We start from the raw sequence: 57671 nt of genomic DNA on the forward strand, positions 1-57671 counted from the left end.
AGAGCCGCAGCGCGACGGGCACCGGCACCTCGCCGCGGGCCAGGGTGAGCGAAACCAGGGCTTGGCAGTTCGCCGTCTTCCCCAGCACGCCAGCGTATTGCTGAGCGACCCCGACCGAGTGCTCGCCCTTCTTGGGTAGCGCGGTGTCATCGATGATCAGCATCGCCTCCGGCCCGCCCACGAGGCGGTCCGCCTCGCGCGCCAGCACCATTTCGAGTGGGGCGGTCTGCCAGGCAGGGCTGCTAATGAAGTGGTGCAGTTGGTCACAGTCGGCAGGCGCAATCCGCGCCGCCATCGGCTGTACGCTCTTGCGCTCCCCCGGCCCCAGCAGACCCCGCACATACACTGGCGCCCAGCGCTGCCGCACCTTGTGACCAAGAGCCCCCAAGAATGGCTTCAGCCACTCGGCAAAGGTCGATTCCCACTCCGCTGCCGCTTCGATCATGCGCCACCTCACCGGGCCGCACCTCAATCGGAACGTCCATCAGCTTACCAGCCGGGATCTCAGGCCAACAGAAATCTGCCGAAGTAGTGTTAGTACTCCCCGGAAAACCGCTGCGCCGTTTTGCGGGGGAGGCCAAATGGTCTCTCCCGATCAGCGCTCCGGTCCAGCCTTCCGCGGCAAAGCCGCGGAAGGACGCCAGGAAGCGCCCGGTTCCGACAGGCGCTCGTGTTGCAGGGGGGGCGCTCCCGGGCCGCATTCGCCCCGCGCGTGGCACCGCCTCAACCGGCGAGCGCCGCTGCGGCAGCGGCAAATCGCTCTGGGTCGGCCAGCACTCGTGGCACCTTGTGCTGCCCGCCGAGCTTGCCCTGCGCCCGCATCCAGCCGGCGAAGGCGCCGGGCGGCAGCAGCACCACCTCCGGCGGATCGAGCTGCCCGCCACGCCGGTGCGCCGCATAATCATCATTCCGGCTGACCAGCGACGCATCCAGCGCGGCTGCCAGCCGTGGCGCCAGCCCGGGGGGAGCGGTGGCGGCCGGTTCCACCAGCCAGCGGTGGCCACCGCGCGCATCGCGGAACACCGGCCCCACCATATACTCCGCCACCGCCAGCCCGAAGGATTCGGCCGCGCCAAGCAGCGCCGCCTCGATCTCCTCGCCGGACAGGTGCTCGCCGAAGGCCGACAGCGTGTAGGAGGTGCGGCCGGTCACCAGCAGCCGCGGCGGCGCGCGGGAGATGAATCGCACCGTGTCGCCCAGCACATAGCTCCACAGCCCGGCGCAGGAGGTGACGACCACGGCGTACTCCACCCCGGTCTCGATGGTGGCCACCCAGTGCCGGGTCGGCGCCGCCGTGCCCAGCTCGCCAACCGGAACGAATTCCCAGAACACCCCGCGATCCGCCAGCAGCCGCAGCCCTTCGCCCGAGCCTCCATCGGCGATGGCGCAGAAGCCCTCGCTGGCCGGGTAGACCTCGCGGGTCGAACACGTCGCCGGCAGGAAAGGGGCGAGGCGCTCGCGGTAGGGAGCCCAGGCGACGCCGCCATGCACCAGCAACTCCAGCCCTGGCAGCGGCGGCATACCGTACCGCACCGCCAGCCGCTCCAGCAGGATCAACAGCCAGGACGGTGTGCCGGAGAGCACCCGGACCGCGTCATGCGGCACCGCCTCGGCCAGCGCCGCCAGCTTGCGGTCCCAATCCTCGATCAGCGCCAGCGGGCGCGGCGGGAAGGTCCAGGGCGCGAGGAAGCTGGGCACCTCCACCGCGGCAATGCCGGACAGGTCGCCCTGCCGCACGTTTCCCTGGCCCTTGGGCACGATTCTCTCCAGCGCGGTCGAGCCGCCGAGCATGAAGGTGAGCCCGCCGAGGACCCGGCTGCGCGGATGGTGGTGCAGATGCCAGGCCAGCACGTCCAGCGCCGCCGCCCGGTTGGCCCGCACCATCGCCCGGCTGACCGGGATGTGCTTGGTCCGGCCGGAGGTGGTGCCGGAGGAGAGCGCGAAATACGGCATTCGCCCTGGCCAGGTGACATTGCGCAGCAGCGGGTAGGCCGGCTGCCACCAGTCGCGCCAGAAGCTTTCGTAATCGCCGAGCGGCACCCGCGCCTGGTAGCTGGCGACGTCGCGGAGGCCGGCGAAGCCGTGCCGCGCGCCGAAGCGCGTGCCCGCCGCGCGGCGCAGCAGCCGCCGCAGCAGCGAGGCCTGCGCCGCCGCCGCATCCTGCCGCCGCAGCACAGCGATGCGCCGGCGGGTCAGCGCATGCAGCAGCGGCGTCGCGTCGAGGATCATGGTCGCAGCACCGTCACCCGGGGGTACTCCGCCGCCACCGTCTCCGGCCGCAGCGGCAGGCGGATGCTGCGGCCCTCCCGCCACAGCGGCACCTGGTCGGCGAAGGCGGCACTGCCGAGCCAGCCGTCCTGGCCGCCGAACAGGGTGAACCAGTTGGCGTCCAGGTCGGCCATGTCGGAGATCTGCCGCGCCATGGAGCCGAAGCTCACCTCATGCGGGCCGGTGACCATTCCATGCCCGGTCTTCATCGGCGTCTCGCGCGAGCCGCCGACCGGGAAATCGGCCAGCACGAAGGCGCGGCCGAGCAGCGGCAGGTTCACCAGCCAATGCGCCACCCGCAGCCGGTGCACCTCGCCCCAGTCGCGATAGCGGGCCGCATCCGGTGCCGCCCCCGCCACCGCCGCGCGCAATACCGCCTCGCACCGCGCCGGCGGCAGCGCATCGAGGTCGCGCAGCAGGAAGGTGGTGAGGAAATTCCAGCCGGTCTCCGGTCCACGCCCGCTGCCGCCCTCGGGCTGCAGCGCGGGGGCGAGGCGGGCCAGGAGCAGCTCGAAGACCAGGGCGGCGCGGCTGTCGGCGGCGTAGTCCCCATCCCAGCCGCGCAGCGGGGCGAGCAGCGCCGGCTCGGGCGCACCGCCCGGCAGTGCGTCCAGCCGGGCCAGCAGCCCCTCGGCCAGCGCCGCCGCCTTGGGCGCCACCGTGTCGCGTTGCAGCGCGGCGAGGTCGGCGGCGGTCAGCCGCGGTCGCGCCTGCAGCAGTGCCCGCAGGCGGGCGACGCGGTCGCCATCCGAGAAGAAATAGCCGATGGGCGGCGGCGCCTTCACCCAGCTTGCCGGATTCTCATTGGCCGAGGCCAATATGCCCTCGGGCGGGTCCTCCAGATGCGGCAACGCCCCGCCATCGCGCAACCGCCGCCAGGGGCTGGTCGCGGCCGGGTCGGCGGCATCCAGCACCGGGTCGGTCGCGGGGAAGCCGGCGCGGTCGGGCAGCAACGCCGCGGTCAGCCGGCCGATGCGCCCCGCCCGGTCGACCCAGAGCATGTTCTGCGGCGAGACTGCGAAGTTGGCGAAGCTGGCACGGAACGCCTCCCCGTCACGGGCCCGGGCGGCGCGCAGCAGGGCGGTGATCTCATCGGCCGGCTCATGCCCGGCCCAGCGCAGCGCGATCGGCTCCCCCGGCCGCGAGGGCACCACGGCGGCATCGGTCACCACCGGCCCCTGCGGCGAGAGCCGCACCCGCCGGGTCGCCGCGAACCACAACCGCTGGCGGATGCGGACCTCGGCCTCGGTGAGCGGCTGGGCGGAGACGTCGAACAGATCGGAGGAGGCCGCCCGCAGATTCGTCCCGCCCCAGGCGATGTCCGGGCTGCGCCCGAGGCCGATGATCGGCAGCCCCGGCACCATCATCCCGACTAGGTGGTAGGAGGGCGAGCGCATCCCGACCAGCAACCAGAGGTTCGGCAGCGACAGGCCGAGATGCGGATCGGAGGCCAGCATCGCCGCCCCGCTGGCACTCCGCCCGGGCGCCACCGCCACCGCATTGCTGCCGGAGCGCGACAGCCCGGTGAGGAGGGCGCCGAGCGCGGCCTGCCCGGAGTTCGCCGGCGCCAGCCCGGCCCCGGCTTCCCGGGTGCGGACCCAGAGCCGGGCGAAGCCGGGCTTCCCGCGCTCCGCCAGCAGGGAGAAATAGCCGAGCCAGTTGATGTCGGTGCCGGCCAGCCGGCCGATCGCCACGACGTCCTCGGGCGTATAGGGCTCGCGCCCCAGGCCGAGCAGCCCGGCCTCCGGCGGCCGCGGCCCGTGCAAGGTGGCGTGGTTCAGCCCGGCGACGAAGGCGGTGACGAAGGCCCTGGTCTCCTCCGGCCACCGCCGCACCACCTCGGGCGCGGCGCGGCCGAAGCCGAGGATGCGCAGCGCATGGTCGATGTCGGTGGCCAGCGGCCCCGCCACCTCAGCCAGCCGGCCCTGCGCCACCAGCCGCAGCAGCGCCACCTGCACTCCGCGCAGATGCCCGTGCACCAGGCCCAGCGTGAAGGCCAGGTCGGTGTCGCTGCCGGCCTCGACCCAGGGCACCAGATGGTCGTTCCAGCGGATCGTCACCGGCCCCTGGAGCGCCAGCCCGTCCCGCGGCAGCGCCGCCAGCCGGGATTCGATGCCGACCTGCCGCGGCAGCAGCGCGCCGCACCCCGGCAGCATGGCAATGGCCGCCAGCAGCAGCGCCGCCCGGCGCCGCAGCCTCGCCGATCCTCCTCTCGATGCCGGCACCCTGGTCTCCCCGCCTGTCCACCCCTCAGCTTTGGGCGGCGGCCGGCCGACGCAAGCGGGTGAGTGTTACGATATGCTGCTGGCGACCGCCTCGATGGCGGCGACCAGCCGGCTGATATCGATCGGCTTGGTCAGCAGCCGCAGCGGGCCACTGCCGTCATGCAGGTGGCTGATACCCTCAGGGGGCGGGAAGCCGGTCATCACCACCACCGGCAGCGCTGGCCGCTCGGCCCGCAGTCGGAAGATCAGCTCCCGCCCGTCCAGCCGCGGCATACGCAGGTCGGTCAGCAGCACGTCGAAGGTCGCTCCGGCGGCGGCAAGCTCCAGCGCTGCCTGGCCATCCGCCGCCGCCAGCACGACGAAGCCGGCCTCCGCCAGGCCTTCCTCCAGCACCTCGGCGGCGAGCCATTCATCCTCGGCCATCAGCACCCGCAATGGCGGGGTCATGCCACCGGTCCTGAGACGGTGCGGGCAAGCGGCAGCGTCATGCGGAACACCGCGCCGGCATCCGGCCGGCCCTCGGCCCAATTGGTCCAGGCGATCCGGCCGCCCATGCCGCGCAGCAGGCCGGCGGCGATCGGCAGGCCGAGGCCGGTGCCCTGGCCAGGGTCCTTGCTGGTGACGAAGGGGTCGAGGATATGCGCGGCGATAGCCGCCGGGACACCGCCGCCGGTGTCGCGCACCGCGATCACCGCGCTGCCCGGCTCGGCGCCGGTGGTGAGGCTGACGGTGATGCGGCCGGGCGCATCGGGCTCCAGCAGGCGGCGGCGCGTGACCGCGTCGCGGGCGTTCTCCAGCAGGTGCAGCAGGGCCTGCTCCAGTTGGGCGGCGCGGCCGCGCACCGGCACCGTGGTGGCGCCGACCGGCTCCAGCACCACCTCGATCCGCTCGAGCTGCCAGGCGCGCTGCGCCACCTCCACCGTGGCGGCGGCGGTGGCGGCGGCGTCGAACACCTCGGTGGCGCCCGGGGCGTCCCGCGCCAGCTCGCGCATCCGCTCCAGCAGCGTGCCGAGCCGGCGGGTCTGGTCCAGCACCACCTCCAGCGCCCGGCGCGGCGTGCCGATGCCCTGCTCCAACGCTGCCCGTGCCCGTTCGGTCCACAGGCCGATGATGTTCACCGGCTGGCTCATCTCATGCGCGACGCCGGCACACATGGCGCCGATGGTGGCGCGCCGCGCCGCCTCCACCAGATCGGCCTGCAGCCGGCGCAGCTGGGTGACGTCGCGCAGGCTGCCCAGCAGCCGTGGCGGCTCTCCCTCGGTGCCAGGCAGCGGGACTAGCACAGTGTGCCAATGGCGGGTGACCTGGCCGATGTCCTCAAGCGCCGGCATCGTGCTTTCCCAGTCGCGCGGCGCGCCGGTGGCGAGGCAGGCGGCGAATTGCCTTGCCAGCTCGGCCGCCGCCTCGGGCTCCAGCAGCCGCTCCGGGCTGATCCCTTCCAGCGCTTCCCGCGGGGCGCGGAACAGTCGGCAGAAGCTGGGGTTCACCGTCTCCAGGATGCAGCCCTCGGGCTCCGCTCGGACCACGAAGAGCGCATCGGGGATATGCTCGAAGAAGCCGGCGAGGCGGGCTTCGCTGTAGCGTGCGCGGTGTTCCGCCTCGCGCCGCTCGCCGATCTCGCGCCGCAGGCTGGCATTCGCCTCCGCCAGCGCCTGAACCGAGGGCAGCGCCAGGATCCGCGGCAGCAGCGGCCAGATGACGATGGCGGTGACGACGGACACCACCGCGGTCGCCGCCTTAAGCATGCCCTGCACGCCGTAGCCGGGATGCCAGAGAGTCCAGGCAGCCATGAAATGCGTCGCGCCGCAGAGCAGGATGAAGGCGGCGAAAAGCTCGACCGCCCAGGGATAGAGGAGGCCCCTCCGGCGCATGGCGACGATCATCAGAACCGCCAGGATGGACCAATAGGCAAGCCCCGTCAGCACGTCCGAGACCAGATGCAGCCAGATCAGATCCGACCGCCAGAGCAGGCAGACCCCATGCGGGGACAGCGCCTCGGTCTCCAGTAGCGCGGCGATGCCGGACATGAACCACCGATCCGTGGAGAAATGGACGCGAAAATGCGAATGACCAATGCGTCACTATCGGTTCGCGCTGGCATATGTGCGAGGTGTGAGCCGGTTGTCCCACCGTCTTGTGATGGCCGGGTGCATGACGCGTCCCTTGCTCAACCACGGCGCATCGCGCGGGTCAGCGCCAGCACCGGCAGCAGCCCGGCGGCGACGATGAGCAGCGCGGCGGTGCTGGCCTCGGCCAGCCGCTCGTCGGCGGCCAGGCTGTGGACGCGGACCGCCAGAGTGTCGAAGTCGAAGGGCCGGACGATCAGCGTCGCCGGCAGCTCCTTCATCGTATCGACGAAGACCAGCAGGAAGGCGGTCAGCAGGCTGCCGCGGGCCAGCGGCAGTTCGACCCGCCAGATCGCCCCGGCTGGCCGGGCGCCGAGCACCCGCGCCGCGTCGCGCAGGCTGGGCTTCAGCCGGGCCAGCCCTGAATCGACGGCCGACAGCGCCACTGCCAGGAAGCGGACCAGATAGGCGAAGACCAGCGCGGCGATGCCGCCCGAGAGCAGCAACCCGGTGGAGATGCCGAAGCGGGTGCGCATCCAGCCATCCAGCGCATTGTCGAACAACCCGAGCGGCACGAGCGTGCCGACCGCGATGACCGAGCCGGGGATGGCGTAGCCGAGGCCGGCGACCCGGCTGGCGAGCTTCTGCAGCGGCCGCGGATGCAGCCGCGCCGCCCAGGCCAGGACGCTGGCCAGCACCACTGCCGCCAGCGCCGTGATTGCCGCCAGGAAGAGGCTGTTCCGGGCAAAGGGCAGAAAGCGGTGCGACTCCAGCGGATCGCCGACCTGCAGCATCAGCGCCAGCAGCGCCCCGGCCGGCACCACGAAGCCCAGCAGCACCGGCAGGCTGCAGGCCAGCAGCGCCACCGCCGCCTTCCAGCCGTGCAGCACCACCGGCCGCAGCGGCGGGACCCGCCCGGTGGTCGGGTGGAAGCGCCGGCCACCGCGCGAGACCTGCTCCAGCAGCAGCAGCAGGGCGACGAGGCCCATCAGGCAGGCGGCAAGCTGGCTGGCGGCGCTGCGGTCGCCGAGGCCGAACCAAGCCTCGTAGATGCCGGTGGTGAAGGTGCGCAGGGCGAAATGCTGCACCGTGCCGAAATCCGCCAGGGTCTCCATCAGCGCCAGCGCCACCCCGCCGACAATCGCCGGCCGGGCCAGCGGCAGGGCCAGGCGGAGGAAGCAGCGCGGCAGCGAATGGCCGAGGGTGCGGGAGGCTTCGAGCAGGCAGACGCTCTGCTGCAGGAAGGCGCTGCGGCACAGCAGGTAGACATAGGGGTAGAGCACCATGCCGAGCATCAGCGCCGCCCCGGGCAGGCTGCGGATCTCGGGGAACCAGTATTCACCCCAGCGCAGCCCGGTGGCGTCGCGCAAGCCGGTCTGCACCGGCCCGGCGACGTCCAGCAACCAAGTATAGGCATAGCCGCAGACATAGGCCGGCATTGCCATGGGCAGCAGCAGCGCCACCTCCAGCACCGGCTGGCCGGGGAAGCGGCAGGCGGTGACCAGCCAGGCGGAGAGCGCCCCGGCGGAGGCCACCATCAGCCCGACCAGCAGCGCCAGCAGCGCCGAATTGGCCAGCATCTCCGGCAAGGTGGTGGCGGCGATATGGTGCCAGACCGTCCCGGCCGGGGCCGCCGCCGAAACCAGCACGGCCAGCAGCGGGGCGGCGATCAGCCCGGCGAGCGGCAGGACCAGCCAGGCCCAGCCCGGGCCGCGGCGGCGCGGCCGCGGCAGGGCGAGGCCCGGGCCCAGCAGGGCAGGGGCTGGCAGAGGGGGGGCTGGCAGGGGAGGGGCGGCCGACATCTGCGATCTATTCTCAGTCGCCCGGTAGCATGCCGGCCTCTGGTGGAATACCCGGCCTGGGCTATTCGGCCGCCTTGCTCGCAGCCTTGCGCGTTTCCCATTCGGCGACGGTCATCCGCGGCACCTCGACGCGATCGGTGGTGCGGGCGTACCAGCCGCGGCCGTGCATGCGGCCAACCAGGTTCATCTTCGGCGTGTCGACGTAGCATTTCACCGGGTCGATCACGCAATCATCCCGGACGTGCACGGCGATCACCCGGCCGAGGACGATGGTGTGGTGCCCCGCCGGCACCAGCTGGAAGGTCTCGCATTCCAGCGCCACGGGGCTCTCGGCGATCCGCGGCGGCCTGATGCGGGCGGAGGGCAGGGCAGTCAGCCCGGCTTCTTTCAACTCATCGACGCCGGGCGCGAAGTCCACGGCGGTGGCGTTCATCGCGTGGATTGCCTCCTCCGGCACAAGGCAGACGGTGAACTGGCCGGTGGCGCGGATGTTGGCGGCGGTGTCCTTCAGCGCGCCGGGGGCCTTCGGCCCACAGCCGATGCCGATCACCACCGGGTTGTCGCTGAAGGCGTTGAAGAAGGAATAAGGCGCGGCATTCACCACCCCCTCCGCATCCTGGGTCACCACCCAGGCGATCGGCCGCGGCACCACGGTGGAGACGACCAGCTTGTAGCAATCCTGCGGCGGCAGCGTGGCGAAGTCGAACAGCATGGCGATCTCCAGGTGCGGGGTGCGTGGAAACTGGCCTGCGGCGTTGCGGCTGTCGAGGGGCGCTGGCCGGGGAGCGGCAAGCCGGCGGCGGCGGATTTCGTGGATTCCTCAGCCGCTTGTTAAGGGCTGCCGCCGCAGACTGGGCGCAGGAGGACCTGCCTTATGCGCCTGTTCCGCAACCTCAGCGTCGGCCGCAAGCTTGCCGCAAGCGTCACCCTGGCGGTGCTGCTGCTGGCCGGGCTGGTTGGCGTAGTGACCCTCAAGCTGGCGCAGGCCGATGCCCAGCGCACCGAGGAGCGGCATGCAGCGGCCGCCCAGCTCGGCGCCCAGCTTGCCGCGACCCAGACCGCGCTGGCCTCGACCGCCTTGCGCGACCTGCTGCTTGCCCAGACCACCGAGCAGATCGCTCCGATCTCCGAAGCGCTGCAGCGCGCCCTGGCGGACGCCAGCGCGCGGCTGGACTCTGCGGCCGAGAAGGTCGGGGCGGAGGCCGTGCATGCCAAGCTGACCCTGGCCCGCGAGGCGCTGGCGGAGTTCGTCGCCTCGACCGGCAGCCAGACGCAGATGCGCATCGACCTGATCGACCAGCGTGACAACGTGCTGATGCCCCGCTCCGGAGAATACGACCAGGCCTTCGAGGCGGTCTCCAGCATGCTCGACATCGACGTTCCAGCCGAGCAGCGCGACGACGCCCGGCAGCGGGTGCTGACCTTCCACGCCGCGGTGAACGACGTCCGCCTCGGCAGCCAGCGCTATCTTGCGACCGGCGAGGAAGGCCAGGCCCGCCGGGTACGCCGGGCCGCGGCGCAGCTCAGGGTGCACCAGCGTGCCCTCGGCTCCATCACCGTGGCCCCGACTGCGGTTGGCGACCTGCGCCGCATCACCGATATCTCCAACGCCATCGCCGCTGCGGCGGTGGAGGTGGTGCAGCTCTCCGAACGTGCCATCCAGGAGCGGGGGGAGAAGAGCACCCCGGCGCTGGAGCGCATGGATGAGGCGCTGGGCGAGGCCGCCGCCCTGCTGCGGCAACTGGCGGCGACCCGGGCGAGCGAAAGCGCCGCGGCGGCGAATTCGGTGCGCGAGGCGGTGCTCGGCTTCGGCCTCGCCGTCGCGGTGCTGCTGCTGCTGTCCGGCTGGCTCACCGCGCGGGCCATCGGCGCGCCGCTGCGGCGGCTGGTGGCGACGGTGCGCACCATCGCCGGCGGCGACGCCAGCGTGGCGGTGCCGGACCGCGACCGGCGCGACGAGATCGGCGGCATCGCCACGGCGATCGAGGAACTGCGCAGCACGGTGCAGCGCGCCTTCGCTCAGCAGCAGATGCTGGAACAGCTGCCGATCGCGCTGATGACCGCCGACCCGAAGGATGATTTCCGCATCGGCTACATGAACCCGCACAGCCTGGAAATCCTCGGCAAGCTCGAAGCGGTGCTGCCCTGCAAGCCGGCCGAGATCCTTGGCCGCAGCGTCGACCTGCTGCACCGCGACCCGGAGCGGCAGCGCGAGGTCATGGCCGACCCGAGCCGCCTGCCGCACAAGGCGCGCATCCGGATGGGCGTGGAGGTGCTGGACCTGTCGGTCAACGCCATCCGCAACGCCCAGGGCGACTACGTCAGCGCGATGCTGGTATGGAACCTGGTGACCGCCCAGGCCCGGCTGGCCGACAGTTTCGAGGCCGAGATCGGCGGCGTGGTCGAGGCCGTGGCGACCGCCGCGGCCCAGGTCCACCAGGCGGCGGAGGCGCTTTCCGCCGCCGCCATGACCTCCGGCCAGGAGGCCGAGGCGGTGGCCGCCGCGGGCGGCCGCGCCGGCGCCGATGTGCAGGCGGTCGCCGCCAGCGCCGAGGAACTCGCCTCCTCGGTCGCCGAGATCACCCGTCAGGTGGCCGATGGCGCGACCGTCGCCCGGGCCGCGGCGGAGGAGGCGCGGGCCACCGACGGCACGGTGCAGGGCCTGGCCCAGGCGGCGGCGCGGATCGGCGACGTGGTGCGGCTGATCGGTGACATCGCCGGCCAGACCAACCTGCTGGCGCTGAACGCGACCATCGAGGCGGCGCGGGCCGGGGAGGCCGGCAAGGGCTTCGCCGTGGTCGCCTCCGAGGTGAAGGCGCTGGCCGGGCAGACCGCCCGGGCAACCGAGGAGATCAGCCAGCAGATCGGCGCCATCCAGGGCGCGACCGGCGCCGCGGTGACGGCGCTGCGCAACATCGGCACCACCATCGAGCGGATGAACGAGGTCACCTCGGCGATCGCCGCCGCGGTCGAGCAGCAGGGCAGCGCGACGCGGGAGATTGCCCGCAGCGCCGCCCAGGTGGCGGATGGCACCTCGGCCGTCGTCAACCGCATCCAGGATGTGCAGCGCGCCTCGGTCGAGACCGGGGAGGCCTCGGCCTCGCTGCTCGGCGCGGCGAACGACCTCACCGGCCATGCCGGGTCGCTGCGCAGCCGGTCCGGCGACTTCCTGGGCAGCATCCGCATCGCCTGATCGGCAGGCGGCGGTCCCGGCCTGGCGGTTACCGGCCAGGCCGGGACCGCGTCATTCCAGCCTGATGTTCGCCGCGCGGATGGTGCGGCCAAGTTCGGTGATCTCGCGTCGCGCCACCGCATCCAGCTCGGCGATGCTGAGGGCGCGCAGCAGCACTCCGCCTTCCTCGGCCCGGCGACGGATGTCGGGCTGGCTGGTCGCCTCCCGCATCGCGGCGTTGAGCCGTTCGAGGATCGCCGTCGGCGTGCCGGCTGGGGCGAAGAAGGCGAACCAGGCATCGACGATGAAGCCCGGCATGCCGGCCTCGGCGGTGGTCGGCACCTCCGGCAGGGCGGGGATGCGGGCGGCGCTGGCAATCGCCAGGGCCTTGATCCGACCACCCTGCACCAGTCCGATGGCGGAGGAGGGGGTGGTGATGAACAGCTCGATCCGCCCGCCCGCCATATCCTGCAGCGCCGGCGCCGCGCCGCGGTAGGGCACATGCACCATCGGCACGCCGATCGCCTGGCTGAACAGCACGCCGCCGATGTGCTGGATCGAGCCATTGCCGGAGGAGGCGTAGTTCAGCTCGCCCGGCCGCGCCTTCGCGTAGGCGGTGAACTCCGCCAGCGTCGTCACCGGCAGGTTGGGGGCGGTGAAGATGCCGTGCGGCGCCACCGTCGCCATGCCGACCGGGGTCAGGTCGCGCAGCGGGTCCCAGGGCAGGTTGGGAATCATCGCCGGGTTGCCGGCATGGTAGCCCGAATACTGCAGCAGCAGGGTATGGCCATCCGGTGCCGCCCGCGTCACCGCCTGGATAGCGATGTTGCCATTGGCGCCGGGCCGGTTGTCGATCACCACCTGGGTGCCGAGCAGCCGGGTCAGTGCATCCTGGTACAGCCGCGCGGCGAAATCGCTGCCGCCGCCGGGCGGGTTGGGCACGACGACGGTGATGGGTCGCCCGGCAAGGGGCTGGGCTCGTGCCAGTGCGGGGGCAACAAGGGTTGCCGCGAGCAGCGCGCGGCGGCCGGTGCGGGACATGGGCGGCTTCCTCCGTTTCGGCAACAGATGCACTGGCTATGCCCCAGCCGGCAAGGGGCGCGCCGGCTGGGACATCGCGTTCCATGCCGGCGAGGGCTGCCCATGCCCGGCCTGGTGCAGGGGGCGCCGTTCGCGGGATGACACGGCACCGCTGGCGATGATCCGCGCCCCGCTACCGCTTTACATCGCGACGCTCCCAATCCTTGTCACACTCCGCCCCGCCGGCGCCGACCAGCAGGCTGGTGCGGAAGGTGATCGGCAGCTGCGGCGCCTCGCCCTTCGCCTCCGCCCGGCGCATCTCCTGCCATTTGCAGGTGAAGGCGGTCGGCCGGTGCCAGAACAGCACCTGGCGCGGTTCCCTGGCGGCGGCTGGGCCGGCCGGGCTAACCGGAATGTCCCAGGGGCGCGGCCCAAGGCCGAGCCCGGTCAGGCTCAGGGCCAGCACGGCGATGCTGCCGCCAAGCAGCCGGGCCGGCTGCCGCGGCAACGGCAGGGCCAGCAGCAGAAGCAGCAGCGCGGGATACATCAGCCGCTCGCCCGGATTGACCACCACGGACTGGATGCGGGAGGGCAGGAACAGGAACAGCAGCCCGAGCCCCGCGGCGGCGGCCACCGCCGCCCAGGGCACGGAGCGGCGCCGCCAGGCGGTGCGGCCACCCCAGGCGATCGCCGCCAGCAGCGCCGCGGCATAGAGCAGGTTCACCGCCGACCCGGCCGAGTAGACCAGCGGCCGCAACACCGCATCGCCGCCGGAGTCGAAGACGAAATTGTGGTACGGCCCGATCTTGGCGAGGGTATAGGCCTTGAGTGCCAGGGACGAGGCTTCTTCGACCTGCCCCGGCTGGTGCGCCGTCGGCGGCGCCTCCTTGCCCAGCACATACCAGGCGAACAGCAGCATGGCAGGGGCCAGGGCCAGGGCGGTCGGCAGCACCCGCCGCCGCGCCAGGGCCTCCACCCCCAGGATCGCCGCGAAGGCGGCGAAGACCATGGCATGGGCAAAGAACAGCAGCAGGCCATACGCCAGGATCAGCCAGGGCGATATCCGCCGCGCCTCGGGCAGCAGGTACCACCCGGCCAGCAGCAGCAGCCCGGTTTGATAATTGCCGTAGCCGTTCCAGAAGGGCGCGTTGAAGAAGAAGGAGATCAGCAGGATGCAGGTGAAGGGCGCGGCCGCCTCCGGCTGGTAGCGCCGTGCCAGCCCGGCCGCCAGCAGCAGCGCGGCGGCGGCGTAGGCCACCAGGAACAGCCTCCCCGCGGCCGGCGCCGGCATCACCAGGGCAAAGCCACCGAGCAGCAGCTGGAACAGCGAATTCGGCACCGGATAGCCGGCCAGCCGCACCCCGGGCAGGGCGCCATCATCGCCGAGGCGGGCCAGCACCTCCGCCTGGTAGATCCATTCGATGAAATCCTGCAGCGGCGGATAGGGTGACAGCAGCAGGACGGCGGCGATGGTCAGCACGGTCAGGACAGCGAAACCCATTGGCCAGGCAACAACCAAGTTCCGCGCCGGGGCAGGCGCGCAGAGGCGCAGCCAGGTCAGTCCCCCCGCCCGTGCGGGTAGCCCATGCGGATCCGGCAGGCCGCGTGACGGCCGGGTCGCGGTTGGTTCCATGAATTCTCCTGAGCCGCTCTTGTTGCCAAATAATTCGAAAGCCTTTCCGGACCCGGCGAATGAAGGCTTCCTTCCGGCCCAGCGGGAACGAGGGTAGTTCCAGGCAGTTGCGCGAGATGAGTGCCGGATTGATAGGACTTGGTCGTTGCGGGCAGGGCCGTATGGACCCACTTCGGGCGATGCAACCGCGCCAATTCGGCTGAAGCAATGCCGCGGCTGAAGGAAGTGCCCCGCTTTTATTTCAGATCCGAGAACGCCGGCGCGTTGTGACGATTTTGGTCGCCTTGGGCCACCATCCTTCCTTGCCGCATCATCCGCCCTCCTGCCCCTACTTGGAGTTTAGCGGAGGCGCCGTCCCCTCCCTGCTTTGGCCGGCGCGGCTTGCCGACCGTCCCACTGCATGGCATATGCCCCGCGTCGGCGCCGGAGGGTCCCCAGAGGGGCAGCTCCGCCTCGGCAAATTCGCACGCGGCGCGCCCTTCCATGCGGCAGGGTCCGGTCCCGGGAGAGATCCCTGGGAAGGCGCCGCGGAGGCACAACCGGACTGAACGGAAGGATTTTCGCCGATGGCGATGCCCCAGGTTTCCCTGCGCCAGCTGCTTGAAGCGGGCGTGCATTTCGGCCACCACACGCGGCGCTGGAACCCGCGGATGGCGCCCTACATTTTCGGTGTCCGCAACCAGGTCCACATCCTCGACCTGCAGCAGACCGTGCCGCTGATGGAGCGCGCGCTGCGTGCGGTGCGCGACGTGGTGGCGGCCGGCGGCCGGGTGCTCTTCGTCGGCACCAAGAAGGCGGCGGCCGAGTATGTGGCGGAAGCGGCGACCCGCTGCGGCCAGTACTACGTCAATCACCGTTGGCTCGGCGGCATGCTGACCAACTGGAAGACCATCACGGGCTCCATCAAGCGCCTGAAGCAGATGGAGGAGCAGCTCGGCGGCAACATCACGGGTCTCACCAAGAAGGAGATCCTGATGCTGACCCGCGAGAAGGAGAAGCTCGACCGCGCGCTCGGCGGCATCAAGGAAATGGGCGGCCTGCCCGACATCATCGTCGTGATCGACGTGGTGAAGGAGAAGCTGGCGATCGAGGAGGCCAACAAGCTCGGCATCCCGGTGGTCGCCGTGGTCGACAGCAACGCCGATCCGCAGGGCGTCGCCTTCCCGATCCCGGGCAACGACGACGCGATCCGCGCCATCCACCTCTACTGCGACCTGATCGCTGGTGCGGTGTTCGATGGCATCTCGGCTGAGCTGCAGGCCTCCGGCGTCGACCTTGGCGCTTCGGCCGATCTGCCGGCCGAGGATGTGCTGGAGGAGGCGGAGCCGGTGCTTGGCGATGCGCAGTCGAGCCCGACCGCAGGCCTCGATACCGAATCGCTCGAGACCTTGATCCAGGCGAACCAGGACGACGGCAACCAGGCCGCCAAGGTCTGAGCGCGGCACGAGACGGGAGAAGACCCATGGCCGAGATTACCGCCGCGATGGTCCGCGACCTGCGCGACAAGACCGGCGCCGGCATGATGGATTGCAAGAAGGCGCTGGTGGAGTCGGGTGGCGATGCCGAGGCCGCGATCGACTGGCTGCGCAAGAAGGGCCTTTCGGCCGCCGCCAAGAAGTCCGGCCGGGTCGCGGCGGAGGGCTTGGTGGGCGTTGCCAGCGCTCCCAACGTCGCCGCCATGGTCGAGGTGAATGCCGAGACCGACTTCGTCGCCCGCAACGAGAAGTTCCAGCAGTTCGTCGCCGAGGTGGCGGGGCTGGCGCTCTCGGTCGGCGAGGATGTCGAGGCGCTGCGGAATGCCCTCTATCCCGGTACGACGCACAGCGTCTCCGAGGAGCTGACCCGGCTGATCGCCACCATCGGCGAGAACATGACCATCCGCCGCGCCAGGCGGCTGGAGGTCAGCCAGGGTGTGGTTGCCACCTATACCCACAACGCGATCAAGCCAGGCCTTGGCAAGATCGGCGTGCTGGTGGCGCTGGAAGGCGCCTCGGAGATCGAGGCGCTGGAGCAGCTCGGCCGGCAGATCGGCATGCATGTGGCGGCCGCCCGGCCGGAGGCGCTCGACACCTCGGCGGTCGACCCCTCGGCGCTGGAGCGTGAAAAGGCGGTGCTGACCGAGCAGGCCCGGGCCAGCGGCAAGCCGGAGGCGATCATCGAGAAGATGGTCGAGGGCCGGATCCGGAAATACTATGAGGAGGTCGTCCTCCTCGAGCAGGTCTGGGTGCATGACGGCGAGAGCCGGGTGAAGGCGGTGGTGAAGAAGGCCGGCGGCAAGCTGACCGGATTCGCCCGCTTCCAGCTCGGCGAGGGCATCGAGAAGAACGCCGGCGACTTCGCCGCCGAGGTGGCCGCGGCCGCCGGCACGGCGCCGAAGCCCTGAGCGCCGGCACCGCCGCCGGCTGCTCAGCAGGTCGTGCCTGCCCGCCGCGGCCCGATGCCGCGGCGCTTTCACCCCCTTGTGGCCACCGCAGCCTTGCGGCATTCGGGGGGGGTAACTATGGTTCCCCGCCTGCCGTCACGGTCGCATAATGAGCCATCCGCCACTCTACCAGCGTGTCATGCTCAAGGTGTCCGGTGAGGCACTGATGGGGGACCGTGAATACGGTCTCGACACCAACACCTGCCGGCGCATCGCCGAGGATGTGAAGGGTGTCGTCGATCTCGGCGTGCAGGTCTGCATGGTGATCGGCGGCGGCAACATCTTCCGCGGCATTGCCGGTGCGGCGGCCGGGATGGAGCGGGCCCAGGCCGACTACATGGGCATGCTCGCCACGGTCATGAATGCCCTTGGCATGCAATCCGCCCTGGAGAAGGCCGGCCTGCCGACCCGGGTGCAGAGCGCCATCCCGATGCAGTCGCTCTGCGAGCCCTACATCCGCCGGCGGGCGATCCGCCACATGGAGAAGGGCAGGGTGGTGATCTTCGCCGCGGGCACGGGCAATCCCTTCTTCACCACCGACACCGCGGCAGCGCTGCGTGCGGTGGAGATGGGCTGCGATGCTCTGCTGAAGGGCACCCAGGTGGACGGCGTCTATGCCTCCGACCCGCGGAAGAACCCGCAGGCGGAGCGCTATGTGACGCTCACCTATCTCGATATGCTGTCGCGCGACCTGGCGGTGATGGATGCCGCCGCCATCAGCCTGGCGCGCGAGAACCGCCTGCCGATCATCGTCTTCAACATCCACGAGCCCAACGCCTTCACAGCGGTGATGCGGGGCGAGGGGCGGTTCACGACGGTGGTGGAACAGTAGGGAGGGTGGAACCGCAGGGCATGGCCACCGCTGGCGAACACGCCATGGCCATAGTCTGCGGGTAGCCTCTGGCGTCCCAGAGCAGATCGCCGCAGGGCGCGATTCTGCTCGGAAGCAATAGACCGGCCCGATCGCGGTCCCAACAGGACCACGGTTTGGGCCGGTGGCCTGCCCGGGGCTCGCCTGCGAGCCTTGGACCAGCAGGCCACTGAGCCGTTGTTTGCTGGTGTGCCTTCTCGATATTGACGTTCTGGGAGCGTCAGGATCGGGCACACCGCCCGGCCCGGTCGCTCGACGGCGTGGCCGGAGGGCGGGAACCGGTCGGCGGACCAACCATGCCGGACCGCCCAGGGCTCTGCGGCCCTTCGCGGCGGTCCGGCCGGCGATAGAAGCGGGGGACAGAAGGCCATGCCGGCCGACCTCAAGTCGTTGAAGCAGGATCTGGCGCGCCGGATGGATGGCGCGCTGGAAACATTGCGGAAGGAATTCGCCGGCCTGCGCACCGGCCGCGCCAGCCCGGCGCTGCTCGAGCCGATCCGGGTCGAGGCCTATGGCACCGAGCAGCCGCTGAACCAGGTGGCGAATATCTCGATCGCCGGGCCCGGGCTGCTTTCGGTCCAGGTGTGGGACCGCGCCGTGGCCAAGGCGGTCGAGGTCGCCATCCGCGACAGCGGGCTCGGGCTCAATCCGCAGGCCGAAGGCCAGGTGATCCGCGTGCCGCTGCCGCCGCTGACCCAGGAGCGCCGCAACGAGCTGGCGAAGACTGCGGCGAAATACGCCGAGGGCAGCAAGGTCGCCATCCGCGGCGTCCGCCGCGACGGCATGGAACAGGCCAAGGCGGCGGAGAAGGACAAGAAGGCGCCGATCAGCCAGGATGAGGCGAAGACCTGGGCCGACGAGGTACAGAAGCTGACCGACCAATACATCAAACAGATCGACCAGATGCTCGCCGAAAAGGAAAAGGACATCAGGCAGGTTTGAGCCCGTGTCAGGCGCTCCCAAGCTCGATTTGGCGCCGACCGAGGCGCTGTCCCGCCTCGCGCCGGCCGATGCACGGTCCCGCACCGAGGACGCGGCCGGCTGTCCGGATCGCGCCGGGGGTGTGCCCCCGCGGCACATCGCGATCATCATGGACGGCAACCGCCGTTGGGCGGAGGCGCGCGGCCTGCCGGTGCCGCTCGGCCATAAGGCCGGCGCCGACGCCGCCCGCCGCACCACCGAGGCCTGCGTCAAGGAAGGCGTCGGCTGGCTGACGCTCTTCGCCTTCTCCTCGGAGAATTGGTTGCGGCCGATCGAGGAGGTGCGGGCGCTGACCGGTCTGCTGCGCCTCTACCTGCGCTCCGAGGTTGCGACCCTGGCCAAGGAAGGGGTTCGGCTGCGGGTCATCGGTGATCGCGCCCGTTTCGGCGAGGATACCATGCGGGAGATCGCCCGCGCCGAGCAGGCGACCGCCGGCGGCACCAGGCTGAACCTGACCGTGGCGCTGTCCTACGGGGCGCGGGCGGAGATCCTGTCGGCGGCGCGCGCCGCGGCGGAGGCGGCGCGGGCCGGGACGCTCGATCCCGCCACCCTGGACGAGGCTGCCTTCGCCGGCCGGCTCTTCACCAGCGGCATGCCCGATCCCGATCTGATCATCCGCACCTCGGGCGAGCAGCGGCTGTCGAACTTCCTGCTCTGGCAGGCCGCCTACGCCGAGTTCGTCTTCCAGGACGTGCTCTGGCCCGATTACAGCGCCGCGCATCTGGCGCAGGCAATCCAGGATTACGGCCGGCGGGAGCGGCGCTACGGTGCCCGGACCGGCTAGCCTCCCCTCCGGTGCGGCCCTGGCCTCGCGCTGGCCGGATCTGCGCAAGCGGGCGCTCTCGGCGGCGCTGCTGGTGCCGGCGGCGGTGCTCTGCATCTGGTTGGGCGCCGAGGCCTGGACCGCGCTGATGGCGGCCGCGGTCGCCGTGCTGGCCTGGGAATGGGTGCGGCTCTGCGGCTTCTCCACCCGCCGGCTGCCGGGCATGGCGGTCCCGCTGCTGGTGCTGGCCGCCGGCACCCTGGCGGTGGGCGATGCCTGGTGGCCGGCGATCCTCCTGCTTGGCCTCGGTGCCGTCGCGGTATGGGGGCTGGCCCGCCCGCCATTGCTGCGCCAGGCGGTGCCGGGCTTCTGGCTGGGCTTCGGCGTGGTCTACATCGGCTTGGCCGGGCTGGCGCTGATCCATCTGCGCGGCGATGCCGGGGCCGGGCTGCGCAACGTGCTGTTCCTGTTCCTGGTGGTCTGGTCCAGCGACATCGGCGCCTATCTCGCCGGGCGGCGGTTCGGCGGGCCGAAGCTTGCGGTGAGGATCTCGCCCAACAAGACCTGGTCAGGGGCGGCCGGCGGGCTGCTCTCCGCCGTGGCGGTCGGGCTGGCGGCGGCGTATGTGATGGAGCCCGCCGGATCGGCGCCGCCCCTGGCCGGGGTGGTGCTGGTCGCGGTGGTGCTCGGGCTTCTGGCGCAGGCGGGCGACTTGTTTGAAAGCTGGATCAAGCGGCGCTTCCACGTGAAGGACACCTCCGCGCTCATTCCCGGTCATGGCGGGTTGCTTGACCGGCTGGACGGGGTGCTCTCGGCAGCGCCGGCGGCGGCATTGCTCGGCGTGTTGCTCGGACCTGGGGAATCATTATGGAAGTGATGCAGGCCGACGCACGCCCCGAGGGGCCCTCCTGGACCCCGGCGCCCGCTGCTGGCCGGCCACGCCGGCTGACCATCCTCGGCAGCACCGGCTCGGTCGGCCGCAGCACCCTGGCGCTGGTCGAGGCCGCTGCCCCCGGCACCTTCGCGATCGAGGCGCTGGTCGCCGGCCGCGACGTGGCGGCGCTCGCTGCCCAGGCCAAGGCCTTCCGCGCCCGCCTCGCCGTGGTCGCCGACCCGGCGGCGCATGCCGCGCTGCGGGAGGCGCTCGCCGGCACCGGGATCGAGACCGCCGCGGGCCCCGAGGCGGTGATCGAGGCCGCCGCCCGCCCGGCCGACTGGACCATGGCGGCGATCGTCGGCGCTGCCGGGCTGCGCTCCACCCTGGCGGCCCTGCATCGCGGCGGCACCGTCGCCATTGCCAACAAGGAAAGCCTGGTCTGCGCCGGGGAAATCGTGCTGGCCGCCGCCGCCCGCTCCGGCGCCCTGCTGCTGCCGGTGGACAGCGAGCACAACGCCATCTTCCAGGCGCTCGACGCCCGCGACCCGGCGGCGATTGAGAAGATCGTGCTGACCGCCTCGGGTGGGCCGTTCCGCACCGCCGACTGGGCCACCATGCGGGCGGCGACGCCGGAGCAGGCGGTGCGCCATCCGGTGTGGTCGATGGGCGCCAAGATCAGCGTCGATTCGGCCACCATGATGAACAAGGGTCTCGAGCTGATCGAGGCGGCCCGGCTGTTCCCGGTACCCGAGGCGCGGATCGAGGTGCTGATCCACCCGCAATCCACCGTCCACGGCCTGGTGCAGTACACCGACGGCTCGGTGCTGGCGCAGCTCGGCACGCCGGACATGCGCACCCCGATCGCCCATTGCCTGGCTTGGCCAGCGCGGATGGCGGTGACCTTGCCGCGCCTCGACCTCGCCACGCTCGGCCGGCTGGAATTCTCGGCGCCCGATCCGGTGCGCTTCCCGGCCCTGCGGCTCTGCCGGGCGGCACTACAGGCGGGTGGCGGCGCGCCGGCGGTGCTCAGCGCGGCGAATGAGGTCGCGGTGGCCCTGTTCCTCGGCCGCCGGCTCGGCTTCCTTGAGATTGCCGCGGTGGTCGACGAGACCTTGCAGCGCCTCGGCAGCCCCGCGGTGGAAGGGCTGGAAGCGGTGCTGGCGCTGGATGATGTGGCGCGGGTCGAAGCCAGGCGGATCGCCGCCCGCCGGGCTGCAGCCTAAGGCCGTAGCCGGCGCCGCCCGCGCCGGCAGGCGGGGCTCGGCGCGCGGTGTCGCGCGCATCGGCTTGTCTGGGTGAGCGGACGACGCCACCTGTAAGGTCCGGCACAGGCCGCCCGTGCCTCGCAGCGCATTCGGCCGGCGAAACCGATGATCCCGGCCTGAGCGGCCGTTGTTGAGGAGAGAACCTTGGAGCTGTTCGGGACGCTGTGGAACCTGCTGCCGGCCCTGCCGCGCACGCTGCTTGCCTTCGCGGTCGTGCTCGGCGTGCTGGTGTTCATCCATGAGCTTGGCCACTACCTCGCGGCCCGTTGGCGCGGCGTGCATGTCGATGCCTTCGCGATCGGTTTCGGCCGGTCGGTCTGGCACACGACCGACCGCCGCGGCACCGAATGGCGGATTGGCTGGATTCCGCTCGGCGGCTACGTGAAGCTGCATGGGCAGGAGACGCCGGCGGATGCGACGCCGGAGCAGCGCGCCGCCTGGCGTCCGGGCCAGACCTTCCATGAGAAGCCGGTCGGCAGTCGGGCCATTGTGGTGGTGGCCGGGCCGGTGGCGAATTTCCTGCTGGCGATCCTGCTGTTCGCCGGGCTCTACGCCACCATCGGCCAGCCGGTGAACGATGCGCGGGAGGCGACGGTGATCAGCCGCGTCAATCCGGACTCCGCCGCGGCACGGGCCGGGCTGGAGCCTGGTGACCGCATCCTGGCGCTGGACGCAGCGCCGGTCAGCCGCTTCGAGGAGGTGCAGCGCCACATCCAGCCACGCGCCGGCCAGCCGGTGGAACTGCGGCTGGAACGCGACGGCGCCGAGATCACGCTCCGCGCCGTGCCGGAGCCCGGACCGAGCGGCAATGGCATGCTCGGCATCCTCGGCGGCGGCACCCGGTTCGAGCGGCTCGGCCTGGGCGCTGCGCTGGTCGCCGGGGCGGAGCAGACTGCGAGCATCACCTGGCAGACATTGGTCGGAGTCGGTGAGATGCTGGTCGGGCAGCGCAGCGCCAAGGAGCTGGGCGGGCCGATTCGCATTGCCGAAGTGTCAGGCGAGGCCGCTTCGCTTGGCATCGTGCCGCTGGTCAACCTTATGGCGCTGCTGTCCGTCAGCCTTGGCCTGCTGAATCTTTTCCCCATCCCGCTGCTGGATGGCGGGCATCTGGTGTTCTATGCGGCTGAGGCGATCCGTGGTCGGCCGCTGCCGCCAAAGGCGCAGGAATATGGCTTCCGGGCTGGCTTCGCTTTGCTGGTGACGCTGTTCCTCTTCGCGTCCTGGAACGACATCGCGCATGGCGCGATCGGCAAGTGGGTGGCCGGGCTGGTCGGCTGAGACCAGTGGCAGGCTTGTCGCACTGCCGCCTGCTGCGGTGCACCGAGCAGTGCGGGGGTGGCGGCGCGGGGGGGGTGCGGCTATTCTCCGCGCCGCCCGCGATACGCAGAAGGCCACGGCATCCCTTGTCTCCCTCCTCTCGAGTCCTGCTGCTTGCCGTCGCCTGCCTGGCGCCGGGCCTGCTCCCCTCCACCGCCGAGGCTCAGCCTCGGCCGCGCACACCACCGCGCGCCACCGCGCCGGCAGCGCCCGCCGGGGTGGTCACCGCCATCGAGGTGCGGGGCAACCAGCGAATCGAGGCGGAGACCGTCCGGTCCTACATGGTGCTGCAGCCAGGGGACGCCTATGATCCGGACCGGCTCGACCGCAGCCTGAAGGCGCTGTTCGCAACCGGGCTGTTCCGCGACGTGCAGATGCGCCGCGACGGCGGCACCATCCTCGTCGAGGTCGCCGAGAACCCGATCGTCAACCGTGTGGCCTTCGAGGGCAACCGGAAGATCTCCGACGACGTGCTGCGCGGCGAGGTACAGATGCGCGGCCGGGCGGTGTTCACCACCCAGGCAGTGCAATCCGACCGACAGCGGATCCAGGAGCTCTATGCCCGACGCGGCCGCTTCGCCGCGGCGGTCGAGCCGAAGATCATCCAGCTCGACCAGAATCGCGTCGACGTGGTGTACGAGATCCAGGAAGGCGAGGCGGCGCTGATCGCTCGTATCAACTTCGTCGGCAACAGCGCCTATGGCGACAGCCGGCTGAAGGAAGTGGTGGCCACCAAGGAGCAGGCCTGGTACCGGATCTTCTCCTCCTCCGACCAGTTCGACCCGGAACGCCTGTCCTTCGACCGCGAGCTGCTGCGCCGCTTCTATCTGCGCAACGGCTATGCCGATGTGCAGGTGACCAATGCCACCGCCGAACTGGCGCCCGACCGCACCGGCTTCTTCGTCACCTACACCATCGACGAGGGCGCCCGGTACCGCATCGGCGCGGTGAACCTCGTCTCCAACCTGCGCAACCTCGATGCCGAGGCGATGCGCGGGCTGGTGCAGGTCGAGGAGGGCGACTGGTACGATGGCGATCTGGTGGAGCGGGCGGCGCAGGCGTTGCAGGACGCCGCCAACCTGCGCGGCTTCCCCTTCGTCGACGTGCAGCCGCGGATCCAGCGTAATCGCGAGGACAGGCGCGTCGACCTGACCTTCGAGATCAACGAGGCGCCGCGGGTCTTCGTCGAGCGCATTGAGATCAACGGCAACACCCGCACCCAGGACCGCGTCATCCGCCGCGAATTCCGCCTGGCCGAGGGCGATGCCTTCAACGCCGCGCAGATCCGCCGCAGCCGGCAGCGGCTGCGCGACATCGGCTATTTCTCCGATGTCCAGATCGCCTCCGCGCCGGGCTCGGCGCCCGACCGCGCGGTGCTCAACACCCAGGTGGTGGAGCGGGCGACCGGCGAGGTCTCGCTCGGCGGCGGCTACTCGACGGATGCCGGCATGCTGGCCGACGTCGGCCTGCGCGAGCGCAACCTGCTCGGCACCGGCATCGATGCCCGCATCAACGGCACGCTGGCGCAGCGCCGCAGCCAGCTCGATTTCTCGGTAACCGACCCCTACTTCCTCGATCGCAACCTGGCCGCTGGCCTCGACATCTTCTACCTGCAGCGGAACCTGCTCAGCATTGCCTCCTATCGGGAGCGGCGGGCAGGATTCGCCGTCCGCGCCGGCTACGCCTTCAACGAGCGTCTGCGGCAGACCTGGGCCTATACCCTCACCAACCGTGAGATCTACGATATTTCGACCAGTGCCTCGAGGTTCATCACCGAACAGCAGGGCACCACGCTGCTGTCGCAGCTCGGCCAGACCCTGACCTACGACTTCCGCGACTCCATCATCGATCCGCGGCGCGGCGGCGTGCTGCGGCTCGGCACCGATTTCGCCGGCCTCGGTGGCGATGTCGCCTATCTGCGGGTGCGCCTCGATGGCAGCTACTTCATTCCCTTCGAGCAGATGCTCGGCGACCCGGATTACGTCCTCTCGCTGTCGGGCAGCGTCGGCTACCTTGAATCGCTGTTCAACAAGACGGACCGGGTGATCGACCGCTTCTTCCTGGGTGGCGAGAACCTGCGCGGCTTCCGCATCGCCGGCGCCGGGCCGCGCGACATCAACACCTCGGACAGCCTGGGCGGCCGGTTTCTCTGGACCCAGAGCACGGAAATGCGCTTCCCGCTGCCGTTGCCGGCCGAGCTTGGCCTGATCGGCCGCGCCTTCGTCGATGTCGGCGCGCTGTCGCAATCGTCCTCGGGCCCCGAGGTGCGGGACGACGGTGCGCCGCGAGTCGGTGCCGGTGTCGGCATCTCCTGGCGCAGCCCCTTCGGCCTGATCAACATCGACATGGCCCAGGCGGTCGTGAAGAAGTCCTATGACGAGACGCAGTTCTTCCGCTTCGGCTTCGGCACCCGCTTCTGACCTTCGGGATTCCCTTGCATATGCCAGTCTTCCGCCAAGCGCGCCGTTCGGCCCTCGCTGCTTCCACCATCCTGATGGGAGCGTTCGCCGCGGTGCCGGCCGGGGCGCAGCAGGGGCAGAGCCCCGAATGGTTCGTGCCGAACCAGGGCCAGGGCCGCGCGCCGGCCCAGGCCCAGCCGTCCCGGCCGCAGCAGCGCCCGCCACAGCAACAGCAGCGCCCCGCCACCGAGGCGCCGGCGCCGTTGCCGCCGGGCCAGAAGCCGCCTGAGGCGGTCATCGGCATCGTCGACGTGCCGGAGATCCAGCGCGTCTCCACCGCCTTCAACCAGGTGCGCGAGGAGATCGAGAAGCGGCGCGAGAAGCTGAACGCCGACCTGCAGCGGGAGCAGGCGCGCTGGCGCGAGGAGCAGACCGGCCTCGCCAACCAGCGCGCCAGCCTGCCGCCCGACCAGCTCCGCCAGCGGGAGCGCGACCTGCAGGATCGCATCACCGACAGCCAGCGCATCTTCCGCGAGCGCAGCCGGGCGATCGAGCAGGCGGCGCAGCAGGCGCTGGCCGAGATCGAGCAGGGGCTCGGTTCGGTCATCCGCCAGGTGGCGGCCAGCCGGAAGGTGAATCTGGTGCTGCCGCGGCCGCTGGTGATCTTCAACGACCCGGCCTTCGATCTGACCGAGGAGGTGGCGAGCCAGTTCAATCGGGCGTTGCGCAGCGTCACCCTGGCGCCGGAACAGACTGGCGAGGCGCCTGCCGCAGCCGCTCCCGCCGCGGCGCCTGCCCGGCCGTCGGCGCCCGCCCCGGCCGCGCCCAGGCGCTGAACGGCGCGCTGTGGCCGCGGATTCCCGCTTCTTCGCCTGTACCGGGCCGCAGCGGCTGGCCGATGTCGCCGCCGCCGCGGGCGGCAGCTTCACCGGCGATGGCGAACGCCGCTTCACCGGCGTCGGCCCGCTGCGGAGCGCCGGCCCGGATGAGGTGAGCTTCCTCGACAACCGGCGCTATGCCGCGCAGCTGGCCGAAACCAAGGCCGGCGCGGTGGTGCTGATGGCCGATGTTGCGGCGCAGGTGCCGTCGGGCACCGTCGCCATCGTCACCGCCACCCCCTATCTCGGCTTCGCCCGGGTCGCCGCGCTGTTCCATCCGGCGCCGGTGGCGAGGCCCGGCATCCACCCGACAGCGGTGATCGGCGCCGGTGCCAGAGTCTCGCCGGAGGCCGAGATCGGCCCCTATGCGGTGATCGGCGATGGGGCCGAGATCGGCGCCGGCTGCATCATCGGCCCGCATGCCGTGGTCGGCCCCGGCGTGGTGCTCGGCCCGCGCTGCCGGCTGCATGCCCATGCCAGCGTCAGCCATGCCATGCTCGGTGCCGGGGTGGTGCTGCACCCGGGGGCGCGGGTGGGGCAGGAAGGTTTCGGCTTCGCGCCAACCCCAACCGGTGATTTCGAGACCATGCCGCAACTCGGCCGCGTGTTGCTGGGCGATAGGGTCGAGGTCGGCGCCAACAGCTGCATCGATCGCGGCAGCCAGGGCGATACCGTATTCGGCCGGGGCAGCCGGCTCGACAATCTGGTCCAGATCGGGCACAACGTGCGCGCTGGCCGGGGCTGCATTGTGGTCGGGCAGGCAGGCATCTCCGGTTCCGCCGTCCTGGGCGATTACGTCCAGATGGGGGCACAGGCGGGTATCGCCGGGCATCTGCAGATCGGCGCCGGGGCGCGGATCGGGGCCCAGGCCGGCGTCATGAACGATGTCCCCGCGAAGACCGACGTCATCGGCAGCCCAGCCTGGCCAGTGCGGGAGTTTTGGCGCGCTATCGCCGGCCTGCGCCGGCTCGGCGGAAAGCAAGGAAAGACCGGCTAGATGGATTCGCATGAGGCGGGCGGAACCGCCGCTTCGGGTAGCGTGGAGGCCTTCGACATCGCGCAGATCATGCGCGCCATCCCGCACCGTTTCCCTTTCCTGCTGGTCGACCGCATTGTCGATGTGGTGAAGAACGTCTCCGCCGTCGGCATCAAGAACGTCTCGATCAACGAGAACTACTTCCAGGGCCATTTCCCCGAGCATCCGGTGATGCCGGGCGTGCTGATCATCGAGAGCATGGCGCAGACCGCCGCGGTGCTGGTGGTCGAGACGCTGGGGCCGGAAGCGCGCGGCAAGCTGGTCTATTTCATGACCGTCGAGAACGCGAAATTCCGCAAGCCGGTGGTGCCCGGCGACCAGATGCGCGTGCATGTCGTCAAGGAACGCCAGCGCGGCAATATCTGGAAATTCCACGCCGAGGCCAAGGTGGACGGCAAGGTGGTGGCCGAAGCCGGCTATGCCGCGATGATCCTCGACCGTTGAGAGTGCGTGACCGCATGCCCGACCACCATGCTTGCCCTGCCGCAAGGCTGTCCTCCGCCGCGCAGGCGATGAGGGCGTGACCGCGATCCACCCCAGCGCCCAGATCGCCGAGGGTGCCAGCATCGGCGCCGGTGTCCGCATTGGCCCATTCTGCGCCATTGGCCCGGAGGCGGTGATCGAGGACGGCGCCGAGCTGGTTTCCCACGTCGTGGTCGATGGCGCGACGCGGATCGGTGCCGGGGCGAAGGTGCTGCCCTTCGCCAGCATCGGCACCCCGCCGCAGGACACCAAGTACAAGGGCGAGCCGACCCGCTGCGAACTCGGCGCCCGCAGCCTGGTGCGGGAAGGCGTCACCATCCACCGCGCCTCGGTCGGCGGCGGCGGCGTCACCCGCGTCGGCGCCGGCTGCATGCTGATGGCGCAGGCGCATGTGGCGCATGATTGCATCCTTGGCGATGGTGTCATCCTCGCCAACAACGTCATGCTCGGCGGCCATGTGCATGTCGGCGATGGCGCCTTCCTCGGCGGCGGCGCGGCGGTGCACCAGACCGTGCGCATTGGCCGGCTGGCGATGGTCAGCGGCCTCGCCGGGGTGACCAACGATATCCCCCCCTTCGGCTATGTTTTCGGCCTGCCGGCCCGCCTCGTCGGCTTCAACAAGGTCGGGCTGCTGCGGCGCGGCGCCTCGCGCGACCAGCTGCGGACCCTGCGCCTGGCCAATGCGCTGCTGTTCAAGGACCCCGGCGAGTTTGCCGCCAGGCTGCAGCAGGCAGCCGAGCGCTGGCCGGATGAGCCGCTGGTGCAGGAGATCATCGCCTTCATCCGCGACCCGGACCGCCGCCGCCAGTTGGTGCGCCCTGGCCGTATGACCGCGCCCGAGCTTGGCGGGGTCGATGAGGAGAACGGGGAGGGGCAGTGAGCCCGGCCGCCGGCCCGCTGGGGCTGATCGCCGGCGGCGGCCAGATGCCGCTGCGGGTCATTGCCGCGGCACGTGCGGCTGGCCGCGAGGTCTTCGCCGTGGTGGTCGAAGGCTGGGGTGACCCGGAGGATTTCCGCCATGTGCCGCATGTGGTGGTGCGGGTCGGCGCCGGCGGCTACGCCATCGAACAATTCCGGGCGCATGGCGTCCGCCAGGTCGTCATGTGCGGCCGGGCGCAGCGGCCTTCCCTGCTGGCGGTGCGGCCGGATGCAGGCATGGCGAAGATGCTGCTGCGGATCGGCAAGGCCGCCTTCCAGGGCGATGACGGGCTGCTGAAGGCTGCGGTCCGGGTGCTGGAAGAGGATGGCTTCGAGGTTCTGCCCTCTCAGGCCATCGTGCGCGATGCCTTGCCGGAGCCTGGGCTGCTCAGCGCCGCCGCGCCGGATGCGCGGGCGCGCGAGGATATCCGCCGGGGGATCGCGGTGGTGCGGGCGCTCGGCATGGTCGATGTCGGGCAATGCGCGGTGGTGCAGCAGGGGCTGGTGCTCGGCGTCGAGGCGATCGAGGGCACCGATGCGCTGCTGGCACGTTGCGCCGGGCTGCGCCGGGACACCCCGGATGGGCAGCGCGATGGGGTGCTGGTGAAGCTGGTGAAGCCGGGGCAGGATCGCCGGGTGGACCTGCCGACGATCGGCCCGGTGACGGTGGCGGGCGCCGCCGCGGCCGGGCTCGCCGGCATTGCCATCGAGGCCGGGGGTACCATCGTGGTGGACCGCCCGGCCACAGTCGCCGCGGCGGATGCGGCGGGGCTTTTCCTGATCGCCCTCCGCCCCGAGGAACTCACGCCAACGGAGACGAATCCATGAGCAAATTCCTCCACACCATGATCCGGGTCGGCAATCTCGACCGCAGCGTGAAATTCTACACCGAGCTGCTGGGGATGAAGGAGCTGCGCCGGCGCGACGTGCCGGACGGCAAGTACACCCTGGCCTTCCTTGGCTATGGCGAGGGCAACGCCGAGGGCCAGGGCGAGATCGAGCTCACTTATAATTACGGCGTCGAGACATACGAGCAGGGCAGTGCCTTCGGCCATCTGGCGCTCGGCGTGCCGGATGTGGCGGCGACCTGTGAGAAGGTGCGCAGCGGCGGCGGCAAGGTGACGCGAGAGGCCGGGCCGGTGAAATTCGGCACGACCATCATCGCCTTCGTCGAAGACCCGGATGGCTACAAGATTGAGCTGATCCAGCGCTGAGCAGGGCGGCGGCGGCGGAGCATGCTGCCTGACCCCCTCGGGCTGATCCGCGACGCTGCGGATGGCGCCGAGCGGCTCGGCCGGGTCTTGATCGGCCAGCCGCGCATCCGCCTCGCCGTCACCGGGCTGACGCGGGCTGGCAAGACGGTGTTCCTCACCTCGCTGCTGGCCAATCTGCTGGCGGCGGGGCGTGGGCATCGCACGCTGCCGGCGCTGGAATCGGCCGCCGGTGGGCGGCTGCGGGCGGTACGGCCGGTGCCGGCGGGCATCGAGGGCCTGCCGCGGTTCGACGTCTCCGCGCATCTGGCGGCGCTCGCCGCCGACCCGCCCGCCTGGCCGGCGCGGACCGAGGATCTCTCCACCCTGGCGCTGACCCTGGAGCTGGACCGGGCGGGCATGCTCGGCGGGCTGCTTGGCCGCCGGCTGCTGACCTTGGAACTGCTGGACTATCCGGGCGAATGGCTGCTCGACCTGCCGATGCTGGGGCAGGGCTATGCCGCCTGGTCGGCCGCCGCCCTGGCCCGGCTGCGGCGCGGCGCGGCGGCGGAGGCGGTTGGTGCCTTCCTTGCCTTCGCCGGTGCCCTGCCGCAGGAAGCGCCGGCCGAGGACTCCCTGATCCGCCGTGGCCATGGGCTGTACCGGGCGGCGCTGCTCGCCTGCCGTGACCAGCTTGGCTACCGCTTCCTGCAGCCGGGACGGGTGCTGAACCCCGGGCCGCGCGGGGAGACGCCGGTGTTCTGGTTCTTCCCGCTACCCCATCCTGTGCGCGGCGACCTCGCGGCGCTGATGGCCCGTCGCCACGCCGCCTATGTCGAGGCGCAGCGGGTGGAGTTCTTCGAGCCCTTCTTCCGCCGCTTCGACCGCCAGGCGGTGCTGGTCGACGTGCTGGGCGCGCTGCACGCCGGGCCGGCCGCCTTCGCCGATACCGCCGAGGCCATCGCCGCCATCGCCGGCGCGCTGCGCTACGGCGGCGGCTGGCTGGACCGGCTGACCGGCGCTGGCGTCGCCCGCGTCGCCTTCGTCGCCACCAAGGCCGACCATGTGCCGGCCCGGCAGCGGGATGCACTGGCGGCGCTGCTCGGGCATCTGGTGGCGGCACCGCAGGAGCGTGTTGGGACGGCCGGGGTGGCGACCAGCGTCCATACCCTGGCCAGCATCCGCTGCACCGAGGATGCGGTGGCGACGCTGGAGGGGCGGCCGGTTGCGGCGGTGCGCGGCGTACTGCCGGGTGGCCGGGTCGCCAAGGTCTACCCCGGCGAGATTCCGCTGCGGCCCCCGGAACCCGGCTTCTGGGAGCATGGTTTCTTCGAGATGCCGGAATTCCAACCACCCCGGCTCGATCCCGCCGGCGCAGCCGGAGTGCCGCACCTCGGCCTGGATGCGCTGCTGGCGGCGTTGATCGGAGATGTGCTGTGAGCGCGACCCCACCGGAAGGCGGCCCGCGCGGCCCACGGGTGATCCTGGAGGAGCCGGCGCCGTCCACGCCGCGGCTCGACTTCGGCTGGGAGCAGGCGGTGGTGCCGGTGGCGGCGGCACGGCCGCCCGGGCGCTGGTCCGGCCTGGGCCGTGTGGTGGCGGGGGCGGCGCTGCTGGGGCTAGGGCTGGCGGCGCTGGATGCGGCGAATTTCGTCGCCGATCAATTCACCCGTGGTCCCCTGCAGGGCTGGGCGACCCTGGGCGTGGTGGTCGGCGGCTTCGGGCTGCTGGCCGCCGGCGCCTGGACCGAGCTGCGTGGGCTGGCCAGCATCCGTGCGGTGGACCACGCCCGCGCCGCCTTCGCCCGGGGCGAGCTGGAGGCGGCCCGGGCGGAGGCGCTGCGCTGGGCCGGCGGCATCGCCGAGGCGGCGCCGCTGCAACCGGCGCTGCGCGAGGCCGGCTCCGTCGCCGAGTTGCGGGCGCTGCTGGAAGCCGGACCGCTGCGGGCGCTGGAGGCACGTTCGGCGGCGCTCGGCCGGGCGGCGGCGGTGCAGTCCTTCGCGGTGACGGCGATCAGCCCCTCGCCGGGGCTGGATGTGCTGGTCTTCACCTGGCGCGGGGTGCGGCTGGTGCGGCAGGTGGCGGCGCTGCACGGGCTGAGGCCGGGCTTCGCCGGCACCTGGGCGCTGCTGCGGCGGACCCTGGCCGATGCGGCGATGGTGGCGGCAACCGATGTGGCGGTGGATGCGGCGGCGCGGGCGCTGCTGTCCAACCGTCTGCTGGAGCAATTCGCCGGGGATGCGGCGGCCGGCGCCGTGGCGGCGCGGCGGATGCTGCGGCTGGCCAAGGTCGCGGCAGAGGCCTGCCGGATCGTGCCGCCGGATTGAGTGCCGCCAAGATAGGGCTGTCTCGGCGTTGATGCGCCTTCTCCGCGGCCTGCTACAGCTCCACCACCACATACTCCTGCTCGACCGCGACGCTCACCGTCTCGGCGGCGAAGGGGCCCTTGGCCAGGGCCTCCCCCGGCTCGACCGAAACATTGTAGGTGCGCGCCTTGATGTCGTTCGGATCGCACCAGGATTGCCCGGTGCGGATGTCGAATTCCCAGCAGTGCCAGGGGCAGCGCAGCATGGCGCCCGCCTGCGCCAGCCGGTACTCGCCCGGCAGTGGCGCTTCCAGCCGGCTGACCACGGCGCCGGTGCAGAGCGCCGCGCCCTGGTGCGGGCAGCGGTTGACCAGCGCGTAGAAGGCGCCGTCCAGGTTGAACACCCCGATCTCGCGACCGCGGATCGTCACCAGCTTGCGGCCCCCCGGCGGGATCTCCCCCACCGCCGCGACGACGTGCTTCGCCATGCCTAATCCAGCCGATAGAGCGCCTGGGCGTTCTCGCGGTAAATCATCCGCGCCCAATCCTCCGGCAGCTTCACCTTGAAGGCGTAGCGCGGGTCGTCCTGGTCCCAGTGCGGGTAGTCGGTGGAGAACATCACCCGCTCCGGGCCGATCCATTCGATGATGGAGAGCATGTCAGCCGGCCGCTCCGGCTCCTCGATTGGCTGGGTCGAGACCCAGAAATGCTCGCGGATGTATTCGGAGGGCGCGCGCTTCAGCTGCGGCACCTCGGCGCGCAGCCGCTTCCAGTGCTTGTCGAGCCGCCAGGCCAGCGCCGGCAGCCAGGCGAAGCCGCCTTCCACCAGCACGACCTTGAGGTCGGGGATCTCCTCGAAGACACCTTCGCAGACCAGGCTGGTGACCAGGGTCTGCATGCTCTGGACGTAGGAGGGGTGCTCCTCATGGTAGAAGGACGGCCAGCCGCCGCCGGTCGAGGCGTGGCCGCTGGTGCCGCCGAGGTGCAGCGAGATCGGGAAGCCGGCCGCCGCCGAGGCCGCGAGGATCTTGCGGTAGCGGTGCCGTCCCAGCGGCTCCAGCCCCCGTGGCGGGATGTTGACCTGGGCGAAGCGGGCGTCCCCGGCGCGCTGCTCGATCTCCGCGAGGGCGCTTTCCTCATGCTCCAGGGTGATCTGGACGGAGGCTTTCAGGCGCGGCTCGGGGTCGCAGAATTTGGCGCATTGCCACTCATTGACCGCCACCGCCATGGCGGCGCCGAACTCGACGTTGCGCTCGGCCGCCGCACCGCCGACCAGCGGTGCCAGCAGCCCGTAGCGGACGTCGAACAGGTCGAGCAATTGCTCCCGCATCAGTTCGAGGTCGGAACCGGGTGGGCTGCCGTCCTTCGGCCAGGCGTCGCCGCGCATGCCATTGCCCGGTGACATCCGGGGATAGAGGGAGGTGCGCGCCAACCCCTGACGGGACCGATGGCCGATGCTGCGGCGGTGCTCCCGCCAGCGCTCCGACAGGAAGGGGTCGAAATCCGCCGGGCTGCGGTAAAAGGGGTGGACGTCGCAGTCGATGAAGCCGAGATGGCTTTGGGCCGGATTATCGATCCGGTGGTCGCGGAGCGTTACGTTCATCGTCGCGTCTCCTGTTGCCGGCCTCGGCTAGGCGGCCAGCCTGGGGTAGGTGGCGAGGGCGTTGTCCACCAGCAGCTTCCGGAGGAGCCCCGGCGGGAAGCCGGCCGGCAGCGGGTCGGCGCCATCGTAATGCCAGTGGGGGTAGTCGGTGGCGAACAAAAGCATCTCATCCGAACCGAATTGCGCGAGCAGGGTTTCAAGCGCACCGGCGTCCGGCGGGGCGTCGAAGGGCTGGGCGGTCAGCCGCACCCTCTCCCGCACGATGTCGCTCGGCATCCGGTCGAGCCAGGGCACTTCGGCCCGCATGCCGCGCCAGGTCTTGTTGATGCGCCAGAGGCTGGCCGGCAGCCAGCTCACGCCGGATTCGATCAGCACCACCCGCAGCGCCGGGAATTTCTGGAAAACGCCCTCCGCCAGCAGGGAGTTCAGCGCCCCGGCGAAGCCCTGGGCGTAGGAGACGTAATCCTCCAGGTAGAAGGATCCCCAGCCGCCCGCGCTCGGCGGGTGGCGGAAGCTGGAGCCGGCATGGATGCCGACCGGCAGCCCGTGCTTCTCGGCGGCGCGGTAGATTGGCCAGTTCTGCCGCCGGCCAAGCGGCAGCTCGGTCATCGCCAGCAGCAGCACCTGGACGAAGCGCCGGTCAGGCGCCATGCGCTCGATCTCCTCGGCCGCCAGATCCGGGCTGTGCACCGGCACCACGATGGAGGCGCGCAGCCGCGGGTCGCGGTCGAGCCATTCGGCGGCAAGCCAGTTGTTGATGGCGCGGCAGAGCGCGGCGGAGAGATCCTCGCTCATCATCATCTGTGCGCCATGGATGACATTGCAGATGGCCGCACGCGGTTGCAGCGGGTCGAGGATATGCGCCCGCATCTCGGCGAGGCTGGAGCCCGGCAGGCCGCTTGCCGGCTGCCAGTCGGGCCGGGCGTTGATCGGTGCGGCGACGGGGAAGGCGCTGGCTTCCAGATTGTCGCGTTCCAGGCCGCGGCGCAGGATGTGCTCACGCCAATAGGGCTCGAGGTGCGGCAGCAGGGCGCGGATGCTGGGCACCGCCGCATGGATGTCGCAATCGATCGCCCCGGCTGGAATCACCGCGCCGCCTCCCGTCGCGGCGGCCTGCGCCGCCGCTTTGGCATGCACCGTCTCACCAAAAAGGCGTCCGGCGCAAGATGCTTGGCCGGCGAGGGTGGATGGAACCGTCCCGCCCGGACATGATGCGGCGCAGCCCTGCGCGCAGCAGGGGCTCAGGAGGAGACGCCATGAAGATCGGATATATCGGCCTCGGCAACATGGGCGGCCCGATGTGCCGCAACCTGATCAAGGGGGTGAACCACCAGGTGGTGGTGCATGACCTGAACGCCGAGGCGGTTGCCACCTGCGTTGCCGTGGGCGGCACCGCGGCCAGCAGCCTCGCCGCGCTGGCCGCCGAGAGCGACGTGATCTTCACCTCCCTGCCGACGCCCCGGCATGTCGAGGCGGTGGTGCTGGGAGAGGGCGGCATCGCCGCCCATGCGAAGCCCGGCACGGTCTTCATCGACCTCAGCACCAATGCGCCGGCGATGGTCAAGCGCCTCGCGGCCGAGCTCGCCACCCGCGGCATCGCCATGCTGGACAGCCCGGTGACCGGCGGCGTGCCGCGCGCCGAGGCCGGCACCATCGTTGTCATGGCCGGCGGCAACGAGGCGGTGTTCGAGGCCAATCGCGCGCTGCTTGCCGCCTTCAGCGGCACGGTGGTGCATGTCGGGCCGATCGGCAGCGCCTCGGTGGCGAAGCTCATCAACAACATGCTCGCCTTCTGCAACGCCGCCGCGGCGATGGAGGGGATGACCATGGGGGCGATGGCGGGCATCGACATGAAGAAGCTGTTCGGCATCATCACCAACGGCTCGGGCGACAGCGCGGCGATCCGCAGCCTCGGCAACCGCGCCCTGGTCGGGAAGTTCGAGGCCAGCTTCGCCCTCGACCTGGCCTACAAGGACCTCGGCCTCGCGGTCGAGCTGGCGACCGAGCACGGGGTGCCGGGGATGATCGCGCCGCAGGTTCTCAACCTGATGCGCATGGCGCGCGGCCTCGGCCTCGGCGGCGAGGACAGCTCCGCCTCGCTCAAGGTGTACGAGAAGGTGATGGGCCGCGAAGTGCGGCTCTGAGGGCAGCGGCCCTGGACCCGGCAGGTCCAGGGTTTCCCCGGCCGGTTGGCGAACTGGCCCTCGGGCGGGGCCGAGCAGGACAGGGCGGCGCCGTTGACAGCCGGGCCGGGGCGGGCCGCAATGGTGCGGCTGACCGTCCCAGCCGAGGGTGCCGCCAATGGATTGCCCCGCACGTCAAGATGCCGTTGCTGCCGCCCGCGCTCTCGGGCCGGCGATCGCCGCCGCCGCCGACGGCGTGGAGGCGACCCGCCGCATCCCGCCCGCCCTGGCGGAGGCGCTGCACGCGGCCAGGCTGTTCCGCCTGCTGCTGCCGCGCTCGGTCGGTGGCGAGGAAGTCGACCCTGGCACCTATCTTCGGGCCATCGCCGAGGTCGCCCGGCACGATGCCTCGGTCGCCTGGAACGTCTTCGTCGGCAACAGCGCGGCGCTGATAGCCGCTTTCCTGGCCCCGGCGGAGGCGGCGGCGATCTTCGCCGACCCGCGCACCGTGGTGGCCTGGGGGCCGCCGAACGAGGCGGTCGCAGAGGCCGTGCCCGGCGGCTACCGCGTCTCCGGCCGGTTCGACTTCGCCAGCGGCTGCCGATTGGCGAATTGGATGGGGGTGCATTGCCGGGTGCGCGAAAAGGACGGCACGCTGCGGCCGAACCACCTTGGCCGGCCGGCGGTCCGCACCCTGCTGTTCCCGGCGCGGCAGGCGGAGCTGCTGGACACCTGGCAGACCATCGGCCTGCGCGGCACCGCTTCCGACAGTTACACCGTCACCGATGTCTTCGTGCCAGAGGCTTTCAGCACCACCCGTGAGCAGCCGGAGGCGCGGCGCGAGCCAGGGCGGCTCTATGCCTTCACCATGCAGGGGCTCTATGCCGTCGGGGTCGCCGGCGTCGCCCTCGGCGCCGCGCGGGCGATGCTGGATGCCTTCGTGGTGCTGGCCCAGGACAAGACCCCGCGCGGCCTCGGCAAGCTGGCCGAGGACGCGCTGGTCCAGCATGGGCTGGCGCGGGCCGAGGCGCAGCACGGCGCCGCCCGCGCCTGGCTGCTGGAGATCCTGGCGGAGATCATGGCGGGGGCGGGGCCGGAGGGGGCGATCGGCACGGCGGAGCGCGCCCGGGTGCGGCTCGGCTGCGCCCATGCCATCCATGCGGCGGTGGAGGTCGCCGATTGGTGCCACCGCGCCGCCGGGGTGGACGCGATCTTTCCTGGCAGCCCCTTCGAGCGGCGGTTCCGTGACATCCACACCCTGTCGCAGCAGATCCAGTCACGCAGCGCCCATTTCACCGCCGCCGGGCAGGTCATGCTCGGCCGGGCACCGCCGGGGTTCCTGTAACGACATCCCATCGCGGATAAATGATCTTCATGACATGCCCTGACCGAACACAGGCCGGTTCGTTTCTGCCGATGATCAACGTTGGTCCTTGGTTGGTATGGAAACTACCTTGTTCATGGACGATATCGCGCGTTGGTTAGTTCTTGGTATGCGGTGTCATTGCCGTTAAGGTTGTGGTTGCGCCGTAACCGTCACTGCCGCCGAGGGTAAGTGTCGCGTCCGGCGTCACAACCTGGTTGTCTCATGATCACCTCAGAGGCGCCCAAGCCGATACAGGACAATACCGCGGCGGTTGCAACGCCGGCGCGCCAGCCTGCCCGCGGTCGCAATGATCTGCCGGAGGGCAGGGCACGGCCAGCCGGCTGGCGCCCGTTCTCGACCGCCATCGCCGAACAGGCCGCCCGGATCAGCCCCTATGACGTTGCCGATGATGTCCCGGCACTGATGTGGGTCACCGACGAGGCCGGGCGGATCGTCTACGTCAACCGCCGGTTCGAGGAGAGCTTCGGCGCAAGGCTCGAGCCGGGGCGCGTCGATGGCTGGCGCAGCCTTGTCCACGGCGATGATTTCGAGGCGTTCAACCTCGCCTTCGCCACCGCCTGCGGCTGCCGGCAGAGCTTCCGGACCGAGGTGCGCGTCATCGCCGCGGCCGGGGAGATCCGCTGGCACCGCTGTGAGGCGCAGCCGCAGATCGGCGCCGATGGCACGCTGCTCGGCTATGTCGGCTGCAGCGTCGACATCACCGAAGGCAAGGCGGCCGAGGCGGCGCTGCGCGAGCTGAACGCCACCCTGGAGCGGCGGGTGGCGGAACGCACCGCCCAGCTCGCCGCCGAGGCCGCCGCCCGGGCCGCGGCGCAGGACCGGCTGCGTCACGCCCAGAAGCTCGAGGCCCTCGGCCAGCTCGCCGGTGGCGTCGCGCATGACTTCAACAATTCCTCCGCCGCGGTGCTGGCCGGGATCGCGCTGCTGGAGAAGCACCATGGCGCCCTGCTCGCCGCCGCCGGCACCGGGCCGCGGCGCCTGCTCGCCGGCGTGCGCGAGGCGGCGGAGCGCGGCACCGCCATATCGCGCCGCCTGCTGGCCTTCGCCCGGCGGGAGGAGCAGCGCGCCGGCGACCTTGATCCGGGCGACCTGCTGCTGAACCTGAAGGCGGTGCTGGCGAATGCGCTTGGCCCGGCGGTCCGGGTGGTGCTCGACGTGCCGGGAAACCTGCCGCCGCTCCGGGTGGACCAGGCGCAGCTGGAGACGACCCTGATCAACCTGGCGGTCAATGCGCGGGATGCCATGCCCGGCGGCGGCACCGTCACCCTCGGCGCCGCCGAGGATCGGGTCGCCGCCCGCCCCCCCGGGCCGGCCTCGCTCGGCCGCGGCAGCCTCGCGCCCGGGCATTACATCCGCATCTGGGTCGCCGACACCGGCACCGGCATGGATGAGGCGACCCTGGCCCGCGCCGCCGAACCCTTCTTCACCACCAAGCCGCGCGACAAGGGAACCGGCCTCGGCCTGTCCATGGCGGATGGCTTCGCCGGCCAGGCCGGCGGCGCCATGCACATCGCCAGCATAACGGGCCAGGGCACCACGGTCACGCTATGGCTGCCGCGGGCGGCGGAGGCGAAGAGCGTGGCGCGCGACGCGACGGCGGCGCACGGCAGGGCGCTGATCGTCGAGGACCAGCCGATGATGCGCCGCTACCTCGCCGAGTGCCTCGGGCATGAGGGCTATGAGGTGCAGCAGGCGGAGGATGCCGGCCAGGCGCTGGCCCTGCTCGAGGCCGGCGAGCCCTGTGACGTGCTGGTCACCGACCTGGCGATGCCGGGCATGGACGGCATCGCGCTGATCCATGCGGCGCGGACGCGCCGGCCGGGGCTCGGCGCGGTGCTGCTGACCGGCACCGGCAAGCTGGCCGATGTGGCGCCGCTGGCGGCGCGCGGCGGCTTCGCCCTGCTGCGCAAGCCGGTGTCGCCGTCCGAACTGGCGGATTGCCTGGCACGGCTGGTCGAGGCGGGTTCTGCCGATGATGGCGGCCATGGCGTGGCGCCGGCCCGGCAACGGGACTACAGCATGCCGCAGTGCAGCATGCCGCACGCCAACGAGGGACTTGTATGATTGCTGTCGGCTACGCCAAGCACTCCGATCCGGTGGTGGCCGTCAGGCGCTGCATCGCCGCGATGGGCAGCGGCACGCCGCAGATGCTGATCGCCTTCTGCGGCGGCAAGCTGGAACCGCAGGCGGTGCTGGCGGAGCTGCGCCGGGCCTATGGGGCGACGCCGGTGTTCGGCGGCTCCGCCGCCGGCGCCATTGGTCGGGACGGCTTCGGTTATGGGGGCTTCGAGCTCGGGCTGATTGCCTTCATGACCCCATCGACGACGCCGACCGCGCTGGTCACCCGGAACCTGCTGCCCGATGAGCGCATCGCCGGGCAGATGCTGGGCACCGAGGTCCGCCGGATTGCCGCCGACAATGCAGTGGTCCTGATGCTGTTCGACAGCGTCGCCAGCACCGCCCCGCTGCGGCTGCACCACGCCAGCTCGATCGTCGAGGGCTTCCACGCCGGCTTCGGGACAGGCGCGGTCTGCCTGCTCGGCGGTGGGTTGCTGACCGACATGAACCTGACCGGCGGTTGGGTCTTTGACGGCGAAGGCGTGGTGAAGCACGCCGCCGTGGCCCTTGTCTTCCCGCCCGAGATCACGGCCGAGACGGTCATCATGCATGGTTGCCGGCCGGTCAGCACCTTCATGGAGATCACCCGGATCGAGGGCGCCGATGTCTACGAGCTCGACGGCCGTCCGGCGCTTACCGTCATTGAGCGCATGCTGGGCCTGCCGCTCGGCGGCTCGCGTGGGCAGGAGCTGTCGCTGGTCGCCACCCTTGGCCAGAAGCAGGGCGACCCCTTCGCGCCCTATGACGAGAATGCCTACGTCAACCGCCTCATCCTGCGTGCCGAGCCGGACACCGGCGCGGTCACCCTGTTCGAGCCGGATTTCGCCCGAGGCACCCAGGTACAGATCATGAGCCGCGACAATTCCCTGATGCTGGAATCGGTGCGGCGCGGCGTTGCTGCGATGAATGCCACGATTGCCGGCGGCGAACCCCTGCTCGGCCTCTACATCGATTGCGCCGGGCGCGGCAGTGCGCGCAGCGGCGCGCCGATCGAGGAGGCGGAGCTGGTGGTGAAGGGCCTGGGCCGCGCGGTGCCCTTGCTCGGCTTCTACTCCGGGGTCGAGATCGCCCCCTTCGCCGGCGGGCAGAGCCGGCCGCTCGACTGGACCGGCGTGCTCACCGTGCTGCGGAGGCGGAGGCAGTGACGGCACGCGTGCTGCCCGCCAACCTCGGTCAGCTGGAGCGTGAGCTTGCCTATTACCGGCGCGAATGCAACGACCTCGGCGCCCGGCTGCTGCGGCTGCAGGAGGAGCAGAGCCAGGCCTTTCGCGAGGCACGCCGCAGCCGCACCGTCGCCAAGCTGATCCGCGAGGCCTATCGCCTCGCCGATGCGGATTCGACGCCCGAGGGCATCGGCATGCCGATGCTCGAGATGATCGTCGAGAACACGCTGTGCGACGGCGCGGCGCTGCTCAGCCTGGATCCAGCGCTCGGCCCCGGCTATTTCCGGGCGACCCATGCGATCGGCCCGCTTGGCGCGGAGAGCATGCCGCCGGTCTGCATCCCATCGCCACCGAGCTTCTTCTTCACCACCTCCCGCACCCTGATCGAGCCGCCGGCCTATGAGCTGACCGGAATCCTGCGGCTGCCTTACGTGCTCTGGGCCTTCGATCGGTCGAGCGGCCATGCCGTGATCATCGGCAACCAGTCGGAGAGCAACGTCAGCCGGCCCTTCGAATCCGGCGACCAGGAGCTGATCGAGGGCGCGCTGTCGGTCTACATCGACGTGCTGCTGAGGAAGCGCGCCGAGGTCGAGCTGCGCGCGGCCAAGGCGGCGGCCGAGCGGGCGAGCAATGCCCGGTCGCGCTTCCTGGCGACCTTGACGCATGAGCTGCGCACGCCGCTGAATGCCATCATCGGCTATTCGGAGATGATGGCCCCGGCCTCCCCCTACCAGCTGACCCTCGCCAACCGGCAGGAATATGCGGAACAGATCCTTGGTGCCGGCCGGCATCTGCTGGCGCTGATCGACGGCATCCTCGATTATTCGAGCATCGAGAGCGCATTGCCGTCGCTGAACCCCGAATGGCTGCCGGCCGAGCGGATCCTGGCGGAGGTGGCGAGCATGGCTGCGGGCGCGGGGCACCGCCGCGGCGTCGAGGTGGAGATCCTGCCGACCGAGCCGCAGCTGGAGCTGTTCGTCGATCCACTCCGGTTTCGCCAGGTGCTGCACAACCTGCTCGGCAATGCGGTGAAATTCTCGCGTGACGGGGCGACGGTGCGGATCGGTGCGGAGCGGAGCGGCGACACAGTGGTGCTGACGGTGCGCGACACCGGCATCGGCATGCGGGCCGAGGACATTCCGCGGGCACTCGAGCCGTTCCAGCAGATCGACAGCACCCTGGCACGCAGCTTTGGCGGCGCCGGCCTTGGCCTGCCGATCGCCATGGGGCTGGCCGAGGCGCATGGCGCGACCCTGGCAGTCGACAGCGTGCCGGACCAGGGCACTACGGTCACTGTAAGCCTGCCGCGCGAGCGGGTCCGCTTCGCCGGGGCAGGCTGACCGGCTGCCCGGACCGCCACGGCGAGCGGCCGGCGATGCCGGCCCGCCTGGCCTGCGGCCAGACGAGGGCGCACCCGCCACCGGCTCCGGTGACCGAGCCCTTGCCTCCCGCACCCTTCGGGCGCGGGCATCGTCCCGGCCACGCCCGCATCGGCCCCGCTGCCGGGACGCGCCGGTGTCGTGGCAAGCCGTGTCATCGGCCGATGGCTTCGGGCGTCGTCGCCGCCAGGGTTTCGAGATTCTGGTCGATCGCCCGGAACAGGCCCCAGGTCTCGAAGTAGCCGGTCGGGAAGCCGGGAGAGCCGGCGTCGAGATCCGCCTGCCGGGCATGGATGTAGTCGGCCCAGCGGCGCGTCGCCGGCTTGCGGTGGTGGAAGTCGTGGCAGGGCGCATCGCCCACCAGCACGAACAGCCGGACGAAGAGCTGCACGGTCAGCAAATCCACCCACCAGAGTGTCCATTGCAGCATGCCTTCTGGGGTCGTCGCCGACAGCTCCGGCGGGGCGGAACCCGGAAAAACGCCGGCGGTTGCATGGCAGACGAATTCGCGGTCGCGCACCGCCATCACCTCCGGCTCCGGGAAGCGATGCTCGCAGAGAATCCGCAGCACCGTCGCCATCTGCAGCAGCACAGTGACCGGCAGCACCCAGACCACGGCGAATTCGAGCAGCATCCCGGTTGCCGCCGCCGCGCCGATCGCACCGATCCAAGCGACGCGGCCGACCCAGTCATGGGCCCGGTCGCCGGTCATCAGGCTGGCGCTCAGCCGGCGTTGCAGGAAGCGGGCGTGGAAGCCCGGGGAGATCAGGTTGATGGCGACGCGGCGCCACAGCTCGGCCTTCGGCATGTCCGGCTCCAGGCCACACATGCCGAGCACAAAATCGGCGAACTCATCTTCCTCCGTCAGCAGCTTCCGCGGGCTGTGGTGCAGCATGTGCTCGCGCTGGTAGTCGTCGAAGCGCTTGAACAGCAGCAGGGCCGAGATCAGCCGGCCAACCTGGCGGTTGCGCTCGCGGCTGCTGAACACGGTCCCGTGCGAGCAATGATGGAACACCACCACCTGGAACAAGCCGAGGCCGCAGCAGGTTGCGGTAAGGCCGATCGGCAGCAGCAGCCATATTGCCAGTGTCGATTCTGACAACAGAAATGGGCAAAGCGACAGCACACAGCCCGCGAGGATCCATCCAAGCGCCCCGGAGACGAAGCTTTCCGCCCGGCGTCCGGCAGGGGCTTCCCCAGGGGCGGGCTTGGCCGTCAGCCAAGTCAGGAAGGGCTGGATCCAGCTGGGAAGGCGGGCTGCCATGCGCGTCCTGGGATCGACCGGCAAGCTGAACGAGGTGAGGATCCGCGTGTCCGCGGTCACATCGCTGATCAGGGTCATGCAATTCTACTCCTTGCTGTGCAGGCCTTATCGGCACCCTCTTGGAATGAGGTAGCCTGGCAGCAAGGAGTAGCAACGAAACGAGCTTTGGTGTCCTGGGGATAGTACGGCCGCAGAAAAGTCGCATCCGCGGTCTATCAATCGCGATGCGTTAATAAGTTGAACACTATTCTGTGCTTGCCGCCGCGAAAGCTGCAGCATGTACCGGCAAAAGTGTCGTAAATACGACTTAAGACCTTCCTGCCAGCGATCAAGGCTTGCACAATAAGTCCCTAATTTGCTGCGATTAGGATGGCTTGAGTGGTAACGGCCACAGGATCCGATGCGATGCGAACCGGCAGGCTGAGAAGCCTACCTCCGGCCCCCGGCTCAGCTGTCTCCGACACGGAACGGAAAATTGTTTCATGCCGCCATACATCAATTCTTCGAGATTTATTGCATCTCGAAGCTGGCGCTATTGCTATAGCGGGTTGCTGGCGCGCCGAAAGCAATCAACCCAGGGTCCGGCGCCGGTAGCCTGTTCCGTGCACATCGATGCTGATCGCGTTTTCGAGGCGATGCCCTGCCCGATCCGCCCGCTCCGCCAGGGAGGCGACGCCAGCGGGAACTCGCGCTGGTCAATGGCTCTGGGCCCAGGCCGGCGCATGGGTTCCGAGTGGCACTGAGGGCAGGGCCCAATAGGCCGGCGTCTCCGCCAGTTGCCCCGAATGCCGCAATGCGGTGATGCGGCCGAAGCCGCTTTCGCTCTCCTCAAGCACAGCGCCGAGCTCGTCCATCGCCGGTACCGTCGCCCGGAAGCCTTCGGCCAGCCGCCCCAGCCCGCGCAACCACATCCCGGTGCCGACCAGCGAGACCCGCACCTGCCAGCTGCCGCCCTCCTCCGCCCGCCGCAGCAGCGCCGCCAGCGTGCCGAAGGCCAGCAGATAGCCGGAAGCATGGTCGAGCGCTTGGCAGGGCAGCACCTTCGGCGCCGCATCGGCGGGATCGGCGCCAGCCGCCACCGCCTCGGCATGGTTGAAGCCGCTGGCGGTCTGCACCAGGCTGTCGAAACCGCGCCGCCCGCCCCAGGGGCCGACCTCGCCATAGGCCGAGAGCGCGGTGCAGACGATGCCGGGCCGCAGCGCCGCCAGATCGGCGGGGGCGAAGCCATGGCCGGCGATGGCGCCGGGCCGGTAGCCCTGCAGGAATACATCCGCGCCGCGCGCCAATCGCCGCAGCGTCTCGCGCCCGGCGGCGCTGCGCAGGTCGAGCGAGGCGGTGCGTTTGCCGCGGCCGGTGTCGACGACGAGATCGTCGAAGCTCGGCAGATGCGCGGCGCTGATGTGCAGCACATCGGCGCCATGCGCCGCCAGGGTCCGGCCGCAGACCGGCCCGGCGATGACCCGTGTCAGGTCGAGCACCCGCAGCCCTTCCAGCGGCCGCGCGCCCAGCGGCGGCAGCGGCGTGGGCGGCGCATCGCCGATCCGCTCAATGCGCAGCGGCGGCAGGCTGGCGACCGCCTGGCCCTGCGGATGCGCATCCCATTCGGCGAAGCTGCGCATTGCGGAGACGCACAGCCCTGCCTCCGCTGCCGCCTGCTCGAAGTCAAAGGCCTTCCAGCCGCCGAGCGCCGCCGCCACCGCCTCCCGCGTCGCCGCCCCGTCGAGCAGCGACACCACCCCGGCGCGATGGTGCGGGAAATTGGTGTGCAGCCGGACGAAGCGGCCGTCGCCGCAGCGGTAGGTGCCGGCGATGTCATCCCAGCGGGCGCCGCGCTGCTCGCCGCCGCGCTTCAGATAGTGCTCGCTGTGGAATTCGACGGCGGCATGGCGCATCTCGACCCGCGCCTCCTGTGCCGGGCCGCCGCGCCGCCGGTGCAGCTCGGCCACCGCGGCGGTGGTGGCGGCGATGGTTGCCTGGGCGGCGGCGCCGATCCGGAAGGAAGAGGGCAGAGCCGGCTCCGCCCCCGGCAGCGCCACCTGGCCCAGCGCGTCTGGCGGCAGCCCCGCCAGGCGCCACAGCGCGGCAAGAATGGCATGCGACGTCGGATCGGCCATGTGCAGGATCTCCCTGCCAAGAGCCTATCGCCGTTCCCCACGGGCCGTCACCAGCCGGCGATCCACGCAGGTGATCGGCCGGCCCGTGCAGCGGCTCCACAGCATGCGACTTCCCCACCCGCGGCGTCGAAACCGTTCCCGGAATGTCCAAACTTCGCCAACGTCAGCGGGAAACGGGGGCGGTGTCGAGCGTTCAGAGGGGACGGAGTCGTCACAGGGACGGCGCCGCAACATCGGGACGAACGGACAGCACCATGGCCAACCAGCAATCTTCGGCCGGTGGCGGCAAGGGCAACCCCGGTAATTTCGCCAATGACCGGGAAAAGGCGCGCGAAGCCGGCCATATCGGCGGCATGCACCAGGGCAAGGAGAACAACCCCGGTAATTTCGCCAATGACCGGCAGAAGGCCGCCGAGGCCGGCCGCAAGGGCGGGCAGCACAGCCACGGCGGCCGGCGCGACGCCGAGAAGAAGTAGCGATACCTGCGGCGCCCGGCGTGCGGCGGGGTTGAGCGCTATTCGGCCGCCGCCGCGTGGCCGCCCTGGAACTCCGGCGCGACCCGGGTCATGAACAGCCGGATCGATTCCCTTGTTGCCTCCGCCGACATCGGGCCGAGCCGGAAGGAGCAGATCACGCCACCGACGCCGGTGCGGTCGATTTCCGCCATCCGCGCCGCGACGGTGGCGGGCGAGCCATGGATCAGCGCGTGGTCCAGTTGCACCCGGGCTGGCGGCACCACCTCCTGCACCATGCGGATGCCCTGCTCCGCATAGACCTTCTCCCGCATCTCGCGGCGGTGCTGCTGCATCGCCTCGAAGGCGGGGATGCCGATGCGCGCCGCCTCGGCGTCGGTCTCGGCCACCACCACGTTGCGCCAGACCCAGCTTTCATCCATGCAGCGGGCGATGGTCGCCTCGTCATGGCCGCTTGCGGCAAGCTCGGCGCGATAGGCGGAGAGGCGGTGCCGCGTCGCCTCCAGCGACTGCACATTCATCATGAAGGGCAGGCCGCGCCGCGCGAGATGCAGCGCACCTTCTTCGGAGGAGGCGGCGCGCAGCACCACCGGATGCGGCGTGGTGTAGCAGGCAGGGCGCAGCCGGGGTGCCTTCAGGTCCCAGAACTTTCCCTTGTGCTCGAAGCCGGAGGGACTGTTCCAGGCCTTCAGCATGATTGCCTCGGCCTCCTCATATCGCGCCTGCGCCTCCTGCCAGTCGATGCCGTAGCCCTGGTATTCGTAGACGTTGTAGGCGGTGCCGCGGCCGAGGCCGACGATCAGCCGGCCCTGGCCAAGGTTGTCGAGCAGCGCGATCTGCTCGGCGAGGCGCACCGGGTGGTGCAGCGAGACCTGCGCCACGGCGAAGCCGACCTTCAGCCGCGTCGTCGCCGCCAGCACCGCGGCGGCGAAGGTGGTCGGGTCGACATAGGCGCAATTGCCGTCGAAATGGTGCTCCGCGAGCCACAGCACCTCGACGCCAAGCGCGTCGCAGAGCTGGGCCTCGGCAATGCATTCGGCGATGACGCGGGCGTCGCTCTCCGGCTCCCGGCTTTCGGGGAACAGGAAATTGCTGAAGCGCATGCGTCTCTCCGTTCGGCAGGGCAGGCAAGCCTAGCCGCTTGGCACGCCGCGGCAAGCCGCGGGCGGGCGGCGGCATTGCGGCGCCCGGGCGGCTTCGTAACGCTGTTGCCGCCACGCTGGCAGCGGCGCCCGGTGTGGGCCATATGCCAGGGTGGAGAGCCAGCGCATCAGCATCAGGGACAGCGATGAAGGTCAACCTCGAGGTCGATTGCACCCCGGAAGAAGCCCGGCGCTTCCTCGGCCTGCCCGACCTGCAGCCGATGCAGGAGGCGGTGATGGCCAAGCTGCAGCAGCAGATGCTGGAGGCGATCGCCGCCGCCTCCCCCGAGGCGCTGCTCAAGGCCTGGATGCCGATGGCGCCGCAATCGTCGGACCAACTGCGCGACGCGGTCGCCGGGCTGTTCCGCATGTTCACCCCGGGCAGTGGCGGCTGGCCGGGACCGGGTCCGCGGCAGGACAAGGACTGATCCGCGGGCGATGGCCGGGTTGATCGCCGACCCGGCGCTGCGGCCGCGCGACCGCGGCCGGCGCGGAGGATGGCGGCGCGACCGCTGGCGGCGACGCGCTCCGGTCGCCGCTTCGGTGCTGCTGCACCTCGGCTTCTTCGCGCTGGTGATGCTGGCATTGCTGACGCGGGAGAAGCCGCCGGAGCCGCTGCCGCCGCCGGCCTATGCGGTCTACTACCAGTCCGGCGCACCGGACCGGCCGGGCGAGCCGGAGGCCGAGGCCCAGGCTGAGCGCACCGCCCCGCCGCCTGAGCCGCCATCCGTGGCCGCCCCGCCAGCGCCGCCGCCGCTGCCTGATCTGCCCGTGCCGGAGACGCCACGGCCGCCCACCGCGCCGCCGTTGTTGGCTGAGCCCGCCCCGCCGATGCCGCCGCCCGCGCAGCCGGAGACCGCGGCACCACCGCCGGCGCCGCCGCGCCCCGACCCGCAGGTGGCGGTGCTGCCGCCGCGGCCGGTGCCCGCCCCGCTGCCGCTGCCGCCACCCCCGCCGGCCCCACCACGGGAGGTACCGCGGGGCGAAGCCGCGCCAGCGCCGCAGCGGCTACCGGGCCTCTACCTGCCGGAGGCACTGGCGCTCACCCGGCCGCAAACCCGGCCGGCGCCGTCACGGCCGGAGGCCCCGCGCCGCCGGCTCGACTTGGCGCTCGGGCCGCTGCCGCCGCCGGGGCGGTTCTCGGTGGAGCCGGAAACCGATGTGCGTGGCGCCAAGGTCGGGCCCGACTGGCGCAATGCCTTCCGCCGCTGGCTGGAGGAAAACAAGCGCTATCCGGAGAATGCCCGGGTGGTTGGCGAGCAGGGGACCAACCGGGTGGAACTGCAGGTGGCGCCGGATGGCAGGGTGCGCTCGGCCCGGCTGGTTCGCCAATCCGGCTCGGTCTGGCTGGATGCCGGGACGCTGAGCCTGTTCCGCGGCGCCAACCTGCCGCCCTTCCCGGCCGGCGCGGACCCGGGCGGCGTCACCGTGGACCTGACGATCCACTACATCCTGATCCGCTGAGCGGCACCGCGGGACCCTGCCTCCGATGGCACCGGGTCGCCGGCCTCAGTACTCGAACTCGTAGGACAGCCCAACGCGGTCGCCGGCCGGGCCGGTCGCGGTCTGGCCTTCCAGCTTCAGGTTGGGGGTGATCTCCACCTGCACACCGACGCCGGTCTGGCCGCCGTGAGTGCCCTGCCGGACCCCGAGGTAGACCCCCGGCGCCACATAGCGCCCTGCCTCCACCGAAGCCCCGGTGCTGCCCTCGCCGCCCGAGACCCCGAGCCGGTCGAGGCCGAGGGCGCTGCGCACCTTGTCCAACGGGCTGGCCCCACCACCGCCGATGCCGGTCAGCTGCGCCAGCGCCTGGGCGAGCTGAGCGATCTCAAAGGGCGAGAGGTTGCTGGTGGCGCGGTCGAACAGCAGCCGGGCCAGGATCTCATCCTGCGGCAGCTCGGGCGAGGAGCTGAACTTCACCTCCGGCGCGGCCGGTGACCCGCTGACCGAGACGGTGATGGTGGTGGCCCGCGCCGTGGCCTGCGCCGCAAGATCGAGCTGCGGCATCAGCGTGCCGGAGGCGAAGCTGATGCTGCCGCGCTGGAAGTTCAGCCGGCGCGCCAGCACGTCCAGCGTGCCGCGGCGGAGGGTCAGGCTGCCGTTCGGCACCGGCGCGGCGACGGTGCCGCCGATGTCGATGCTGCCGCCCAGCTCCACATCGATGCCACGCCCGCGGATGAAGACCCCGCGCGGCGCCACCAGCTTCACCGCCAGGCCGAGTGGCGGGGCCGGCGGACCGGAAGGCGGCGCGGCGGGGCGCGGCGGCGGCAGCACGCCGGGCGCGGCGCGGCCGCGATGGCGGACGTTCTCCAGGGTTGGCACGCTGGTGGGCAGGGTCTGCGGCACCCGGATCTCCGCCTGCTGGATGCGCACCTCGCCGGCCACCTGGCCGCCGCCGGTGAGCGGGCCGGTGACCTTCAGATCGGCGCCGATGGTCGCGGTGACGAGGTCTGATGCCACCGGCTGGGCATTGCGGGCGGCGATGGTGATGTCGGCCGGGAACCCCGGTGCCCCGGCATCGACAGTGCCGCTGACGGTGATGCTGCCGTTGCCGGCGGTGCGGGCGCGGAGCTGCTCAATCACCAGCCGCGTGCCGTCGCCGGTCAGCATGCCGGTGATGTCCCGCAGCCGGACGCCGAGCGCGGCATTGCGGTAGTCGCCGCCCGACAGCATGGCCCGGCCGCCGAAGCGCGGCGCGCCCACGGTGCCCTCCGCCCGCAGTGCCACCGCCAGCCGCCCGGCCACCCGGTCCGCCCCGGCGGCGAGGAAGGGCTGCGCCAGCGGCGCGATGTTCAGCCCGCCATCCAGGGTGGCGGCGAGCGACGCCGTGGGGCCGAAGCCCTCCGGCAGCCTGGCGGTGGCGGTCAGGGTGCCGGCCGGCCCGGCCGCCAACTCGGCGCGGGCGGTGACGGCGGTGCCGTTGAGATTGGCCTCGGCGCGCAGCCCGAGGGCAGGCAGGCCCTGTGCCCAATCGGCGCCGGCGCCGAGCCCCTCGCCGTTCAGGGTCAGGCGGAGCTCCGGCTTCGCCACCGGGCCGGTGGCGCGCAGCTCGGCGGCGAGAGTGCCGCGCGGCTTCACATCGGGTGCGAGGCGCTCGGCGATCGCCAGTGGCAGGGCAGTGAGGGTGGCGGTGATGTCGGCCCGCTCCGGGCCCCAGCGTCCGGAGGCTCGCAACTGCCCGCCGCGGCCGATCTGCAGGGCCAGCGGCGCCAGCTCCACCCCGCCGTCGCCGCCGAGGGTCACCTGGGTGGGGGCGGCGAGGCGAAGGCTTTCCTCCATGGCCCGCGCTTCCAACGCCGCCAGCGCCAGCCGCCAGCCGCCCTCGATCTGGCTCACCCGGCCACGGCCCTCGACTGAGCCTTCGGGGGCGCGGCCTTGCAGGGTCCAGTCGAGCGCCACCGGGGTGCCGGCAACCGTCGCCTGCAGGCTGCCCGCAGTCTCGCCATAGGCGAGGCGCGGAGCGTCCAGCTTCGCGTCAAAGCCCTGCATCCCGTCGCGCGGCGTCAGCGTCGCCGTCAGGCTCAGCCGCCCGCCGAGGCCGGGCTGTCCGGCGAGGCGGCCGAGCGGGGCGAGGTCGGATGCCTCCAGCCGTGCCTCGCCGTCGAACACCGGCCCGGCCGGATCGAGCATGCCGGTGGCGGTGAGGGTGGCCGGGCCCAGCCGCGCCTCGCCCTGCTCGATCCGCACCATCGAGCCCTCCGGCTGGCCGCGGAAGGCGAGGGCGAGGGGCAGTCCGTCCAACTTGCCATCCAGGGTTGCGGTGCCGCGCGGCGCGGTGGCCGGGGTGGCGATGGTGGCATCCAGCGCCAGCCCTTCCAGCACCCGTCCGGCAACGGCGATGCGGCCGGAGCGGGCGGTGACGACCAGATCCGGGTCGGTGAGCTTGCCGCTGGCCTGGACACGCGCCTCCAGCGCGCCTTCGGAGCCGCCACCGAGCACCGCCAGCCTCGGCAGCGACAGGGTTGCATCGAGGGCGATGGGCTCGGCCAGGCTGCCGGCGGCGGTCAGCCGCCCCTCGGCGCCCTCCAGGCGGAGGTCGAGTTCGGGGCCGGGCAGGGCGGCCTTGAGCGCCAGCCGCGGCGTCGGGCCGAGCACCGCATCGGCCTGGGCAACGCCGGTGGCAAAGCCTGCGGGGGTGGCGGTGAGGTCGATGGTAGGCCGGCCGATGGTGCCGCCGATCGCCGCCTCGGCATGCACCCCCTGCCAGGCGAGGCCGACCGGCAGCAGCGCGCCGAAGCGGGTGGAGGCGGCGAGGTCGAGCACCAGCCGCAAATCCAGCGCCTCGGTCGCCAGGGCGGCGGTGCCGGTGGCGGTGGCGGTGCCGGCCGGCAGTTGCAGTGCGAGCTCGCGCAGGGCGACGCGCTGGTTGGCCGCCATGTCGGCATCGAGCGCGAAGGTCAGCGGGGTCGCCAGCGGCGCGGCATCGGGCGGCAGCAGCGGCGCGGCCCGCACCGCGCCGCGCAGGGTCGCGCCCAGCGCGCCATCCGGCCGGGCGCGAATTGTGCCATCGGCGGTGATGGCGATATCCGGCCCCAACCCGCCGCGGAGCGTCAGCGCCGCGCCGCTGGCCGGGCCATCCAGGGTGAGGTCCAGCGCCAGCGGCTGGTCGGGGAAGCCGGCCAGGGTCGGGCCGAGGCCGCCTGCCGCCTCGCGCGCCGCGAGCTTCGCCGAGAGCCGGTCCTCCGCCGGGGTCAGCGCCAGGGCGAGAGTGGCGCCACCCTCCCGGTCCAGTCGGCGCAGGTCGAGATTGGCATGCAGCGCCCCGGCCGCCAGCCGCGCATTGCCGCCGGCGGAGAAGGCTGCCGTCTGGCCCAGCAGCGCCTCGCCCAACTCCAGCCGATCGATCGCCAACCGGTCGAGTTCGACCGTCACCGGCAGGCTCGGCAGTTGCGGCAGCACGGTCTCGCCGGGCTGGGTCGGCTCGGGCGGGGTGTCGCCGGCGGCCGGCGGACGCTCCATCACCACCCGCGCCGCCTCGATCACCTTGATGCGGACGCTGCGCCGGGCCAGTGCCAGCAGATCGAGGTCGATCCGGGCGTCCTCCAGCACCAGCCAGACGCCCTGTTCATCGGCCATGGTCACCCGGGCGACGCCGGGATGCCCCGGCAGCGGGCCGTGCAGCCCCTCGATCGTGAGCCCCGGCACCTGCGCCGCGGCGAGCCTGGCCAAGCTCTCACGCCCGCCCTCGGTGTTCACCCAGACCAGCCCGCCCGCAACTGCCAGCAATGGCAGCATCACCAGCAACGCCAGGCCGCCGAACACCCACTTCGCGATGCGCTTCACTAGAATGCCTGACCAATCCCGACATAGAGGCCGTAGCCCGACGAACCTGGCTGCCTGACCAGCGGCAGCGCCACATCGGCGCGGATCGGGCCGATGGCGGTGTAGTACCGCACGCCGAGCCCGGCCCCGACCCGCAGCGAGGAGAAATCCGGCGCCGAGGTCACCCCGACCGTACCGGCATCGACGAAGGCAACGCCGCCGATGTCGCCCCAGATCCGCTGGCGCCACTCGACGCTCGCCTCCAGCAGGCTGGCGCCGCCGGAAGGCCTGTTGCGCTCGTCGCGCGGGCCGATCGACTGGTAGTCGTAGCCGCGCACCGAGCCGCCGCCACCGGCGTAGTAGCGCTGGTGCCGCGGCACCTCTCCGGTGCCGGCCCCCATCAGCGAGCCGATGGTGCCGCGCATCGCCAGGATCCCGCGCTTCTCGCCCAGCAGGTCGAAATAGGTACTGCCGGTCACCCGCAACGGTGCGAAGGCGGCGGAATCACGGAAGCTCCAGGATGGGGTCAGGGTGCCACTCACTCGGTAACCCTTGGACGGGTCGAGCAGGCTGTCGGCGCCGTCATAGCGCCCACCGAACTGGAAGCCGGCGATCTGGTAAGGGTCCAGCTTGCCGTCAGGGGGGCCAATGCTGCCGAAATCCATCACCGGACCGAGATTGTAGCTGAGCCGCTCGCTCACCCGCCGCTCCACCAGCAGGGAGGCGGTGATGGCGTCGCGGTCATAGGCGTCCAGCCGTTCCCGCAGCGCCGCGGCATTGCCGAGCAGGCTCCAATCCGGCCCGAGCAGCCTGTCGAGCGCGCCTGGGTCGCGGTAGCTGGCGCCGATCCGGTAGGTGGATTTGTCGAGGCCGCCGCCGGCGCCAAGCCGCGCCACCTCGGCTTCCAGCCTTAGCCGCTCGGCGCCGCCGAACAGGTTGCGGTGTTCCCAATAGACCCTAGCGGAGGGGCCGTAGTTGGTCTCATAGGCGGCACTGAAGCCGACCGCGTGGCGTGCCCGCTCGGCGACGGTGAAGGTCACCGGCAGATTGCCGGTCTGGTCGAGCCGCTCCGCCGCCCGGGAGCGAACCGAGCCGAAGACGCCGAGCGCCATCAGGTCGCGCCGCTGCTGCTCAAGCCGCGCCGGGCTGTAGGGTTCGCCGGCGATGCGCGATGCCTGGCGCTGCAGGAAGCCCTGGTCCACCTGGGTCGCGCCCTCCACCACCGGGTGGGCGAAACGGGCGGCGGGGCCGGGGGCGAGGTGCCAGGCCACCTCCATGGATTTGCGGTCGTGGTCCACCAGGGTTTCCCGGTTGGCGACCGTCGCCAGCGGATGGCCGGCGGCGAGCAGCCGGTCCAGCAGGGTGCGTTCCGCCGCCAGCACCGGCGCGGCGCGGGCCGGGTCGCCGGGGGCAAGGCCGAAGGGGGTGGCGGTGACGGCGGCGACCGCGGCGGCCTCGGCTGGGTCGGCGGCGCGGACGGTGACGCTGGCGATGCGGTAGCGCTCGCCCGGCGTCGCCTCGATCCGGATCGGCAGTGGGCGAGTGCGGCTGGCCTCCAGCCGTTCCAGCAGGTTGGGGCTGCCGAGCGGCTGGCCGTCCAGGATGATCCGCGTCGTGCCACCCCAGTAGCCTTCCGATTGCAGAGCCTGCTGCAGTCGTTCCCGGTCCCCCTCGGCCCGGCCGATGACGCCGCCGGCGCTGGTCGGCGCCGGTTCGCGCAGCGCGGCCAGCTGCGAGGAGGCGGCCAGCGCGGCGTCGAGCGCATCATCGCCGGTCGGGACGATCTCCAGCGCATAGGGCAGCACCTCGGCCGGCTCCGGCGGCGGGGCGGCTTCCTGCGCCAGCGCGAGGCCGGCCAGCATCAGCAGCAGGGCAGGGAGGAGGCGTCGTAGGGCTGGTGGCACTATTGCGGAAGCGCCTGATAGCGTGCGGGTTCCCAACTGGTTTCCGATTCGACCGATGGTGGCGGGCGTCCAGAGGTGACACTAGGCTGCTTCGATGGATGCTTTACTCATAGATGAACTGACCGGCTGGCGTCGCCACCTGCATGCCAACCCCGGACTGACCCTGCATGAGGGTCCGACCGCCGTCTTCGTTGCCGAGAAACTGCGGGCGTTGGGCGTCGATGTGGTGGAAGGCGTCGGCGGTCACGGTGTGGTGGGTACCATCCGGCGCGCTGGCGGGACAGGCAGCAACCGCGCGGTCGGGCTGCGCGGCGACATGGATGCGCTACCGATCCAAGAGCTGAATCCGCTGCTGCCATATCGTTCCATCGTGCCCGGGGTGATGCATGCCTGTGGCCATGACGGGCATACCGTGGCGCTGCTGGGTGCCGCCGCGCTGTTGGTCGCCGATCCCGACTGGTCCGGCACGGTGCATCTGGTGTTCCAGCCGGCGGAGGAGGGCGGCGGCGGCGCCCGGGCGATGATCGCCGCTGGCCTCTTCGCCCGCTTCCCGATGGAGCGGATCTTCGGCTGGCATAATTGGCCCGGGTTGGCGGCCGGGACCATTGCGGTGCACGACAGCGCGGTGATGGCCGCCGGCGCCCGCTTCGCCATCTCCTTCGAGGGCCATGCGGGCCACGCCGCCCTGCCGCATCTGACCCGCGACCCGATGCTTGGCGCCGGCCACTGCATCGTCGCGCTGCAATCCATCATCGCCCGCAACATCGACCCGCTGCAGGCTGGCGTGGTCAGCGTGACGGTGGCCGAGGCCGGGGAGGCGCAGAACCAGGTATCCCACCGGGCGAGGCTGAAGGGCACCGCGCGCTGGCTGACCGATGCCACCGGCACGGCGATCGAGCAGGGCATGCGCCGCATCGCCGGCGGCATCGCCGCAGCCTTCGGGCTGGAGGCGGAGGTGGAGTTCCGGGTTGGCGTGCCGGTGACGGCGAACCATCCGGCGGAGCGCGAGCTGGCCGCGGCGGCGGCTGGCGCGGTGACGGAGTTGCGCCGCGACCTGGCCCCGGCGATGACGGGCGAGGATTTCTCCTGGTTCCTGAAGCAGGTGCCCGGCGCCTTCGTCTGGATCGGCAATGGTCCGGGCGATGGGGGGCGCGAGTTGCACAACCCGGCCTATGACTTCAACGATGCGATCCTGCCGGTGGCGAGCCGCTACCTGGCCGAGGTGGCGAAGCGGGCGCTGGCGGCGGGGTAGGGGTGGTGCTCCCGTTGCGCCAGACCTGGCTTGAATCCGCCGCGCCGTGCCGGCCGCGCCCGTCCGCATGGGCCTGAGCTGGCGCGCCATGCTGGCGGGCGACCTGCCCGCGGTGGCGGCGCTGGCCGAAGCACTGCACCCGGAGCATCCGGAATCCCCGGCGGTCTTCGCCGAACGCCTGGCCCTGGCGCCTGCCGGCTGCCGGGTGCTGGCATGTGGCGACGCGCTGCTCGGCTATGCGGTGATGCATCCCTGGACCGGTTTGGCGCCGCCGCCGTTGGACGCGCTGCTGGGCCGGCTGCCGGCGCGGCCCGGCGCCTGGCACATCCACGACGTGGCGCTGGCGCCGGAGGCACGTGGCGCAGGCCATGCGGCGGCGGTGGTGCGGGTGGTGCTCGGGCCACGGCGGGCAACGCTGGTCGCGCTGGCGGAGGCGGTGGATTACTGGTCGCGGCTGGGCTTTCGTGAGTTGCCCTGCGCGGATGCGGGGGCGCTGGCGAGCTACGGCGCGGGGGCAAGGTTCATGGGACGCGGAGCGGTGCGGCAGGAGCAGGACACGCCGTTGCCCGCCGCCGATTGAACCACTGGAGGTGCCGCAGCCGCCCGCCTGCGGCGCCATGATCAGCAGCAGGGCAGGCCCGTCGCCAAAGCGATCAACTGCTGAAGGCTACAATTGGCGGTCGGCCGAACGCATCGATGTTCAGCGTAAGTCGCGGCGGGCCAGCGCAACGAGCCCGGCGTATCGCAGGAAGAGGCGTGGACGGCAAGGTGCGCGGTGCGGATGCCGCGCGCCATGCCGCCAGCCGCAACGGCCGGGCCGTGCGGTGAGGATCCGTACCGCCCGGTCAGCAGCCCAGCTTATGGGCGAGGTCCTGGAAATCCTTGCCCACCGCATCCCAGGGCTCGGCGGGCGCGAGATCCTTGGTCTGGCCGGGCCCATGCTCCGCCGGCCGCGGGACGAAGGCGGTCGCCAGACCGCAGCCGCGCGCGGCCTTCAGATCGCCGTTGTGCGCCGCGACGAGGCAGAGCTCGGCGGGGCGGATGCCGAGTACCTCGGCGGTGCGCAGATAAGCCTCCGGCTCCGGCTTGTAGGCCTGCGCCACCTCGGCGCCGAGGATCGCGTCCCAGGGGAGGCCGGCGCGCTTCGCCATGTTCAGCAGCAGCGCGATATTGCCGTTCGACAGCGGCGCGATGATGAACCTCCGCTTCAGCCGGGTCAGCCCCGCCACCGCCTCCGGCCAGGGATCGAGCCGGTGCCAGGCGCGGTTGAGGTCGTCCAGCTCATCCTCGCTGATCATCCCGGCATTGATGCCATGATCGTTCAGCACGCCTTCCAGATTCTCCCGGTGCAGCACGTCCAGCCGGGTGAAGGGCCGGCGGCCGCTGCGCACCTGTTCCATCGCCGGCTGGTAGCGTTGCCGCCAGGCATCCGCGAAGCCGCGCGGATCGATGTCGCCGCGGCCGTGCCGGGCGAGGAAGACGGCGGCATCGCGGGCGATGCCCTCGCGCCAGTCCACCACCGTGCCGAAGACGTCGAACACCAGCGCCTTCACGCCATCAAATCGCGCCATCACTTGTCCCCCCTTGGGCCCAGCGCTGTTCGAACTCCCAGACCTCCGGGAAGCCCATGAGCGTGGTCATCCGGCCGAAGCCGTAGCTCTCGCCGATCGCGGCGCTGTCGCCAGTGGCCTTGAGATGGGCATAGGCCTTCTCCAGCGCCGCCGCGGCGGCGAGGAAGCCGATCGCCGGGTAGATCGCCATGGCGTAGCCGATCTCCGCCAGCCGGGCCGCCGGCAGGATCGGGGTGCGGCCGCCCTCGACCATGTTGGCGAGCAGCGGCTTGTCAATGGCGCGGCCGATCGCCTGCATCTCCGCCTCGCTCTCCGGGCTTTCGATGAAGATGACGTCGGCGCCGGCCTCGGCATAGATCCGGCCGCGGCGGATCGCCTCCTCCAGCCCCAGCGTGGTGCGGGCATCGGTGCGGGCGACGATGAGGAAGTTCGGGTCGTGCCGCGCCTCAGCCGCGACCCGGATCTTCAGCGCCATCTCCTCGGCCGGGATGACGCGACGGCCGGGGGTATGGCCGCATTTCTTCGGCATCTCCTGATCCTCCAGCTGGATGCCGGAGACCCCCGCCGCCGCATAGCCCAGCACGGTGTGGCGGACGTTGAGCAGCCCGCCATAGCCGGTGTCGGCATCGGCGATGACCGGCGTCCTCGTGCCGCGCGCCATGGCGCCCACCCGGCCGACCATGTCGGTGTAGGTGGCGATGCCGGCATCGGCGACACCCAGATGCGAGGCGACGGTGCCGAAGCAGGTGACGTAGAGGCATTCGAACCCCATGCCATCGGCGAGTTTGGCGCTGATCATGTCGAAGATGCCGGGGGCGACGATGAAGCGGCGCGCCGCGAAGGCGGCTTTCAGGCGCGGATCGGCCATGGGGATGTCCTTCGGTTGGACTTGCTCGCGAGTATCGGGCGCTGCGTCACGGATGCAAGGGCCGGCCGATCCATGCCAGGATGCGCCGCCTGCAAGGAGGAAGCCCCATGCCCGATGCCAGTGGCAAGCCCGCCGCCGTCACCGCGGTCGCCGAGAT

General features: G+C 71.4%; 48 protein-coding genes (1 of these 48 running past the window's edge). 29 read left to right on the forward strand and 19 right to left on the reverse strand.

Annotation, left to right across the window (positions count from 1 at the left end; all coding sequences use genetic code 11):
* The 7 genes from H7965_RS15890 to H7965_RS15920 all read right to left on the reverse strand — a co-directional run.
* Nucleotides 1-445, reverse strand: a 445-nt coding sequence (locus tag H7965_RS15890; RefSeq protein ID WP_186771576.1) for an IS701 family transposase, incomplete at its 3' end; no start/stop codon positions are given.
* Between the two features lie 278 nt (nt 446-723).
* Nucleotides 724-2229, reverse strand: a complete 1506-nt coding sequence (locus tag H7965_RS15895; protein WP_222440644.1) for a GH3 family domain-containing protein — start codon at nt 2227-2229, stop codon at nt 724-726.
* Nucleotides 2226-4493, reverse strand: a complete 2268-nt coding sequence (locus H7965_RS15900; protein ID WP_222440645.1) for a penicillin acylase family protein — start codon at nt 4491-4493, stop codon at nt 2226-2228. Before H7965_RS15900 ends, H7965_RS15895 begins: the two co-directional genes overlap by 4 nt.
* Nucleotides 4494-4559: 66 nt before the next feature.
* A complete protein-coding gene (locus H7965_RS15905) occupies nt 4560-4940 on the reverse strand; it encodes a response regulator (protein WP_186771577.1) in 381 nt (126 codons plus the stop codon).
* On the reverse strand, nt 4937-6520 hold the full coding sequence (locus H7965_RS15910) for an ATP-binding protein (protein ID WP_186771578.1): 1584 nt from the start codon (nt 6518-6520) through the stop codon (nt 4937-4939). Before H7965_RS15910 ends, H7965_RS15905 begins: the two co-directional genes overlap by 4 nt.
* A gap of 140 nt (nt 6521-6660) precedes the next feature.
* Entirely contained in the window at nt 6661-8361 is a 1701-nt protein-coding gene (locus H7965_RS15915; protein WP_186771579.1) for an ABC transporter permease, read from the reverse strand.
* A gap of 61 nt (nt 8362-8422) precedes the next feature.
* Nucleotides 8423-9073, reverse strand: a complete 651-nt coding sequence (locus H7965_RS15920) for a flavin reductase family protein (protein WP_186771580.1) — start codon at nt 9071-9073, stop codon at nt 8423-8425.
* A gap of 162 nt (nt 9074-9235) precedes the next feature.
* Between H7965_RS15920 and H7965_RS15925 the strand changes: the two genes are divergently transcribed.
* Nucleotides 9236-11554 carry a methyl-accepting chemotaxis protein gene (locus H7965_RS15925; protein WP_186771581.1) on the forward strand — a complete coding sequence of 773 codons (2319 nt, stop codon included), beginning with the start codon at nt 9236-9238 and terminating at the stop codon, nt 11552-11554.
* Nucleotides 11555-11605: 51 nt separating this feature from the next.
* Here H7965_RS15925 and H7965_RS15930 read toward each other — a convergent pair whose 3' ends face one another.
* Together H7965_RS15930 and H7965_RS15935 are read right to left on the reverse strand one after the other, a co-directional pair.
* Nucleotides 11606-12574, reverse strand: a complete 969-nt coding sequence (locus tag H7965_RS15930) for a Bug family tripartite tricarboxylate transporter substrate binding protein (RefSeq protein WP_186771582.1) — start codon at nt 12572-12574, stop codon at nt 11606-11608.
* 172 nt (nt 12575-12746) lie between these two features.
* Nucleotides 12747-14186 carry a hypothetical protein gene (locus H7965_RS15935; protein WP_186771583.1) on the reverse strand — a complete coding sequence of 480 codons (1440 nt, stop codon included), beginning with the start codon at nt 14184-14186 and terminating at the stop codon, nt 12747-12749.
* Between the two features lie 566 nt (nt 14187-14752).
* On the opposite strand from H7965_RS15935, the gene rpsB reads away from it, so the two are divergent.
* The 17 genes from rpsB (at nt 14753) to H7965_RS31730 (ending at nt 31913) form a co-directional block, all read left to right on the forward strand.
* Nucleotides 14753-15622 (forward strand): 30S ribosomal protein S2, encoded by an 870-nt coding sequence (rpsB, locus tag H7965_RS15940; protein ID WP_186771584.1) that lies wholly within the window; start codon nt 14753-14755, stop codon nt 15620-15622.
* Nucleotides 15623-15648: 26 nt separating this feature from the next.
* Nucleotides 15649-16569 (forward strand): translation elongation factor Ts, encoded by a 921-nt coding sequence (gene tsf, locus H7965_RS15945; protein WP_186771585.1) that lies wholly within the window; start codon nt 15649-15651, stop codon nt 16567-16569.
* 148 nt (nt 16570-16717) lie between these two features.
* Nucleotides 16718-17440 carry a UMP kinase gene (gene pyrH, locus H7965_RS15950; protein ID WP_186771586.1) on the forward strand — a complete coding sequence of 241 codons (723 nt, stop codon included), beginning with the start codon at nt 16718-16720 and terminating at the stop codon, nt 17438-17440.
* A gap of 408 nt (nt 17441-17848) precedes the next feature.
* On the forward strand, nt 17849-18421 hold the full coding sequence (gene frr / locus H7965_RS15955; RefSeq protein ID WP_186771587.1) for a ribosome recycling factor: 573 nt from the start codon (nt 17849-17851) through the stop codon (nt 18419-18421).
* A 148-nt stretch (nt 18422-18569) separates the two neighbouring features.
* Nucleotides 18570-19244 carry a polyprenyl diphosphate synthase gene (gene uppS, locus H7965_RS15960; protein WP_186771655.1) on the forward strand — a complete coding sequence of 225 codons (675 nt, stop codon included), beginning with the start codon at nt 18570-18572 and terminating at the stop codon, nt 19242-19244.
* Entirely contained in the window at nt 19228-20100 is an 873-nt protein-coding gene (locus H7965_RS15965; RefSeq protein WP_186771588.1) for a phosphatidate cytidylyltransferase, read from the forward strand. Before uppS ends, H7965_RS15965 begins: the two co-directional genes overlap by 17 nt.
* Nucleotides 20100-21323, forward strand: coding sequence for a 1-deoxy-D-xylulose-5-phosphate reductoisomerase (dxr, locus tag H7965_RS15970; protein WP_186771589.1), 1224 nt, complete (start codon nt 20100-20102; stop codon nt 21321-21323). Before H7965_RS15965 ends, dxr begins: the two co-directional genes overlap by 1 nt.
* A 186-nt stretch (nt 21324-21509) precedes the next feature.
* On the forward strand, nt 21510-22643 hold the full coding sequence (gene rseP, locus H7965_RS15975) for an RIP metalloprotease RseP (protein ID WP_229682638.1): 1134 nt from the start codon (nt 21510-21512) through the stop codon (nt 22641-22643).
* A 125-nt stretch (nt 22644-22768) separates the two neighbouring features.
* Entirely contained in the window at nt 22769-25102 is a 2334-nt protein-coding gene (gene bamA, locus H7965_RS15980; RefSeq protein WP_186771590.1) for an outer membrane protein assembly factor BamA, read from the forward strand.
* Nucleotides 25103-25122: 20 nt separating this feature from the next.
* Nucleotides 25123-25917, forward strand: a complete 795-nt coding sequence (locus tag H7965_RS15985; RefSeq protein ID WP_186771591.1) for an OmpH family outer membrane protein — start codon at nt 25123-25125, stop codon at nt 25915-25917.
* A gap of 10 nt (nt 25918-25927) precedes the next feature.
* Nucleotides 25928-26956, forward strand: coding sequence for a UDP-3-O-(3-hydroxymyristoyl)glucosamine N-acyltransferase (gene lpxD, locus H7965_RS15990; protein ID WP_186771592.1), 1029 nt, complete (start codon nt 25928-25930; stop codon nt 26954-26956).
* Nucleotides 26957-27439 (forward strand): 3-hydroxyacyl-ACP dehydratase FabZ, encoded by a 483-nt coding sequence (gene fabZ / locus H7965_RS15995; protein ID WP_186771593.1) that lies wholly within the window; start codon nt 26957-26959, stop codon nt 27437-27439.
* Nucleotides 27440-27515: 76 nt separating this feature from the next.
* Nucleotides 27516-28358: an acyl-ACP--UDP-N-acetylglucosamine O-acyltransferase gene (gene lpxA / locus H7965_RS16000; RefSeq protein ID WP_186771594.1), complete on the forward strand. Its 843-nt coding sequence runs from the start codon at nt 27516-27518 to the stop codon at nt 28356-28358.
* On the forward strand, nt 28355-29224 hold the full coding sequence (locus H7965_RS16005) for an LpxI family protein (RefSeq protein ID WP_186771595.1): 870 nt from the start codon (nt 28355-28357) through the stop codon (nt 29222-29224). Before lpxA ends, H7965_RS16005 begins: the two co-directional genes overlap by 4 nt.
* Entirely contained in the window at nt 29221-29610 is a 390-nt protein-coding gene (gloA, locus tag H7965_RS16010; RefSeq protein WP_186771596.1) for a lactoylglutathione lyase, read from the forward strand. The genes H7965_RS16005 and gloA overlap by 4 nt, the downstream gene beginning before the upstream one ends.
* A gap of 21 nt (nt 29611-29631) precedes the next feature.
* The gene (locus H7965_RS16015; RefSeq protein ID WP_186771597.1) at nt 29632-31026 is read left to right on the forward strand and encodes a YcjX family protein; all 1395 of its coding nucleotides are present in this window, start codon (nt 29632-29634) and stop codon (nt 31024-31026) included.
* The gene (locus tag H7965_RS31730; RefSeq protein ID WP_186771598.1) at nt 31023-31913 is read left to right on the forward strand and encodes a DUF697 domain-containing protein; all 891 of its coding nucleotides are present in this window, start codon (nt 31023-31025) and stop codon (nt 31911-31913) included. Before H7965_RS16015 ends, H7965_RS31730 begins: the two co-directional genes overlap by 4 nt.
* Nucleotides 31914-31965: 52 nt before the next feature.
* Here the strand turns inward: H7965_RS31730 and H7965_RS16025 are convergent, their stop codons facing one another.
* From H7965_RS16025 to H7965_RS16035, 3 genes are read right to left on the reverse strand one after another with little or no spacing between them, the layout of a single operon-like run.
* Nucleotides 31966-32379: a Rieske (2Fe-2S) protein gene (locus H7965_RS16025; protein WP_186771599.1), complete on the reverse strand. Its 414-nt coding sequence runs from the start codon at nt 32377-32379 to the stop codon at nt 31966-31968.
* Nucleotides 32380-32381: 2 nt separating this feature from the next.
* Complete coding sequence (locus tag H7965_RS16030) at nt 32382-33494, reverse strand: amidohydrolase family protein (RefSeq protein ID WP_186771600.1); 1113 nt, start codon at nt 33492-33494, stop codon at nt 32382-32384.
* Between the two features lie 27 nt (nt 33495-33521).
* A complete protein-coding gene (locus H7965_RS16035) occupies nt 33522-34583 on the reverse strand; it encodes an amidohydrolase family protein (RefSeq protein ID WP_222440647.1) in 1062 nt (353 codons plus the stop codon).
* A gap of 167 nt (nt 34584-34750) precedes the next feature.
* Here H7965_RS16035 and H7965_RS16040 point away from each other — a divergent pair, with 167 nt between their 5' ends.
* The 5 genes from H7965_RS16040 to H7965_RS16060 all read left to right on the forward strand — a co-directional run bounded on the left by H7965_RS16040 (nt 34751) and on the right by H7965_RS16060 (nt 41625).
* Complete coding sequence (locus tag H7965_RS16040; RefSeq protein WP_186771602.1) at nt 34751-35638, forward strand: NAD(P)-dependent oxidoreductase; 888 nt, start codon at nt 34751-34753, stop codon at nt 35636-35638.
* Between the two features lie 157 nt (nt 35639-35795).
* Complete coding sequence (locus H7965_RS16045; RefSeq protein WP_186771603.1) at nt 35796-36962, forward strand: acyl-CoA dehydrogenase family protein; 1167 nt, start codon at nt 35796-35798, stop codon at nt 36960-36962.
* Nucleotides 36963-37205: 243 nt separating this feature from the next.
* Nucleotides 37206-39068, forward strand: a complete 1863-nt coding sequence (locus H7965_RS16050) for a hybrid sensor histidine kinase/response regulator (protein WP_186771604.1) — start codon at nt 37206-37208, stop codon at nt 39066-39068.
* Entirely contained in the window at nt 39065-40267 is a 1203-nt protein-coding gene (locus H7965_RS16055; protein ID WP_186771605.1) for an FIST signal transduction protein, read from the forward strand. The genes H7965_RS16050 and H7965_RS16055 overlap by 4 nt, the downstream gene beginning before the upstream one ends.
* On the forward strand, nt 40264-41625 hold the full coding sequence (locus tag H7965_RS16060; protein WP_186771606.1) for a sensor histidine kinase: 1362 nt from the start codon (nt 40264-40266) through the stop codon (nt 41623-41625). Before H7965_RS16055 ends, H7965_RS16060 begins: the two co-directional genes overlap by 4 nt.
* A gap of 193 nt (nt 41626-41818) precedes the next feature.
* On the opposite strand, the gene H7965_RS16065 is transcribed toward H7965_RS16060, so the two are convergent.
* Together H7965_RS16065 and H7965_RS16070 are read right to left on the reverse strand one after the other, a co-directional pair.
* On the reverse strand, nt 41819-43006 hold the full coding sequence (locus tag H7965_RS16065; RefSeq protein WP_186771607.1) for a fatty acid desaturase: 1188 nt from the start codon (nt 43004-43006) through the stop codon (nt 41819-41821).
* Nucleotides 43007-43623: 617 nt separating this feature from the next.
* Entirely contained in the window at nt 43624-45042 is a 1419-nt protein-coding gene (locus tag H7965_RS16070) for a CoA transferase (protein ID WP_186771608.1), read from the reverse strand.
* 254 nt (nt 45043-45296) lie between these two features.
* Between H7965_RS16070 and H7965_RS16075 the strand changes: the two genes are divergently transcribed.
* The gene (locus H7965_RS16075; RefSeq protein WP_186771609.1) at nt 45297-45518 is read left to right on the forward strand and encodes a con-10 family general stress protein; all 222 of its coding nucleotides are present in this window, start codon (nt 45297-45299) and stop codon (nt 45516-45518) included.
* A 38-nt stretch (nt 45519-45556) separates the two neighbouring features.
* Here H7965_RS16075 and H7965_RS16080 read toward each other — a convergent pair whose 3' ends face one another.
* Complete coding sequence (locus H7965_RS16080) at nt 45557-46618, reverse strand: LLM class flavin-dependent oxidoreductase (protein ID WP_186771610.1); 1062 nt, start codon at nt 46616-46618, stop codon at nt 45557-45559.
* Between the two features lie 185 nt (nt 46619-46803).
* Here H7965_RS16080 and H7965_RS16085 point away from each other — a divergent pair, with 185 nt between their 5' ends.
* Both H7965_RS16085 and H7965_RS16090 read left to right on the forward strand, forming a co-directional pair.
* The gene (locus H7965_RS16085) at nt 46804-47085 is read left to right on the forward strand and encodes a DUF6489 family protein (RefSeq protein ID WP_222440648.1); all 282 of its coding nucleotides are present in this window, start codon (nt 46804-46806) and stop codon (nt 47083-47085) included.
* A gap of 10 nt (nt 47086-47095) precedes the next feature.
* The gene (locus H7965_RS16090; protein ID WP_186771611.1) at nt 47096-48121 is read left to right on the forward strand and encodes an energy transducer TonB; all 1026 of its coding nucleotides are present in this window, start codon (nt 47096-47098) and stop codon (nt 48119-48121) included.
* Between the two features lie 45 nt (nt 48122-48166).
* Here the strand turns inward: H7965_RS16090 and H7965_RS31735 are convergent, their stop codons facing one another.
* Together H7965_RS31735 and H7965_RS31740 are read right to left on the reverse strand one after the other, a co-directional pair.
* The gene (locus tag H7965_RS31735; protein ID WP_186771612.1) at nt 48167-51940 is read right to left on the reverse strand and encodes a translocation/assembly module TamB domain-containing protein; all 3774 of its coding nucleotides are present in this window, start codon (nt 51938-51940) and stop codon (nt 48167-48169) included.
* The gene (locus H7965_RS31740) at nt 51940-53823 is read right to left on the reverse strand and encodes an autotransporter assembly complex protein TamA (protein ID WP_186771613.1); all 1884 of its coding nucleotides are present in this window, start codon (nt 53821-53823) and stop codon (nt 51940-51942) included. The genes H7965_RS31735 and H7965_RS31740 overlap by 1 nt, the downstream gene beginning before the upstream one ends.
* 94 nt (nt 53824-53917) lie before the next feature.
* On the opposite strand from H7965_RS31740, the gene H7965_RS16105 reads away from it, so the two are divergent.
* Nucleotides 53918-55075 (forward strand): amidohydrolase, encoded by a 1158-nt coding sequence (locus H7965_RS16105; RefSeq protein ID WP_186771614.1) that lies wholly within the window; start codon nt 53918-53920, stop codon nt 55073-55075.
* A 46-nt stretch (nt 55076-55121) separates the two neighbouring features.
* Nucleotides 55122-55655: a GNAT family N-acetyltransferase gene (locus H7965_RS16110; protein WP_222440649.1), complete on the forward strand. Its 534-nt coding sequence runs from the start codon at nt 55122-55124 to the stop codon at nt 55653-55655.
* Between the two features lie 265 nt (nt 55656-55920).
* Here the strand turns inward: H7965_RS16110 and H7965_RS16115 are convergent, their stop codons facing one another.
* Complete coding sequence (locus tag H7965_RS16115; RefSeq protein WP_186771615.1) at nt 55921-56646, reverse strand: haloacid dehalogenase type II; 726 nt, start codon at nt 56644-56646, stop codon at nt 55921-55923.
* Complete coding sequence (locus H7965_RS16120; RefSeq protein ID WP_186771616.1) at nt 56633-57514, reverse strand: isocitrate lyase/PEP mutase family protein; 882 nt, start codon at nt 57512-57514, stop codon at nt 56633-56635. The genes H7965_RS16115 and H7965_RS16120 overlap by 14 nt, the downstream gene beginning before the upstream one ends.
* A 107-nt stretch (nt 57515-57621) precedes the next feature.
* On the opposite strand from H7965_RS16120, the gene H7965_RS16125 reads away from it, so the two are divergent.
* Nucleotides 57622-57671, forward strand: the 5' end (the start) of a protein-coding gene (locus H7965_RS16125; RefSeq protein ID WP_186771617.1) for a nuclear transport factor 2 family protein. It continues 355 nt past the right edge of the window; only the first 50 of its 405 coding nucleotides appear in the window; its start codon is at nt 57622-57624; its stop codon lies beyond the right edge, outside the window.

It is taken from the genome of Siccirubricoccus deserti (genome assembly GCF_014283215.1).
In the GTDB taxonomy this organism is placed as follows: Bacteria; Pseudomonadota; Alphaproteobacteria; order Acetobacterales; family Acetobacteraceae; genus Siccirubricoccus; species Siccirubricoccus deserti.

Bases quoted from the DNA above. Each gene is read 5' to 3' on its own strand.
- H7965_RS15895 (WP_222440644.1), bottom strand. From the start codon at position 2,229: ATGATCCTCGACGCGACGCCGCTGCTGCATGCGCTGACCCGCCGGCGC.
- H7965_RS15905 (WP_186771577.1), bottom strand. From the start codon at position 4,940: ATGACCCCGCCATTGCGGGTGCTGATGGCCGAGGATGAATGGCTCGCC.
- H7965_RS15910 (WP_186771578.1), bottom strand. From the start codon at position 6,520: ATGTCCGGCATCGCCGCGCTACTGGAGACCGAGGCGCTGTCCCCGCAT.
- H7965_RS15915 (WP_186771579.1), bottom strand. From the start codon at position 8,361: ATGTCGGCCGCCCCTCCCCTGCCAGCCCCCCCTCTGCCAGCCCCTGCC.
- H7965_RS15920 (WP_186771580.1), bottom strand. From the start codon at position 9,073: ATGCTGTTCGACTTCGCCACGCTGCCGCCGCAGGATTGCTACAAGCTG.
- H7965_RS15925 (WP_186771581.1), top strand. From the start codon at position 9,236: ATGCGCCTGTTCCGCAACCTCAGCGTCGGCCGCAAGCTTGCCGCAAGC.
- H7965_RS15930 (WP_186771582.1), bottom strand. From the start codon at position 12,574: ATGTCCCGCACCGGCCGCCGCGCGCTGCTCGCGGCAACCCTTGTTGCC.
- H7965_RS15935 (WP_186771583.1), bottom strand. From the start codon at position 14,186: ATGGAACCAACCGCGACCCGGCCGTCACGCGGCCTGCCGGATCCGCAT.
- rpsB (WP_186771584.1), top strand. From the start codon at position 14,753: ATGGCGATGCCCCAGGTTTCCCTGCGCCAGCTGCTTGAAGCGGGCGTG.
- tsf (WP_186771585.1), top strand. From the start codon at position 15,649: ATGGCCGAGATTACCGCCGCGATGGTCCGCGACCTGCGCGACAAGACC.
- pyrH (WP_186771586.1), top strand. From the start codon at position 16,718: ATGAGCCATCCGCCACTCTACCAGCGTGTCATGCTCAAGGTGTCCGGT.
- frr (WP_186771587.1), top strand. From the start codon at position 17,849: ATGCCGGCCGACCTCAAGTCGTTGAAGCAGGATCTGGCGCGCCGGATG.
- uppS (WP_186771655.1), top strand. From the start codon at position 18,570: ATGGACGGCAACCGCCGTTGGGCGGAGGCGCGCGGCCTGCCGGTGCCG.
- dxr (WP_186771589.1), top strand. From the start codon at position 20,100: ATGCAGGCCGACGCACGCCCCGAGGGGCCCTCCTGGACCCCGGCGCCC.
- H7965_RS15985 (WP_186771591.1), top strand. From the start codon at position 25,123: ATGCCAGTCTTCCGCCAAGCGCGCCGTTCGGCCCTCGCTGCTTCCACC.
- fabZ (WP_186771593.1), top strand. From the start codon at position 26,957: ATGGATTCGCATGAGGCGGGCGGAACCGCCGCTTCGGGTAGCGTGGAG.
- gloA (WP_186771596.1), top strand. From the start codon at position 29,221: ATGAGCAAATTCCTCCACACCATGATCCGGGTCGGCAATCTCGACCGC.
- H7965_RS16015 (WP_186771597.1), top strand. From the start codon at position 29,632: ATGCTGCCTGACCCCCTCGGGCTGATCCGCGACGCTGCGGATGGCGCC.
- H7965_RS16025 (WP_186771599.1), bottom strand. From the start codon at position 32,379: ATGGCGAAGCACGTCGTCGCGGCGGTGGGGGAGATCCCGCCGGGGGGC.
- H7965_RS16030 (WP_186771600.1), bottom strand. From the start codon at position 33,494: ATGAACGTAACGCTCCGCGACCACCGGATCGATAATCCGGCCCAAAGC.
- H7965_RS16040 (WP_186771602.1), top strand. From the start codon at position 34,751: ATGAAGATCGGATATATCGGCCTCGGCAACATGGGCGGCCCGATGTGC.
- H7965_RS16045 (WP_186771603.1), top strand. From the start codon at position 35,796: ATGGATTGCCCCGCACGTCAAGATGCCGTTGCTGCCGCCCGCGCTCTC.
- H7965_RS16050 (WP_186771604.1), top strand. From the start codon at position 37,206: ATGATCACCTCAGAGGCGCCCAAGCCGATACAGGACAATACCGCGGCG.
- H7965_RS16055 (WP_186771605.1), top strand. From the start codon at position 39,065: ATGATTGCTGTCGGCTACGCCAAGCACTCCGATCCGGTGGTGGCCGTC.
- H7965_RS16065 (WP_186771607.1), bottom strand. From the start codon at position 43,006: ATGACCCTGATCAGCGATGTGACCGCGGACACGCGGATCCTCACCTCG.
- H7965_RS16070 (WP_186771608.1), bottom strand. From the start codon at position 45,042: ATGGCCGATCCGACGTCGCATGCCATTCTTGCCGCGCTGTGGCGCCTG.
- H7965_RS16075 (WP_186771609.1), top strand. From the start codon at position 45,297: ATGGCCAACCAGCAATCTTCGGCCGGTGGCGGCAAGGGCAACCCCGGT.
- H7965_RS16080 (WP_186771610.1), bottom strand. From the start codon at position 46,618: ATGCGCTTCAGCAATTTCCTGTTCCCCGAAAGCCGGGAGCCGGAGAGC.
- H7965_RS16085 (WP_222440648.1), top strand. From the start codon at position 46,804: ATGAAGGTCAACCTCGAGGTCGATTGCACCCCGGAAGAAGCCCGGCGC.
- H7965_RS16090 (WP_186771611.1), top strand. From the start codon at position 47,096: ATGGCCGGGTTGATCGCCGACCCGGCGCTGCGGCCGCGCGACCGCGGC.
- H7965_RS16105 (WP_186771614.1), top strand. From the start codon at position 53,918: ATGGATGCTTTACTCATAGATGAACTGACCGGCTGGCGTCGCCACCTG.
- H7965_RS16115 (WP_186771615.1), bottom strand. From the start codon at position 56,646: ATGGCGCGATTTGATGGCGTGAAGGCGCTGGTGTTCGACGTCTTCGGC.
- H7965_RS16120 (WP_186771616.1), bottom strand. From the start codon at position 57,514: ATGGCCGATCCGCGCCTGAAAGCCGCCTTCGCGGCGCGCCGCTTCATC.